This is a genomic window from Bradyrhizobium diversitatis (genome assembly GCF_016031635.1).
Lineage (GTDB): Bacteria > Pseudomonadota > Alphaproteobacteria > Rhizobiales > Xanthobacteraceae > Bradyrhizobium > Bradyrhizobium diversitatis.
Map to the genome: position 1 here is coordinate 1 of NZ_JACEGD010000019.1, position 55,108 is coordinate 55,108.

Below are 55,108 nucleotides of genomic sequence, written 5' to 3' on the forward strand. Positions count from 1 at the left end.
GCCGTCGATCCAGTCCCAATCGACCTTGCCGGCAAGCTGAACCAGCTCGTGCTTCATATTGATGATCTGGTCCAGCCTGGCCCGGAACAGATCGCCCGATTCCGTCGTCCTGTGCTTCTTCGGTCGCATCGCCACCTCCGATGCGACGACGGAATCATGACTGGCGATTCGACGGAATCCTGAAAATGAAATTGCAAGGTTCCGATGCCCCAAGCATCAAAACCCTGCAATCGCAAAACAGCCCACAAAGACAAATGCGATTCTAGCTCAATCGCTTAGCCGCTCTTCACGGACGACGGGCTATCCCTCCCGCGTGAGCGGAATACAGAACCTCGATCAAGCTCTAGCTAGTTGGCAACGAAGTGCGCGTGGCGAAGGCCCTTGTGATGGCCGTCGGCCGGCGGCTTTCCTGCAATCAACGCAATGCCAACGGCCAAGCCGATCGTTGCCGCCAGCAGTCTGACCAGAGAAGGACGCATTCCATCCTCGACATTGCGGCCAACATCGTGGCGCCGACATCGTCGGCGCGAACATGGGTTCTGCTTTGCCAAACTAAGCAGCGAAACTATGACGGAAAAGGAAACTCTCGTTCTGATTGCATATCTATGAAATACAATTCTATTAAACATTTCAGATTTGCGACCGAAGCGCACAATTTTCGAGCAACGTGACGCGACATTCACCGCGCGTGCTTGATTGCCGGTGTTCCACCATTTGTCACCCGGTCGGGTGACGCTGCGTTGCTTCGCAGTCGTTAGCATCAGAAGCACCGAGCCCGATATTCGGCTCGACGTCGTGAATTGGTTCACACGCATTGTTCTGCCGCGCGGGTAGGGTCATCGGAGATCGATACCCGCGATTGCCACCAAAGACTTGTTGTCGGAGGTTTTCATGCCGCCTGTCGATCCAAAGGCAGCTTCCACTTTCTCCGTCGTCAAATCATTTCCAGCAATTCCCACGGTCTGTCTCGGAATCTTCGCCGTCGCGCTTGCCATCTCGTCGAGTGCGACGAAAGCAGCTTGCTGGGTCGTGCTGCTGTCCGCGCTGGTTTCGAGTATCGCAGGCTTCGCATTCTCGCCGATCGCCGGCGCCTTCCTCTTCCATAGCTTGAGCGAGCCGATCACGATCGTCCGGATTCTCCTGGTGGCTTCGATCGCCCAACAAGTCTACTGCGTCTGGCGCTTGCGTGAATCGATCGAGATGCGCCGGTGCGCTCCCTACCTCTTCGGCAGCATCTTGACGTTGCCCATCGGCCTTCATCTCCTCTGCAACACTTCGGCGTCCACCTTGCTGCCGATGTTGGGAGCTCTGTTGATCACCTATGGCGCCTTCACGGCGCTGAAGCCGACTCTGCGGTCCGGGAAGAATCCCTTGTGGGGACGCATCACGGTTGGCGCGCTGGGAGGCATTACCGGAGGCCTTGCAGCATTTCCTGCCGCTTTCGTTTCGATGTGGTGCCATGTCCAAGGTTTCGACAAGCACCGGGCCCGCGCAATCATCCAGCCCTTCATCCTGGTCAACCAGCTGCTGTCGCTGTCCTTGCTGATGGTCTTGCGGCCGTCAGAGGTGATGCCGCTCGGCCTCCTCTTTTATGCAGCCCCCGCCGTGCTCGGCGCCTATGTCGGGCTGATTATCTTCAACCGCGTCGATACCGCCACGTTCAACCGCATCGTGGGCCTGCTGCTGATGGCTGCCGGGATCGGTTTTGTCAGGCCCCTCTGAAGGTTCGGAGCATCCCATGCAGAAATCCCCGCAGGATCTCCCCCGATCAGACCACCCCGTGGTGCGCAAATGGCGGCTTGCGGTCGTCAGCTTCTATGGATCGCTGCTGGCCGTCATGCTGATGCTGGCGCTGACGACCGATCATGATGTTCAAACTGCAGGCACGAGCGTGCCTCTCGCGTCTCTGAAGAAGTAGAAGCGCTCGTCTGGCGCATCCCGGATCGCAATAATGGAACGCATCCTCGATTTGATATACGAGGCCGCCGGCCAACAAGACCTCTGGCCTGCCGTTCTCACCGCTATCGCCGATCTCACAGGAAGCGAAGGCGGGGTATTGTTCGGACAATCGGTCACGGCCGAGCAAGTCTACTTCGATTTCAACGGCCGCTTGAACCAGCAATGCAGTCAAGTCTACCAGGAACGCCATATGCAGAATGCCTGGTCGGAGGCGATGGAGGACAAGCCGATCGGGCAAGTGGTCCTGTCGGACGAAGTGGTGCCGCTGCGCGAGCTCGAAAAATCGGTCTTCTACGACGAGGTCCTCAGGCCGCAAGGCATCGGACACAACGCGATGATTGCGCTGGCGGCGAAGGACGACTTCCGTGTGGCCTTCAACATCTGCCGCAGCAGGCGCCGCGGCGAATTCGACGCAGCCGGCCGCAAGCACATCGAAATGCTGGCTCCCCATCTGCGGAGATCCGTCACATTGGGATTTCGCCTGACCGGGTATCACGCATTGAGGAGAGCCGCGTTCGACGTGATCGATCAACTGGCGGACGGCGTCGTCGTCATGGGTCCCAGGGCACATGTCGTCTTTGCGAACCAGACGGCCTGTTCGCTGGAAGCAGAAGGGACGCTCAAGCTCAAGCCTGCGATGGCGACCTGGTCAGCCCCGCATTCGAAACGTCTCGCAAACCTTGTACGGTCGACATTGGCCGGCGGAGCCGGCGGAACGATGAGTGTTCCCGCGGTGGACGGAACGCGGCTTCTGACTATTGTCGTCGTGGGACTGCGCAGCGAAGAAGTCGCGATGCTCGGTGGGGCCTTCATCCGCAACGCGGCCTGCGCCGCCTTCGTGATCGATCCCTCGCAAAGAGGAACGGCGAGCTCGCAACAATTGACGGACGCATATGGCTTGACCAGGGCGGAAGCACGCGTGGCAGTTGCAGCGTCCTCCGGCGGGACGACATCCGAAGCAGCCGTCATGCTGGGGCTGTCCGCCAATACGGTCAAAACGCATCTCAGACGAGTCTTTGCCAAAACCGACACGAGAGGTCAGGCTGAGCTTGCCGCACTTCTCGCGTCGATAGGTGTCGTCAGATCCCCTGGCGAAGCCTCGTAGCCAGGATCGAGCGGAGCGAGAGCCGGGACTTGTCCGCTTGGCCTTGGATTGCGCTTTCCGCCTTCGCCCTTCGAGCTACGGCGGACGCTCCATCCGGGCGTGGAGCTGCGGCTACCCCCGCGCCTTGCTCCAGTCGGGGCCGACCGGGCCCGACACGCCCTCGAAGGCGCCGTCGGCGAGCTCGAACACCAGGATGCGAGCGGCATCGACAGGGCCCGGCATGGTGACGCGGCCCTTGGGGACCGGCTTGAAACCGACGCGGCTGTAATAGGGTTCGTCACCGACCAGCAGCACGAGGCGGTGGCCTTTCGCCTTCGCATCCTTCAGCGCGCGCTCCATCAACGCGCGGCCGACGCCGCGGCCGCGAAACGGCGGCTCGACGGTGAGCGGACCGAGCAGCAGCGCGGGCGTGTCGCCGATCAGGATCGGCAATTGCCTGACCGAGCCGACCAGCAGCGTGCCGATGCGGGCGGTGAAGGACAGTTCGAGCAGATGGTCGACGTGCTCGCGAATCCGGTAGGCGCTCAGCACGAAGCGGCCGGGACCGAAGGTACGTTCGTGCAGCCGCTCGATCGCCTGAGCGTCGCCGGCGGCCTCGGGAAGGATGGTCAGTGAGAGGTCGGTCATGTCATCCGGCGGAGTAGCATCTGCGAATGCGGAGGTCCATGGGCGTGGCACCCACCTCAGTCCCGTTTTACAATCGGGATCGCGAAGATGATCGAGACCAGCGCCAGCAGGATTCCGATGTTGCCCGCGAGGACCGGAAGGCAGGTCAGGCCGAAAGCGGGTTTGGTAATCTTCATCCGGCTTTCCGTGGCGGCGGTCGAGCCGGTTACTGGCACAGGCCGCCCTCAGCGCCACGTCGCAATCAAGGGCCGGTCGTCGAGCACTTCCGCGATCCGCAGCCGCGTGCCGGGCGTGGTGCCCTCGGGCAGCGCGGTGATCGCGAAGAACCCGCATTCGACGATCTCGCGGTTGGGCTCAGGGACGCGGTCCTGCCTGAACTGCCTGACGACGTAGACCGCGACGTGGTCGCGGCGGGAGACGTGGCTGTTGAGGAAGATGCCGTGCAGCATGGCCTCTCCGGTGAGATCGATGTCGCCCTCCTCCTTGAGCTCGCGCCGCATCGCCTGCTCCATGGTCTCGCCGTGGTCGACGCCGCCGCCAGGCAGATACCAGCCGCTGACATAGCTGTGCCTGACCAGGAAGACCCGATCCTCGGCATCCAGCACCACGGCGCGGACGCCGAGCGTCATGCCGCGGACGACCAGGAAGTAGGCGTGGAAGAGCCGCCGCAGCAGCGGCTCGGCTTTCCGTCGCACACGGTTCAGACTTTCTCCCATCAGACTTCCCTGCCGCCCCGTTTCAGGCCCTGCTTGCGCGCTGGGCGCGACCTTGCCATTACGGTAGAGCAATAGCGAGGCAATCGCGCGTCATGACTCCCAACACGCTGGCTCCCTTCACGCTCGCCCATCTGTCCGACCCGCATCTGCCGCCTTTGCCGAAGCCCCGGCTGATCGAGCTCGCGGGCAAGCGCGCGCTCGGCTATGTCAACTGGACGCGCAACCGCCACAAATACCAGCGCCGCGAGGTTCTCGATGCACTCGTCGCCGACATGAAGGCGCAGTCGCCCGACCACGTCGCGGTGACGGGCGATCTCGTCAACCTCGCGCTGGAGGCGGAATTCGCGCCGGCCCTCGCCTGGCTCGAGAGCGTCGGCCCGCCTGAGCGCGTGACCGCGATTCCCGGCAACCACGACGCCTACGTCCGTGCCACCTCTCATCGCTTCGGCGAGACGTTTGCGCCCTATCTTGCCGGCGACGACGGCCGCATCGGTTTTCCGTCCGTGCGCCGGCGCGGACCGCTTGCGCTGATCAGCCTGTCCACGGCGGTACCGACCCTGCCGCTGATGGCCACGGGCACGCTCGGGCCCGATCAGCTCGCCTCGCTCGAACAGGTGCTCGAACGGCTCGCGGCGGAGGACGTCTTCCGCGTGCTGCTGGTGCATCATCCGCTGAAATCCGATGCCCGCCAGAAGCGGATGACGGACGCGCCCGCTTTGCTGGCGCTGCTCAAGCGCCACGGCGTCGAGCTGATCCTGCACGGGCACGACCACGTTCATTCGACGATCTGGATCGAAGGTCCCAACGGAAACATTCCCGCGCTCGGCGTTCCCTCGGCCTCCGCGCTCGCGCACGGACGCTACCCGGCGGCGGCGTATAATCTGCTGACGATCGAGAAGGACAATGCCGGCTGGCGCTGCGAGCAGACGGTGCGGAGCCTGGGGGCCGGATTCCAGATCGGGCAGATCAAGCATGCGAGGTTGATTTAGACCCGCTGTCATTCCGGGGCGGCTCGAAGAGCCGAACTCCGGTGCGCCCTTGCGCACCTGAGAATCTCGAGATTCCGGGTTCATGCTTCGCATGCCCCGGAATGACGAAAGAGAAAAATTCACCAGCTCCGCAAAGCAGCCAGCACCGCGACCCCGAACAACGCGGCGGCGCCGAGCACAAATCCGAACACGAACGGCCAGACGCGCGAGCGGCGCGGCGGCACGGCGGCCGGTGCTTGCGGTTCGGGCGGGACCACCATCGCGCGCTCGCGCTCGACCATGCGGCGCGCGACATAGTCGGTGACCGCCTCGACGATCACGGCGGTGTCGTGCGATTCGGCGAGGACGATACGGCCGAAGCGGGTGTCCTGGACGAAGCGGTACATCCGCTTGTCGCGCCCCATCACGATGTGGGCGACGACGTCGATCCAGAGCCTCGGCGTATCGCCCTGGCTGATGCCGCGGTCGAACAGGTCGATCTGATCAGGCACCTGCGCGAACAGGGGATCGAGCCCATCGTTGAGGATCTCGAGCCGCGCCACCTCGGCGTCCCTGAGATCGACCACGACGCCGGTCCGGTCGGCGGCCTCGATCCGTGCGCGCAGCAGTGCATCGCGCAGCCGCACCGGGCGCGGCTGGCCGGGATGGGTCCCGCTGATCTCGGGCTCTGACATAGTCGACCTCGTCCTCGACTTTCCTACGTTAACCTATCAGCAACCATCCCCTCCGCAAAGGCCCACAATTCCAGATACTTACAGCGCCCCACAGCCTTTACACCTGTGCCAAAAACAGACGGTCCCACCCAGGCGAAGCCTGGATGGGACCATCCGTCCTTGGACGTCTTCTTAGGTGAGTTCGGCAGCCGCCTGATCAGGCTGCCGGAGCGCGCTGCGGCTCTTCCACGATCGAGAAGCGGACGCCGGCCTTGTGGCGGCTCTCTTCCGACACCTCGCGCCAGCAGTCCTCAGCCTCCTTGCGGGACTTGAACGGACCTTTGACCTGGGCCGAGCCTTCCACGAGCTTGTGGAAGTTCATCGAACCGAACTCGCCGCCGATCACCCAGAAATTGCTGCCTTTGGTCATTGTCAGTCTCCTATCGAGAGGTGCGTGGTTCGTTAGCCGAACTGGTTCATGGTGTTGTGGGCGCCGCCCGCCTTCAGGGCCGCTTCGCCGGCGAAGTACTCCTTGTGGTCGTCGCCGATGTCGGAGCCGGCCATGTTCTGATGCTTCACGCAGGCGATGCCCTGACGGATCTCGGCGCGCTGGACGTTCTTGACGTAGCCGAGCATGCCCTGCTCGCCGAAATACTCCCTGGCCAGATTGTCGGTCGAGAGCGCTGCCGTGTGATAGGTCGGCAACGTGATCAGGTGGTGGAAGATGCCGGCGCGCTTGGCCGAATCCGCCTGGAAGGTGCGGATGCGCTCGTCGGCTTCCTTGGCCAGCGGCGTATCGTCATACTCCGCCTTCATCAGCTCGGCACGGTTGTACTTGCCGACGTCCTTGCCGGCCTCCTTCCAGGCGTCGAAGACCTGCCAACGGAAATTGAGGGTCCAGTTGAACGAGGGCGAGTTGTTGTAGGCCAGCTTCGCGTTCGGAACCACCTTGCGGATGCGGTCGACCATCTTCGCGATCTGCTCGATATGCGGCTTCTCCGTCTCGATCCAGAGCAGGTCGGCGCCGTTCTGCAGCGAGGTGATGCAGTCCAGCACGCAGCGGTCTTCGCCGGTGCCCGGACGGAACTGGTAGAGGTTGGAGGGCAGCCGCTTCGGACGCATCATCTTGCCGTTGCGGTTGATGATGACGTCGCCGTTCCTGGCGTTCTCCGCCGTGACTTCCTCGCAATCCAGGAAGCTGTTGTACTGGTCGCCGATGTCGCCGGGCTTGTGGCTGACGGCGATCTGCTGCGTCAGGCCGGCGCCGAGCGAGTCGGTGCGGGTGACGATGACGCCGTCTTCGACGCCGAGCTCGAGGAAGGCGTGGCGGCAGGCACGGATCTTCGCCAGGAAGACCTCATGCGGCACGGTGACCTTGCCGTCCTGGTGGCCGCACTGCTTCTCGTCCGAGACCTGGTTCTCGATCTGCAGCGCGCAGGCGCCCGCCTCGATCATCTTCCTGGCGAGCAGATAGGTCGCCTCGGTATTGCCGAAGCCGGCGTCGATGTCGGCGATGACGGGCACGACATGGGTCTGGAAGTTGTCGATCTTCTCGATCAGCTCCTTCTCACGGGTCTTGTCGCCTTCCTTGCGCGCCTTGTCGAGGCTGCGGAAGATGTCGTTCAGCTCGCGCGAATCCGCCTGGCGCAGGAAGGTGTAGAGCTCTTCGATCAGCGCCGGCACCGAGGTCTTCTCGTGCATCGACTGGTCGGGCAGCGGACCGAACTCGGAGCGCAGCGCGGCGATCATCCAGCCCGAGAGATAGAGATAGGTGCGATCGGTCTTGCCAAAGTGCTTCTTGACCGAGATCAGCTTCTGCTGGGCGATGAAGCCGTGCCAGCAGCCGAGCGACTGGGTGTACTTGGTGGGGTCGCCGTCATAGGCGGCCATGTCGGCACGCATCAAGGCCGCGGTGTAGCGGGCGACGTCGAGGCCGGTCTTGAAGCGGTTCTGCAGGCGCATGCGCGCGACGGCCTCGGCCGACACGCCGTTCCAGGTTGGCTGGGTCTCGAGGAGCGCCTGGGCTGCCTCGACCTCGCTTTGATAGGAGGCCGGACGCAGGAGGGGGCTGATGCCGCGGGGCTGGTAGTTCATGTGCCTGATCCTTTCGCTGACGATGGCGATGGCTGGCCATCGACATTCTTGACAGTGCATTGCGAGATGCGTGTCAGGAGCTAAACGCGAAAACGGAAAATTCGGATAGAGGGCTTGTTTCTGATTGGTGATGTCATGTAACATCAGAACATGTAATAGATGTTATTTTGTAAATCTTGTAAATAAATGGTCAGCATGTCTGTCCTGATGGGGATCAAACGACATGGCCGCCGAGTCCGACTTTTTCTCCCTCTCCCCGTTCTTACGGGGAGAGGGTCGGGGTGAGGGGCTCTCTCCTCGACTTCGGCTCTCACCTCCCCTGCGGAAGCTCCCCCTCACCCGCCACGCTTCGCGTGTCGGACTCTCCCCGCAAGCGGGGAGAGGCGAAGAGAGGAGCCGCTGATGGCCGCCGTTTCCGGCAAGAAACTCTTCGTCGGCCCGCGCTTCCGGAGGATCCGGCAGCAATTGGGGCTGTCGCAGACCCAGATCGCCGAGGGGCTCGGGATCTCGCCGAGCTATGTCAACCTGATCGAACGCAACCAGCGCCCGGTGACCGCGCAAATCCTGCTGCGCCTTGCCGAGACCTATGACCTCGACCTGCGCGACCTCGCCACCGCCGACGAGGACCGCTTCTTCGCCGAGCTCAACGAGATCTTCTCCGATCCCTTGTTCCGCCAGATCGACCTGCCCAAGCAGGAGCTGCGCGACCTCGCCGAGCTCTGCCCCGGCGTCACCCACGCGCTGCAGCGGCTCTACGCCGCCTATACCGAGGCGCGCCAAGGCGAGACGCTGGCCGCCGCGCAAATGGCCGACCGCGACGTCGGCACGCGCTATGAGGCCAATCCGGTCGAGCGCGTACGTGAACTGATCGAGGCCAACCGCAACTATTTCCCGGAGCTCGAGCAGGCCGCAGAGACTCTGCGCGACGAACTGAACGTGCCGGCCGAAGGGCTGTATGCCGCGCTTGCGGCGCGCCTGCGTGAAAAGCATTCGATCCAGACCCGCATCATGCCGGTGGACGTGATGCGCGAGACGCTGCGGCGCTTCGACCGGCATCGCCGTCAGCTCTTGATCTCGGAGCTGGTCGACCCGCCCGGCCGCGCGTTCCAGCTTGCCTTCCAGCTCGGCCTCGGCGAATGCGCGCAAGCCCTGGAGACCATCGTCGGCCGCGCCGGCCCGTTGGACGACGCGCCGCGCCGCCTGTTTCGCATCACCCTCGGCAATTACTTCGCAGCGGCGGTGATGATGCCCTATCCGGCCTTCCTTGCCGCAGCCGAAGCGCTGAATTACGACATCCACGTGCTGGCGCAGCGCTTCAATTCCGGCTTCGAGCAGGTCTGCCACCGCCTCACCACCCTGCAGCGGCCGAACGCGCGCGGCATTCCGTTCTTCCTCTTGCGCGTCGACAATGCCGGCAACGTCTCGAAGCGCTTCTCCTCCGGCACCTTCCCGTTCTCGAAATTCGGCGGCACCTGCCCGCTGTGGAACGTGCACTCGACCTTCGACACGCCGGACCGCCTGCTCAAGCAGGTGATCGAGCTGCCGGACGGCACGCGCTATTTCTCGATCGCGCAGATGGTGCGCCGCCCCGTCGCGCCGCACCCGCTGCCGCAGCCGCGCTTCGCCATCGGCCTCGGCTGCGAGATCCGTCACGCCGCACGCCTGACCTATGCCGCAGGCATCGACCTGGAGAAAACCGAGGGAACACCAATCGGCGTCAACTGCCGTCTGTGCGAGCGCGAAAACTGCGCCCAGCGCGCCGAGCCCCCGATCACGCGCACGTTGATCCTGGACGAGACGACGCGACGGGTGAGCTCGTTCGCGTTCTCGAATGCACGGGAGCTGTGAGGGCATGTTCTCCCTCTCCCCGCTTGCGGGGAGAGGGTCGGGGTGAGGGGGACTCTCCGCGAGGACGGTACAAGTTGGACTCGCGGAGAGTCCCCCTCACCCGGAATTCAAGCTGCGCTCGAATTCCGGCCTCTCCCCGCAAGCGGTGAGAGGCGAAGGCACCCGCCCAACTACGCCAGCGTATGCACGATCACCGGCCCCGCCACGGCGCGCGCGTCGCCGGCCAGCAGCGGGCCCAAATTCTGCTCGATCCAGGCGATTGCGCGCCGGTTCGCCTCCTCGGCCTGCTCGAACTTGTCGAAGATCGAGATCGCGGTGACCGTGTCGTCGCCGGCATAGACGACGTAGTAGGCGCGAAAGCCATCGACGTCGCTGATGATCGGAACGGCGCCGTCCTTGATGCGGCGGGCCAGCTCTTCCGCACTCCCGCTTTTCGCCTTGGCCTGACGGATGGCGGCATACATGGCATCCTCCTCCGGCTATCTGGACTTTGGGCCTGTGACCCGGAGCCGATGATACGCCGATGCAGGCGGCTGATCCACGCTTGGTTAACCCCGCGCTAATCCGCCTGTGCGATCTGCAACCAGAGATTAAGCACGCCTCAACATCGGCGCCTTAGTCTCGCCCCACTCACGTTTCGCAAACAACGGCGGCCTATTCTGCCGGGCGAAGTGACATCAGGGGGCTTCATCATGCGCATTGCGTTGCTGCTGACCGCAACCATCGTCGGCGCGCTCTTCGCCAATCCATCTCATGCCGGTTCGCTCGATGCCGACGCAGCGCCGTCGTTACCACCGGGCTTCCAGGGCTACCGCGGCTACATGTTCGACCTGTCGGAGAACTCCGACCGCAAGGACGTCGACAAGCTCGCCGACAATCTGAAGCAGCAGATCGATGCCGTCGAAGCGGCCGGCCTGTCGCCGCGCGTGCTGCGCTTCTTCCGCACCGTGCCGATCATCGCGAGCGAGCTCGCCTGCCTCGACGAAGGCGCCGCGACCGCCTGTTACGGCCGCGTCGCTCCCAACGTCGAGCGCCGCGTGCCGCGGACGCTGACGGTGTGGGACCACGACAAGCAGCGCTGGACCAATCCGAACGCCGTCGACCTCGCGGTCGACTCGGGGCTCGGCGTGATCATGCTGCGGCCCGACATGATGCGCTACGAGAAGGAGGCCGTGCTGCTGCACGAGCTTCTCCATGCCTATCACGCACGGCTGCTGCCGGACGGCTACGCCAACAAGGGCGTGATCGCCTATTACGCGCTGGCCAAGTCCAAGGACATGTTGCCCAAGGAGGCCTATGCGATGAAGAACCCGATGGAGTTCTTCGCCGTGACCGCCAGCATCTTCCTGGCCGGAAAAAGCGAATTCCACGACCCGAAGTCGCGCGAGGCGCTCAAGGAGAAGATGCCGGACTATTACAAGTACCTGGTCGGCGTGTTCGGCTTCGACCCCGAGCCGGCGGCGGCGAACGGCCCGGTGGCCTCGCTGAAGTAAAGCAGACATCGCGTTTCCCCAAGCAAGCCAGCCAAAAAGCCGCGCAATATGCGCGGCTTTTTTTGCTTCGCAAGCTGGAAGCTGCGGATGACGCGCTGGCGGGAATTGCCAAGGCAGGGCCCGATCTGCATAGTCCCGCCGCATCGATACCGTTTTTCGAAGAGGATGAGAGAACATGGCGGACGCAGACCTGGATGTCGTGATCCGGCAACTGGCCAGACAGCTGCATACGGGCCTGATGACCCGCGCCAAGGAGCGGCGGGATCGCTTCAACGGCCTTGCGGCCAAGGCCAAGGGCAAGGAGACCGGCGAGCGCTTCAAGATGATGGCCAAGGCCACCATGGAGCAGGCCACTGTCGCGGCCAAGCGCCTCCAGATGTCCGCCGACAACGTCGCCGACAGCTACGCGCGATCGATGCGCCTGGCCGCCAGGGCGCCGATTGCGGTGAAGGTGGAAAAGAAGGCGAAGGACAAGCCCGAGAAGAAGGCCAAGGCGAAGAAGGCGAAGGCCGGGAAGGCGAAGTAAGCGCTTTCTTCCTCCTCCCCTTATGGGAAGGTGGCGTAGGCGGCCTTCGGCCGTCGTTCTTAAAGAACGCCGAAGCGAAGCTTCGGCTACGGCGCCGGATGAGGGGTTGCTTCAGCAAACTGGACTGCGAGATTTTCACTCGCGGAGAGATACCCCTCACCCGTCTCGCCGCTTCGCGACGAGCCATCCTCTCCCACAAGGGGAAGAGCCCGCAGCTCCGGATGTTTCTACCGTCTCGGCGCCGACACTTGTGTCGGCTCGGCGCTGGCGAGTTCGGCGAGCTTGGCGCGCGCTGCCTCTCGCGCGGCGCCGTTCTTGCCGGCGGGCAGCGCCAGCGCGGCCTCGAAATCGGCGCGGGCATCGTCGGCCTGACCGCGGGCGAGGAACGCGAGGCCGCGATCGAGACGGGCCTGCGCATCGGAGGGGTCGAGGCGGACCGCCGTGTTGAAGCTCAGGATGGCCCGATCGAGATCGCCCATGGCGGCGAGCGCAAGACCACGCTGGTGATAGGGTGCGGCGAGCTTGGGATCATGCGCGATCGCCTCGTCATAATCCGCAATGGCACCCTCGAGCTCGCCGTTCAGCCGACGGGCCGTCGCCCGGTCGCGATAGAGCGAGCCGCGGTTGGGATTGAGATGGATGGCCTCGTCGAAATCGGCGATCGCCCGCCTGAAGTCGCCGTGACGCAGCGCGATCCGCCCGCGCCCCGCATAGGCGAAAGCGATCAGCGAGCCGCGAAGCGGCGAGAAGCCGATCACGGCCGAGCAGATGTCAGGATCGTCCTCGTCGCCGCAATTGACGACCATGTGCGTGGACAGGCCGACGAGCACGCAAAGAACGATCAGCAAGAGTACGGCTGCTCTGGTCATCTTCGACGGTGGCCGGAAGCGGGCCGGCCGCGCATCCCCTTTCGAAGGAATGGTCACGTCGAGGTATTAACACCGGCCGGGATGACCCTATGTGCGCCAGGTCACAAAGCCGCAAATCCTCACCGGTTCCGTTGGCTAGCCCCAGGGACTAGCCCCAAGGACCGCGGGAGGGACCGCGGGAAGATCCACGTGACGAGGAGCGGCCCCAGGGGCCGCGCGGCGGGTAGTTCTCGTTGGCCCCAACCGACGGCGCCGCCCGCCCGCCGAGCTCGGACGCAAGCTGTTGGAGGGCGGCGACACGGTTCTGGGTCGAGGGGTGGGTCGCGAACAGATTGTCCACACCATGTCCCGACAGCGGATTGATGATGAACATGTGCGCGGTCGCCGGATTCCGCTCGGCCTCGTAGTTCGGCACCTGATGCGCGGCGCCCTCGATCTTGACCAGCGCCGAGGCCAGCCACATCGGCTGGCCGACGATGCGCGCGCCGAGATTGTCGGCGGCGTATTCGCGTGTACGGCTGATCGCCATCTGCACCAGCATGGCGCCGAGCGGAGCGAGGATCATCATCAGGATCGAGCCGACGATGCCCAGACCATTGTTGTTCTCGCGATTGCCGCCGAAGAACATGCCGAACTGGGCCAGCATGGAGATCGCGCCCGCGATGGTCGCAGTGATGGTCATCAGAAGCGTGTCGTGATGCTTGATGTGGGCGAGCTCGTGCGCGATCACGCCGGCTAGCTCCTCGCGGCTGAGCTGGTTCATCAGGCCGGTGGTGACGGCGACTGCGGCGTTCTCCGGGTTGCGGCCGGTCGCGAACGCATTGGGCTGCACCTCGTCCATCACGAACACGCGCGGCATCGGCAGGCCGGCGCGCCCGGCAAGCTCGGCGACGAGGCCGACCAGCTCCGGTGCGGTCGAACGGTCGACCTCATGGGCGCCGTACATCGACAGCACCATGCGGTCGGAGTTCCAGTAGGTGAAGAGATTGGTCGCGGCGGCAATGACGAGCGCTATCATGGCGCCCGAGGCGCCGCCGATCAGATAGCCGACGCCCATGAACAGGGCGGTCAGGCCTGCGAGCAGCATTGCGGTACGAAAATAGTTCATGGCCGTCTCTCCAGGCCGGTCGCGGCCGCTGGAAGCGCCTGCAGGCCGGCAAACATCAGGTAGGGATGACCCCGGCCGGGATGCAAGGTTTCCGGGTGCGTCGCGGAGCCGCGGCACTGGTCTGAGCGCCATCATTCCATTAAACTTCGTCTAGAATCCCGGCGTCCCCTCCCCCAGCGGAAACCTCATGCTCCTGACCCGATTTTCGATCGCGGCCACCGCTCTTCTCGCGCTCTCCGCTCCCGCCTCCGCCCAGTTCGCGCCGCCACCGGCCAACCCGGCCGCGCCGAAAGCCACCGCCGCCTCGCCACGCACAGCATCGTGCCACAATGGTGCGAGCTTCGATCGCTTCCTGGCGGATGTGAAGCAACAGGCGGTGGCTGCCGGCGTGTCGCAGCGCACGATCGCGGAGGCTTCGCCGTATCTCGTCTACGACCAGGGCATCGTCAACCGCGACCGCGGCCAGCGCGTGTTCGGCCAACTCTTCACCGAATTCGCCGGCCGCATGGCGGCGTCCTATCGCATGCAGAATGGACAGCAGCACATCAAGCGACACGCCGCGGCGTTTGCGCGCGCCGAAAAGGAATATGGCGTGCCACCGGCCGTGATCGCCGCATTCTGGGGCCTCGAGAGCGACTTCGGCGCCAATATGGGTAATCTGCCGACGCTGAAATCGCTGGTGTCGCTCGCCTATGACTGCCGCCGCTCCGAGATGTTCGTGGGCGAGACCATCGCCGCGCTGAAGATCATCGATCGCGGCGATCTGCACCCCGACGAGATGATCGGCTCCTGGGCCGGCGAGCTCGGGCAGACGCAATTCCTGCCCGTGCACTATGTCAACTACGCGGTCGATTATGACGGCGACGGACGGCGCGACCTGTTGCGCTCGCCAGCCGACGTGATCGGCTCGACTGCGAACTACATCGCCAACGGATTGAAGTGGCGGCGCGGCGAGCCGTGGCTGGAAGAGATCAAGGTGCCGCCGGACCTGCCGTGGGACAAGACCGATCTCACGGTGCGCGAGCCGCGCTCGACATGGGCGCAGCTGGGCGTCACCTATCCCGACGGACGTCCGCTGCCGAATGACAATCTTGCGGCATCCGTGCTGCTGCCGATGGGCCGCTTTGGTCCGGCCTTCCTCGCCTATCCGAATTTCGCGGCCTACACCGAGTGGAACAACTCACTGATCTACTCGACCACCGCGGGCTATCTCGCCTCGCGCATCGCCGGCGCCGCGCCGATGCGCAAGCCCTACGCGCCGGTCGCGCAGCTGCCGTTCAACGAGCTGAAGGAATTGCAGCAGCTGCTGGTGCGTGCCGGCTACAATGTCGGCAAGGTCGACGGCGTGCTCGGCCAGCAGAGCCGCACTGCCGTGAAGGCGATGCAGATCAAATACGGCCTGCCGGCCGATTCCTGGCCAACGGCGGAGCTGCTGGCGCGAATGCGCGGCGGCACGGCGCAGGCGCAGCCCCAGGCGACGGTTCGGTAGAATTTTCGCACCGCACAGGCCACTTGCGACGATTGTATTTTTCCATGAGGCTCCCATGTGAGTGGCTCAGGTTTTCTCCTGAGATTTCCCACCATTGAAGCGAGCATCATATGTCCTTCTACGACGCCGTCGTCCCCGCCTATCTGCAGATGCTGAACAGCGTGACCGGGCTGCTCACCAAAGCCGAGGCGCATTGCGCGGCGAAAAAGATCGATCCCGGCGTCCTGCTCGGCTCGCGCCTGTTCCCGGACATGCTGCCGCTGTCGCGGCAGGTCCAGCTGGTCAGCGACTATCCAACCAGAGGCTGTGCGCGGCTGACGCAAAGCGAGGTGCCCTCGACGCCCGACACCGAAACGAGCTTTGCGGAGTTGAAGCAGCGGCTGGCGAAGACGATCGACTATGTCAAATCCTTCAAGCCCGAGCAGTTTGAGGGCGCCGACGCCAAGGACGTCACCTTTCCGGTCGGCCCCGGCAAGACCATCACCATGACGGGACAGCAATTCCTGAGCTCGTTCTCGCTGCCGAACCTCTATTTCCACGCGGCGACAGCCCACGGCATCTTGCGACACAACGGCGTCGAGATCGGCAAGCGCGATTTCCTCGGCGCGAACTGAGTTGTGAAATCGCACGGCTGCGACAGCGGGATTTCGCTGTCGCAGCCGGAATTGCACATGATTTATGCTACGCGGGCGCTGCCGCGTAGCTCGCCTGCACTTTCCGAATGGCTCATCCCTTGCGCCTGATGTCGCGATGCACAAGTGTTCGAAATCTCTCACCGCCTGGAAGCATTCCCAATGAGCCGTTCGACGAAATTGTTTGAGACCTACAAGCTCGGGCCGATCACGCTGGCCAATCGTCTGGTGATGGCGCCGCTGACGCGCAACCGCGCAGCGCCCGGCACGTTCGTTCCGAGTCCGCTGGCGGCCGATTATTACGGCCAGCGCGCCTCCGCAGGACTCCTGATCACCGAAGCGAGCCAGATCTCGCAGCAGGGTCAGGGCTACCAGGACACGCCCGGCATCTACAGCAAGGACCAGGTCGCCGGCTGGCGCAAGGTCACCGACAAGGTGCATGAACGTGGCGGCAAGATCTTCATCCAGCTCTGGCATGTCGGCCGCATCTCGCATGTCGACCTTCAGGCCAATGGCGCCGCCCCGGTCGCGCCGAGCGCGATCCGCGCCAAGGGCAAGACCTTTGTCAACGGCACCTTCGCCGACGTCTCCGAGCCGCGTGCGCTCGAACTCTCCGAAATTCCCGGGATTATCGACGACTTCAAGCGTGCGACGAAGAACGCGCTGGAAGCCGGCTTCGACGGCGTCGAGATCCACGGCGCCAACGGCTATCTGCTCGACCAGTTCGCCAGGGACGGCGCCAACAAGCGCACCGACGCCTATGGCGGCTCGATCGAGAACCGCGCGCGGCTGATGCTGGAAGTCGCCAAGGCCGTCGCCACCGAGGCCGGCAGCGATCGCACCGGCATCCGCATCTCGCCGGTCACGCCGGCCAACGATCTCTCCGACAGCAACCCGCAGCCGCTGTTCGATCACATCGTCGACGGGCTCAACGCGCTCAAGCTGGTCTATCTCCACGTCGTCGAAGGCGCCACCGGCGGCCCGCGCGACATCGCCCCGTTCGACTATGCATCCTTGCGCAAGCGCTTCGCCGGCGCCTACGTCGCCAACAACGGCTACGATTTCGACCTCGCGACCAAGGTGCTGGACACAAACGCAGCCGATCTCATCGCCTTCGGCAAGCCCTTCATCTCCAACCCCGACCTGGTCGAACGGCTGAAGCGGGGCGCGGCACTGAACGAATGGGACAAGAACACCTTCTACGGCGGCGGCGCCAAGGGGTACACGGATTACCCGACGCTCGCGGCCGAGCCGGCGGAGTGAGGCTCCGCGCTCTCCGCCGTCATTGCGAGGAGCTCTTGCGACGAAGCAATCCAGACTGCATCCGCGGAAAGACTCTGGATTGCTTCGCTTCGCTCGCAATGACGTGGAGAGGCGGCGGCGCCACAAACGGAAAGAAAAAGGCCGGGATCGCTCCCGGCCTTTCGCATTTGACGACGTTACGCGCCGCTTACTTCGCTTCCGCGCGCTTGGGCGGGCTCGCCGGCCACGACTTGATCAGCGTGTCGTAGTCGACCGTCTCACCCTTCGGCTTCTCGTTGGCGAGCTTGCGCTGGGGCGCGACAGTGCCATCCTTCTCGGCCTTCGCGAACCAGTACTCCGGCTTCTCCTTCTTGTGGAGCTTCGGACCGCAGGCACCCTGCACGCCGGACTTCTCCAGGCGCTCCATGACCGAGTCCTGGGCCGCGGCGAGCGCGTCCATCGCCTGCTGCGGGGTCTTCGCACCGGACGACGCATCGCCGATGTTCTGCCACCAGAGCTGCGCGAGCTTCGGATAGTCGGGCACGTTGTTGCCGGTCGGGGTCCACTGCACGCGCGCGGGCGAGCGGTAGAACTCGATCAGGCCGCCGAGCTTCGGCGCACGCTCGGTGAACGACTTGTCCCAGATGTCGGATTCACGGATGAAGGTGAGACCGACATGGCTCTTCTTCAAGCTCACCGACTTGGAGACGATGAACTGGAGATAGAGCCAGGCTGCCTTGCGGCGATCCGCCGGGGTCGATTTCAGCAGCGTCAGCGATCCGGCGTCCTGGTAGCCGAGCTTCATGCCTTCCTTCCAGTACGAGCCGTGCGGCGACGGAGCCATACGCCATTTCGGCGTACCGTCCGCGTTCATCACGGCGATGCCCGGCTTCACCATGTCGGCGGTGAAGGCGGTGTACCAGAACATCTGCTGGGCGATGTTGCCCTGCGCCGGCACGGGACCGGACTCGGAGAAGGTCATGCCCTGGGCCTGCGGAGGCGCGTACTTCTTCATCCACTCGAGATATTTGGTGATCGAGTAGACCGCCGCCGGACCGTTGGTGTCGCCACCACGCTCGACGGAAGAGCCGACCGGACGGCAGCCCTCCATGCGGATGCCCCATTCGTCGACCGGCAGACCGTTCGGAATGCCCTTGTCGCCGTTACCGGCCATCGACAGCCAGGCGTCGGTGAAGCGCCAGCCGAGCGAGGGGTCTTTCTTGCCATAGTCCATATGGCCATAGACCTTGACGCCGTTGATCTCCTTCACGTCGTTGGTGAAGAACTCGGCGATGTCCTCATAGGCGGACCAGTTCACGGGCACGCCGAGCTCGTAGCCGTACTTGGCCTTGAACCTGGCCTTGAAGTCGGGATTGGTGAACCAGTCGTAGCGGAACCAGTAGAGGTTAGCGAACTGCTGGTCGGGCAGCTGATAGAGCTTGCCATCCGGCCCGGTGCCGAACGACTTGCCGATGAAGTCGTTGACGTCGAGCATGGGGTCGGTGACGTCCTTGCCCTCACCGGTCATGTAGTCCGACAGCGCGATGGTCTGGCCGTAGCGGAAATGGGTACCGATCAGGTCGGAGTCGTTGATCCAGCCGTCGTAGACGTTCTTGCCGGACTGCATCTGGGTCTGCAGCTTCTCCACGACGTCACCTTCCTGGATGAGGTCGTGCTTGAGCTTGATGCCGGTGAGTTCGGAGAACGCTTTCGCCAGCGTCTGCGCTTCGTATTCGTGGGTGGTGATGGTTTCGGAGACGACGTTGATCTCCATGCCCTTGAAGGGCTCGGCGGCCTTGGCGAACCACTCCAGCTCCTTCTTCTGGTCTTCCTTCGACAGCGTCGAGGGCTGGAATTCCGCGATCCATTTCTGGATCACGGCCTCGTCGGCGGCGCGGACCGGCGCCGAGACCGCAAGCGACACCGCAACGATCGCGGCGGCGCTGGACATGGTCAAAAAGCTATTCTTGGTCAATGGACCTTTCCTTCTCCTAAACTGTCGCATGTTGTTCCTCCGTTGCAGCGACAAACTTTTATACAGGCCCGGGTTGGTCCCGGATCTGGCCGTCCCTTCGCGAGTTTCAGACCGTGCGGAAGATGAGCACGGCCGTGACCAGCGAAATTCCGCTTGCGAGCCACAGGCTCGAAATCTCGAAGCCCTCCTCTCCAATCGGCACCGTGGCGATGGGGTCGGTGCCGACGAGGCCGATCCACGCGAGGTGGATGACGGCGGCGGCGATCAGCGAGATGAACAGGCGATCGCCGCGCGTAGTGGGGATGCGCAGCACGCCGACGCGCTCGGCCTCCGGATAGACCGCAGCGAGCCAGGTCATCACGGCCAGGGTGCAGGCGAGCGCGACGAAGAAGATCGCGGTCGGCAGCGTCCAGGCCATCCATGCGATAGATTCCATGGTTGCCTCCCTACACGCGACCGAGCGCGAAGCCGCGCGCGATATAGTTGCGGACGAACCAGATCACCAGCGCACCCGGAATGATGGTGAGCACGCCGGCGGCGGCGAGCAGGCCCCAGTCCATGCCGGCGGCCGAGACCGTGCGCGTCATGATCGCGGCGATCGGCTTCGCCGACACCGAGGTCAGCGTGCGCGCGAGCAGCAGCTCGACCCAGGAGAACATGAAGCAGAAGAAGGCGGCGACGCCGATCCCGCTCGCGATCAGCGGCACCAGGATCTTGACGAAGAATCGCGGGAAGGAATAGCCGTCGAGGAAGGCGGTCTCGTCGATCTCGCGCGGCACGCCGGAGACGAAGCCTTCGAGGATCCACACCGCCAGCGGCACGTTGAAGATGCAGTGCGCCAGCGCGACCGCCCACGGCGTATCGAACAGGCCGATCGCCGAATAGAGGTTGAAGAACGGCAGCGCATAGACCGCAGCCGGCGCCATGCGGTTCGACAGAAGCCAGAAGAACAGGTGCTTGTCGCCGAGGAAGCGGTAGCGCGAGAACGCGTAGGCCGCAGGCAGCGCGACCGAGATCGAGATGATGGTGTTGAGGATGACGTATTGGAGCGAGTTGATGTAGCCTGAGTACCAGCTCTCGTCGGTGAAGATGCGCTTGTAGTGCTGGAGCGTCGGAGTGTGCGGCCATAGCGTCATCGTCGAGACGATCTCGCTGTTGGTCTTGAAGCTCATGTTGACGAGCCAGTAGATCGGCAGCAGCAGGAAGACCAGGAATAGCCCCATGATGAGGCGGCGGCCGGGAATCGAATGCATCAGGCCACTCCTTCCTTTGGCTTGAGTGCGGGCATGGGCTTGAGCGCGGCCGAAGGCTTGGGCTCCACCGCCGGCTCGCTCGAAGCCTGGATCTTGCGTTCGACGCCGGCATTGGTCATGACGGTGTAGAAGATCCAGCACACGATCAGGATGATGAGGTTGTAGACCAGCGACAGCGCCGCGGCCTTGCCGAGGTCGAACTGGCCGAGCGCGATCTTGACCAGCTCGATGGACACGAAGGTCGTGGAGTTGCCCGGCCCGCCGCCGGTGACGACGAACGGCTCGGTGTAGATCATGAAGCTGTCCATGAAGCGGAGCAGCACCGCAATCAGCAGCACGCGGTTCATCTTCGGCAGCTGGATCGCCTTGAACACGGCCCAGCGCGAGGCGCCGTCGATCTGCGCGGCCTGGTAATAGGCCTCGGGAATCGACTTCAGGCCGGCGTAGCAGAGCAGCGCGACGAGGCTGGTCCAGTGCCAGACGTCCATCACGATGACGGTGACCCAGGCATCGAACTCGTTGGCGACGTAGTTGTAGTCAATGCCGATGGCGTTGAGGGTATAGCCGAGCAGGCCGATGTCGGGCCGGCCGAAAATCTGCCAGATCGTGCCGACCACGTTCCAAGGAATCAGCAGCGGCAGCGCGAGAATGATCAGGCAGGCAGCAACCGTCCAGCCCTCGCGCGGCATCGACAGCGCGACGACGATGCCGAGCGGCACCTCGATGGCGAGGATCACCAGCGAGAAGAACAGGTTGCGTCCGAGGGAAGCAAGAAAGCGGCCGCCGAGATCGGTCGAGGGATCGAGCAGCTCCTTGAACCAGCCGACGCCGTTCCAGAAGAACTGGTTGTTGCCGAAGGTGTCCTGCATGGAATAGTTCACCACCGTCATCAGCGGCAGCACCGCCGAGAAGGCGACGACCAGGAACACCGGCAGTACCAGGAACCAGGCTTTTTGGTTGACGGTCTTGTCCATCAGGCGGCTCCCTCCACCAGAAGGCTGTCGGCATAGACGTGCACGTGTGACGGATCGAATTTCAGCCCGGCGCTGCCGTCGGCGCTGGTGAAGCCGCCAGGGGCGCGCGCCGCGAGCTTGGCGTCGCCGACGCGCACGCGCGCGAAGCGGATGCGGCCGAGATCATCGATGCGCTCGATCCTGGCGGTGAGCAGGCCCGGCGCGGGCGCGACCACCTCGACGAATTCGGGACGGACGCCGATCTCGATCTTGGCGCCCGAAGGCAGATTGTCGTAGCTGCGATTGAGCGCGATGACGTGGCCGCCGATCCAGGCCTCGCGCCCCCGCACCTCCGCCGGCAGGATGTTCATGCCGGGCGAGCCGATGAAATAGCCGACGAACGTGTGCGCCGGCTTGTCGAACAGTTCGGCGGGCGTGCCGCTCTGCACGACGCGGCCGTCGTGCATGACGACAACGGTGTCGGCGAAGGTCAGCGCTTCGGTCTGGTCGTGGGTGACGTAGATCATCGTGAGGTCGAGCTCGCGATGCAGCGCCTTCAGCTTGGAGCGGAGCTGCCATTTCAGTTCGGGATCGATCACCGTCAGCGGCTCGTCGAACAGCACAGCGGCGACGTCCGAGCGGACGAGGCCGCGGCCGAGCGAGATCTTCTGCTTGGCATCGGCGGTCAGGCGCGTGGCCTTGCGGTTCAAATAGGGCTCGAGGTCGAGCAGGCGGCCGATCTCGGCGACGCGCCTGTCGATGTCGGCCTTCGGCACGCCGCGGTTCTTCAGCGGAAACGCCAGGTTCTGTCCAACCGTCATGGTGTCGTAGATCACCGGAAACTGGAACACCTGCGCGATGTTGCGCTTCTGGGTCGACAGCGGTGTGATGTCCTTGCCGTCGAACAGGATTTTCCCGCGCGACGGCGTGATGATGCCGGAGATGACGTTGAGAAGCGTGGTCTTGCCACAGCCGGACGGGCCGAGCAGCGCATAGGCGCCGCCCTGCCGCCAGGTCATGGTCACCGGCTTCAGCGCAAAGCTCTCCTGCGGCGCGTCGTTGCCGCCATAGGAGTGCGCGAGATCGACGAGGTCAATGCGGGCCATGGCGCACCTCCCTCAGGAGCTTTGTCTGTTTGACGCGTTTTCTTCACGCGAACCGCTACGCACTTCGCTTGAAAACGCTATGCCCGGCGCGGCGACCAGCCGGTCCGCCGCGTCAAAGACGAAGACATCATTGGGATCGAGCACGGCATCGAGCATCTGGCCGGGCTCGAACTCGTGCACGCCGTGCAGCACCGCCACCCAGTTCGATCCGTCGCGGGTCAAATGCACGAAGCTCTCCGAACCGGTGATCTCGGTCACCGTGACAGTGGCGTGGAAGGCGTGGCGATCGGTCTCGCCATTGGCAAGCCCGAGCTGATGGGCGCGGAAGCCGACGCGATAGGTTCCGTCGGCGAGCGAGGCATAGAGGCCCGAGGCCGGCGAAGACGTGCCGCCGGCATATTGCACGGAGCCGTTCTTCTTCTCGATGCCGACGAGGTTGAGCGGCGGATCCGAGAACACCTGGGCGACGCGCAAGGTCTGCGGCCGGCGGTAGACGCTGGCGGTCTCGCCCATCTGCAGCGCCTGGCCCTCCCACATGCACACCGTGTTGCCGCCGAGCAGCAGCGCCTCGGTCGGCTCGGTCGTGGCATAGACGAAGATCGCGCCCGAGGCCTCGAAGATGCGCGGCAATTCGGCGCGCAGCTCCTCGCGCAGCTTGTAGTCGAGATTGGCGAGCGGCTCGTCGAGCAGCACGAGATCGGCGCCCTTGACCAGCGCGCGTGCGATCGCGGTGCGCTGCTGCTGGCCGCCGGAGAGCTGGAGCGGCGTGCGCTTCAGGAACGGCTCGAGCCGCAGCAGTTTTGCCGCCTCCGCCACGCGCGCCTCGATCTCGTCGCGCGGCTTGCCCTGCACGCGCAGGGGCGAGGCGATGTTCTCGTAGACCGTGAGCGAGGGGTAGTTGATGAACTGCTGATAGACCATCGCGACCGAGCGCTGGCGCACGTCGGCGCCGGTGACGTCCTTGCCGTTGACCAGCACCTTGCCCGTGGTCGGCTTGTCGAGACCGGCGAGCAGCCGCATGATCGAGGTCTTGCCCGACAGCGTCGGCCCGAGCAGGACGTTGAGCGTACCGCTCTCGAGAGTCAGGGAGACATCGCGGATGTGCTCGACACCCTCGACGGTCCGGGTCACGTGATCGAGTGTCACGGTCATGAGCGCCCTCCCGCTTCCAGCAGGGGACTTTGCGGCACGGCGTGGGTCCTGATCCAGTCGTCGAGTGCCGCAATCTCGTCGGCAGATAGTCGCAGGCCGAGCTTGGAACGGCGCCAGACGACGTCGTCCGCTGTGACCGCCCACTCATTGGCGATGAGGTAGCGGACCTCGCGCTCGGTCAGGGTGGCGCCGAAGGCCTGGCCTAGATCGGCCAATGATTTCGCATCGCCGAGCAGCTTGATCGCCCGCGTGCCATAAGCGCGCGCGAGCCGCCTTGCATGCTCATGGCTGAGGAAGGGATAGCCGCGCTGGAGCTCGGCGATCAGGCCGTCGATATCCGACACGTCCATGTCGCCGCCGGGCAGCGGCCATTTGCCGGTCCAGCCCTCGCGCGCTTTCGCGCTGCGAAGATAGGGCGCAAGGCGTTCCAGGGCCTCTTCGGCGAGCCTGCGATAGGTCGTGATCTTGCCGCCATAGATGGACAGCAGCGGCACGCCACCGGGCGTGTCGAGCTCGAACACGTAGTCGCGCGTCGCGGCCTTGGCTTCGCTGGCGCCATCGTCATAGAGCGGCCGCACGCCGGAATAGGTCCAGACCACGTCATCCGGCGTGACCGGCTTGGCGAGATATTCGCTCGCCGCGGTGCAGAGATACTGGATCTCCTCGGCCGTCGCCTTCACCTTGGCAGGATCGCCGTCATAGTCGCGATCGGTGGTGCCGATCAGCGTGAAATCGTCCTGGTACGGGATGACGAAGATGATGCGGCCATCGGCATTCTGGAACATGTAGGCACGGTCGTGATCGTAAAGTTTCTTCACGACAATATGTGAGCCCTGCACCAGGCGGACTTTTGCCTTCGCATTGACACCCGCGCCGCGGCCGAGCACGTCCTCGACCCAGGGACCGCCGGCATTGACGAGCGCGCGCGCCCGGACCTGCGAGCGCTCGCCGGTCAGCGTATTGACCATGCTGACCATCCAGAGGCCGCCGGACTGGCGAATCTCGGTGGCGCGGGTGCGGGTCCGGATCTCGGCGCCCTTGTCGGCGGCATCGCGCGCGTTGAGCACGACGAGGCGGGCGTCGTCGACGAAACAGTCCGAATATTCGAAGGCGCGGCTGTAGCGGTTCGGGATCAGCGGCTTGCCGACCTCATCGCGCTTGAGATCGACCGAGCGGGTCGCCGGCAGCAGGTGCCGGCCGCCGATGTGATCATAGAGGAAGAGGCCGAGGCGCAGCAGCCAGGCCGGGCGCAGGCCGGCGTGATGCGGCAAAACGAAACGCAGGGGGCGGATGATGTGGGGCGCGATGCCCCAGAGGATCTCGCGCTCGATCAGCGCCTCGCGGACCAGGCGAAACTCGTAATATTCGAGATAGCGCAGGCCGCCATGCACCAGCTTGGTCGACCAGGACGACGTCCCGCTCGCCAGATCGTTCATTTCGCACAGGAAAACCGTGTTGCCACGGCCCACCGCATCGCGCGCGATGCCGCAGCCGTTAACACCGCCTCCGATGATGGCGAGATCGAAAATACGCTCCAACAGACGCATCCCCCGGCGACCGCTCGTTCCGTCGAGCGGCTACTTTCGCTTTTGATTAGATCATACAGGAAAACGAAAGCAAGATGAAAGAGAGAGGAGGAGAAGCGAAAGTTGGCCTATCTTGTGGGGATCCAAGGGGCTCTTGCGCGGCCAATTTTGGAGCAATATAGTCATTATAGTCAAAATGGTTCATGCGCATGACCGATCGTATTACTGCGCCCCGCACCCTTCCTGCTGATGACATCTGGACGCTGGCCAGCGCCAAGGCGCGGTTGTCCGAGGTGATTGATCGCGCTCAAGCCGGCCCGCAGGTCATCACACGACACGGCAAACCGAATGCGGTTGTCGTCTCCGCCGACGAATGGGCGCGCAAGACCGCACGCAACGGCACGCTGGCCGAATTCCTTCTGGGCTCGCCGCTGCGCGGCGCCAACCTCGAGCTTGAACGGGTCCAGGACGCGCCACGCGACGAGATGCCGTGAATCTGCTGCTCGACACCAACGTGCTGTCGGAGGTTCGGCGCCCAGCGCCTTCGCCGAAGGTCTTGGCGTGGCTCGATACGATCGACGAAGATCGGGCATTCATAAGCGTTGCCACGATCGCCGAACTTCGCCGCGGCATCGCATTGCTGGACGATGGCCGCCGGCGCACGGCGCTGGCCGCCTGGCTGGCGCATGATCTACCGGCGCGATTTGCCGACCGCGTTCTGCCCATCGACCATGCGGTCGCCGAGCGCTGGGGCGACCTCATGGCGCAGAGCCGCATGGGCGGCGTCGCATTGTCTGTCATGGACGGCTTCTTTGCGGCCACCACTCTCGTGCACCACCTCACGCTTGTCACGCGCAATGTGAAGGATTTTGCGGCGTTCGGCGTTCCGCTGCTCAATCCTTGGGATGATGCCTGAGACCTATCTCAGCCGAACGACCGGTGCGGCTTCAGGCGCAGCATCCTGCACCTCGGCCGGGGAATCGTCGATATCCGCGCCCTTCGGCATCGCCTCGACCACCTCGATGCCCTTGCTGTGGCAGATGGTGGCGAGGCGCTCGGGAAGCTCCTGGTCGGTGACGAAGGTCTGGATCTGGGTGATGTGGGCGATCCGCACCGGCGCGCTGCGGCGCAGCTTGGTGGAATCGGCGACCAGCATGACGCTGCGGGCATTGGCGATGATGGCCTGCGCCACCTGCACCTCGCGATAGTCGAAGTCGAGCAACGCCCCCTCCTCGTCGATCGCGGACGCGCCGATGATGGCATAGTCGACCTTGAACTGGCCGATCAGCTGCGTCGCGGTCGAGCCGACCACTGCGCCGTCGGCGCGCCGCACCGTGCCGCCCGCGACCACCACCTCGATGCGGGGATGGCGGTAGAGCAGCATGGCAACGTTGAGATTGTTGGTGATGACGAGCAGGTCCTCGTGCGAGGTCAGCGCGCTCGCGACCTCCTCCGTCGTGGTGCCGATGTTGATGAACAGCGAGCAGCCGTTCGGGATCAGCGACGCGGCGGCCGCGCCGATCGCTTTCTTCTCGTCGGCGGCAACGAAGCGGCGCGCCTCGTAGGCGAGGTTCTCCACGCCCGAGGCGATGATGGCGCCGCCATGGATGCGGGTCAGCGATCTCCGCTCACAGAGGTCGTTGAGATCCTTGCGGATGGTCTGCGCCGAGACTTCGAAGCGGCGCGCGAGCTCCTCGACCATGACGCGGCCGGAAGCGCGCGCGATGTTGAGGATTTCGGCTTGGCGATGGGTCAGTCCGGTCACGGCAACGGCCTCAAATCAGAGTGATGCATGGTGCGGCGGTTCGCGCCTTCGGTCAATGCGCACGCTGATCACGGTTAACGGATGAGGGGTCCTCACCACGCCATTTCTTACCACGCCATAGCGTTCGCAAGACGCGCGAGCAGCGCCGGATCGTCGAAGGCGCTGGCGGACGCGACTGCGCCTGATGCAACCAGGTCGGCGTGGCTGAGGCTGGTGCGAATGCCGATGGTTGGAATTCCGGCCGCCGTGGCGGACTGGACGCCGGTGCGGGAGTCTTCGAATGCGATCGAGGTTTCCGGCCTCGCGCCGACGCAACGCAGCCCTTCCTGATAGGGCAGCGGATGCGGCTTGCCGTGCGGCAGCTCGGCGCCGATCACGAGCGCCTTGAAGCGATGCGTGATGCCGAGACCCGAGAGCAGCAGCTCGGCGTTGAGGCGCGGCGCATTGGTCACGGCGACCATGGGGATGCCGGCGCTGTCGGCCCGGTCGAGCAGCGCCATCAGGCCCGGCAGCGGTGCGATCTGCCCGGCCACGAGCGTGCGGAAGACCTCCTCCTTCTCATCGAGGATCAGGGCACGCCGCTCCGGCGCCTCGTCGGGCAGAAAGCGCTCGCCGATCGCGACATTGGCGAAACCTTGCAGCTCCCTGGAGAAGCGCGCGTGGTCGAAGATATGGCCGCGCGGGCCGAGTACCTGGTTGAACGCCTTCAAGTGCAACGGATCTGTGTCGGCGAGGGTGCCGTCGATGTCGAACAACAACGCCCTGCCCATCGCATCGTAGCTGGCCTCGATCATTTCCGTACTTTCCCAAATGCGCGACGCATCGATGCGCGAGACGTATCAATACGGCCCCGATCGCGCAATCACGCATTCACATGACGACAATGCGACTCTCGACAAAGTCACGCGCGGCTGCAACACTCGGTGCAAGATCAAAAAGGAGGAAACGATGACCATCAACCGACGCGATCTGGCTCTCTCCACTCTCGCCGTCTCCGCGCTTGCGTTCGCCACGCCGGCGCTCGCCGCGTCGGCGGACGAGGAAGCCGTGGCGAAGAAGGTCGAGGCCTTCCGCCTTGCCCAGATCGCGGCCGATCCGAAAGCGCTCGCTGCGCTATGCTGGGACGATCTGAGCTACAGCCATTCCAGCGGCAAGGTCGAGGACAAGGCGACCTTCATCGCCAACGCAACCGACGGCAAATCGAAATTCCTGTCGATCGAATACAAGGACCCCACCATCAAGGTGGTCGGCCCCGCAGCGATCGTGCGTTTCCACTGGCTGGGCGAGCAGGAGATGGCGGCCGACGGGAAAAAAGTATCGACCAACCTTCACATCCTGATGAACTGGCAGAGGCAGGGCGACGAGTGGAAGCTCTTGTCGCGGGCCGCAACGAAGTTGTGATCAACGACGTCATTCCGGGACGCGCCGAAAGGCGCGGGCCCGGAATCCATTGGTCGGCAATTTCTGCAGCACGATAGATGCTCAGGTGCGCGATTGCGCACCATAGTTCGCGCTACGCGCGCCCCGGAATGACGACAGTTACGCCGCCTCCTTCACCTCGCCGTTAACCAGCCTGCGCGCAGCGCGCTCGGCTTCGCGGGCGTTGCGGAAGAGCTGGCCTTCGAGACGGTTGAAGCGGTGGGACGAGGCGAAGAAGCAGTAGCCTCCTTGAGAGCGAACGACGATACCTGCGGTCTGCGAATTGACTTCAATGATGTAGCTGTCCGGCATGGTCCGTGGATCCCTCAGTGCGGGCAAATAACGACACTCATGCCCAAAGGTTCCCAGGCATTTGAGGCCGTTTCCACCCCGAATCGACACGCAATTGAGTACGCCGGGACCTCATCCGTTTTATGACTGGTTCTTGGCGAAGCCGCGACGAGGATGACTCACCCGCGCCGCGTTTTGCAGGGATTGCCACGTCTCGCAGGATGAGGCAGAGCGTCGCGCGCGATTACGTCGCGATCGGCGGATCGTTTCGCTGGATTTCCTGCGGACGGCCGTGGTCGTCGATCGAGACGTAGGTGAAATTGCCGTCGGTGACGAGGAACGGATGAAGCTCCTTGCGCCGCAATGCCCAGGCCTCGAGATGCACCGTCAGCGAGGTGCGCCCGACGCGCACGAGATTGGCGTAGACCGAGACGAGATCGCCGACATAGACCGCCTTGCGAAAATTCATCGCCTCGATCGCGACCGTCACGGTGCGCGACCTCGCTGCCTTCGAGGCGAACACGCCGCCGCCGACGTCCATCTGGCTCAGGAGCCAGCCGCCGAAGATGTCGCCGTTTGCGTTGGTGTCGGCCGGCATCGCCAGCGTGCGGATGCAGAGATCGCCGCTCGGCCCGGTGTCGGAGCTGATAGGGGCGTGGACGTGCGTGTCGGTCATATCGTTGATCTCCCGCGGCTCTCGGCTCTGGATACAAAGCCTCGGCGCCTTGCGCAACATCGACACGAGACGAGCTTGCGCTATCCATTCGGCCGCGGCGACCCGACGACGATTCCGGCACCGTTCAGCTTGTGTTGCCACTCCGCATCGTCGGCCCGAGGCGCGCATCCGGTCGTTGCCGTTACCAGCCGCTCCAGCCTGCTCCATAGCCGGAAACGGTCGCACGGATAATTGGCCCATCCATTGATGACACAATAGCGGATGGTGTGGTCACGGTGATGACGCCAATGATGCTCGGGTGAACAGACCAGATGCAGCCGTTGAGCCACGCGCAGGGGCAGCGGGCGGACCGGCCGGTGCGCGAGATTGTGGAAGCCCATGCCAAACAGCATGCAGGTGGCGATCACGAACCAGACGATCATCAGCGCATAGGTGAGCGCGGAAGCCGGAAACAACGCCGTGACGGTGGCCGCGCCCCCAACCACCACCGCGCTCGGCGCCGCACCGAGAGACGCCTGGTCGAAGAAGCCGTAGAGCAGAACGTGGCTGGGGTGGGTGTGATGCTCTCGCGTTATCGCGATGCCGCGGCCAAGCATCCCCTCGTCGAGCCAGGTGTCGACCACCCAATGCACCAGCCCCGAAAAAAGGTCAGCGAGGAAATATCCGGCCAGGAGCGCCACGATCAACCACGACCAGTGCAATCCCACCTCGGGATAGCGCGCGACGAGATAGCCTGCACAACATAGGATCACGACGACATCGGCCGCGCAGCACAACCGCGTGACGATGATCTCGCGCAGGGTCGCATGCTTGAAGAACGGGATCGTCGGCATCGGCGATACTCCCCACGGGCTCCACCACCCAGGATAGCATCTTTTTTACCGACAGCCTCTATTGCAAACTGTCCCAGCCCGCATCCGGCGCGAAACGCCCGCCAAATCGATCGGCGAGCCCGCGCAGGGTGGACACGACGTTCTCCACGCCGCGCGTGCGCGCATAGTTCAACGGACCGCCACGGAACGGCGCATAGCCGGTGCCGAAGATCATGGCGCCGTCGACCGCATCGGCATCGTCGACGATGCCTTCGCGCAAGCAGGCAACACAGACATTGGACATCGGCAGCACCAGGCGGTCGATCATCTGGTCGGTGACGCGCGGCCCGGTCTCGGGAAGCGGCGCCTTCTCCGCCTTGCCGTCCTTCCAGGTGTAGAAGCCCTTGCCGGCTTTGCGGCCGAGTTCGCCTCTTGCGACCTTCTCGCGCAGCCAGGCCGGCGTCGGCGGCAGCAGATCGCCGAACTTGGTTCGCAGCATGTCGCCGACGTCGAGGCAGATGTCGAGGCCGACCTGATCGGCCAGTTCGATCGGCCCCATCGGCATGCCGAACTGCTCGGCCGCGGCATCGATCAGGCGCTGGTCGGTCTTCTCGTCCAGCATCACCATCGCTTCCAGCATGTAAGGCGTCAGCGCGCGGTTGACGAGGAAGCCCGGCGAGCTCTTCACAGGCAAAGGCAGGCGGTCGATCGCGCCGACAAAGGCGAGCGCGTCCGTCAGCACCTGCGGATCGTTGCCGTCGTGACTGACGACTTCGACCAGTTGCAGCCGCGACACCGGATTGAAGAAATGCAGGCCGACCAGCCGCTCCGGACGCGCCAGAGTGGTGCGCAAGTCCTGAAGCGGAATGCTCGACGTGTTGGTCGCAAGGATCGCGCCGGGCTTCATCCGCGGCTCGAGGCCGGCATAGACCTTCTGCTTCAGCTCGAGCTTCTCGGGCACCGCTTCGATGATGAGATCGGCGTTGCGGACGCCCTCCCCGTCGATGTCGGGGACGAGGCGATCGAGCGCGTCACGCACCTCGGTCGGCTTGCGGATGATCTTGCCGTAGAGCTCGGCTGCGCGCTTCACCGCACCCGCGATCGGCTCGGCCTTCATGTCGGCGAGCGAGACGCGAAGGCCCTGCCCCGCACACCAGGCCGCGATGTCGCCGCCCATCGCGCCGGCGCCGATGACATGGACATGCTTCACCGTGCTGCCGGCGCCTGCCGCCTTCTTCATCTGCTCGCGCAGGAAGAAGACGCGGATCAGGTTCTGCGCGGTCGGCGTCACCATCAGCTTGGCGAACGAGGCCTGCTCGGCCTTCAGCATCGCGGATTTGCTGCCGCCATGCGCTTCCCAGAGATCGATCAGCGCATAGGGCGCTGGATAATGCTCGCGCGATGCAGCCTTCGCGGCCTCCGCGCGCATGCGCTTGGCCAGCAGGCCGCGCACCGGTCCGAGGTTGGCGGCGCGCGTGAGCAGACCGGGCTTGGCTCGCTTCAGGCGGCCGAACAGCGCATCCTTCACCGCGCCCTGGACATGCCGCTCCTGCGTCACGGTGTCGACGAGGCCGAGCGCCCTGGCGCGGCGCGCATCGATGATGCGGCCGGTCAGCATCAGCGCCATCGACTGGGTCGGATTGACCAGCGCGGTGAACCGCGCCGTGCCACCGAGGCCGGGGTGCAGGCCGAGCATCACCTCCGGGAAGCCGAAGCGCGCCCCCTCGATGGCGATGCGCGCCTGGCAGGCCAGCGCGACCTCGAGCCCGCCGCCGAGGCAGAAGCCGTGGATGACCGCGACCGTCGGCAGCCTCAAGGCTTCCAGGTGGTCGACTACCGCATGCGCGGCGCGGATGCGCGTCTCGACCATGGCGGGATCAGACGCGCCGCGGAATTCGTTGACGTCGGCGCCGGCGATGAAGCCGGAGGGTTTGGCCGAGCGGATCACGAGGCCGGCCGGACGCTCGGTCTCGATCGCGGCAAGCACGGCGTCGAACTCCTCCATCACATTGGAGGACAGGGTGTTGGCGCTTGCATCAGCGCGGTCGAACAGCAGCCAGGCGACGCCATCGGCGTCACGCGTCAGCTTGAAATGCCTGTATGGGCTGTCCGCCGCGGGCGGAGGCCCGAGCGTCAGGACGCGGTCGCCCAGCGCGGTCATAATCTTGGAATCCATGGTCACACCGCCTCGATCAGCATGGCGCCGCCGAGCCCGCCGCCGATGCATTCGGTGGCAACGCCACGCCGCGTGCCGAGCCGCTTCATGGCGTTGACGAGATGCAGCACGATGCGGTTGCCGGAGGTGCCGACGGGGTGGCCGAGCGAGATCGCTCCGCCGTCGACGTTCAGCCGCTCACGGTCGATCTCGCCGGCCGCGCCGTCGAGCCGCAATATTTCGCGGCAGAACTTGTCGTCGTTCCAGGCGGCGAGACAGCCGAGCACCTGCGTTGCGAAGGCCTCGTTCAGCTCCCAGGTCTCGACGTCCTTGATCGTGAGATTGTTGCGCGTGAGCAGCGGCGTCGCCGACATCACGGGCCCGAGCCCCATGATGCTGGGATCAAGCGCCGCCCAATGGCTGTCGACGATCGCAGCCTTCGGCGTCAGCTTGTGCTTTGCCACTGCCGCGTCTGAGGCGAGGATCACCCAGGACGCGCCGTCGGTGATCTGCGAGGAATTGCCCGCCGTGACCTGTCCCCAGGGGCGCTCGAACACCGGTCTCAGTTTTGCCAGCGACTCGACCGTCGAATCCGGACGCACGCCGTCATCGTGGTCGAAGAACTTGCCGTCGCGGGAGAAGGCGGTCTCGACCTCGGCCTTCAAATAACCCGCGCTTTGCGCATGCGCGAGCCGGCGATGGCTTTCGGCGGCATAGGCATCGGACTGTGCGCGGGTGATGCCGAAGAGATGGCCGACGACCTCGGCGGTCTGGCCCATGTTCAGATCGGTAACGGGATCGGTCAGGCCGCGCTCGAGGCCGATGATCGGCTTGAGATAGCGCGGCCGCAGCTTGAAGGCTGCAGCCAGCTTCGCGGCAACGCCCTTGGCGGTGGCGAGGCCGGCGAACCAGCGCACGCCCGCGTTCGACCAGACCAGCGGCGCGTGGCTCAGCGCCTCGGTGCCGCCGGCAAGGATCATGTCGGCATGGCCCTCGCGGATGTAGCGGTAGGCGGTGTCGATCGACTGCATGCCGGAGCCGCAATTGATCTGCACGGTGAAGGCGACCATGTCCTCGCCCATGCCGAGCCGGAGCGCGGCGACGCGGGCCGGGTTCATCTCGTCCGCGATCACGTTGACGCAACCGAGGATGACCTGATCGAAAGCGTTGGGCGCAAACGGCTGGCGCGCCAGCAGCGGCCGGCCGCACTGCACGGCGAGATCGACCGGCGTGAACGGACCGGGCCCCGAACGCGCCTTCAGGAACGGCGTCCTGCTGCCGTCGACGATGAAAACCGGTCGTGCCATCAGCTCGCCGCCCTCTGTTCACCGAGTTCCTGGAAGAACTGATGCACATTGACGGTTTTCTTGTAAATCGGCGACAGCGCCTCCGGCGCAAAATCGTCGACCTCTATCACTTTTGTGACGGCTTCACGGGCGGCGGCGAGCTGCTCGCCCTCAGCCTGCGTGATCACGCCCTTAGCGACCGCTTCCTTCCAGTCGCGGATCTGAGCGGCCCGGAGGCGCCTGGCGATGGCGTCCGTGCCGGCGACCAGCTCGAACGCGCGCTCCAGCCGGGCAAAACCGCCGTCGTCGTCGACCCGGGCCAGATCCGGCGTGAGGCGCTCGCGTGCCGCCGACGGCTCCAGGACCAGACTCGCGCATTGGTGCACGACGCGGTCGGAGGGGCCGAGCACGCGCGCGCCGAACGGCTGGACCACGAGCCTGAGGAAACCAGCGACGAAGCGGTTGGGCAGATTGGCGAGGATCTCGGCGAGCCGGTTCTCGATGGTCCGGAAGCCGGTCGCCATGCACCATTCCAGCGCGGCAAAATCCTCCTTCTGCCGGCCCTCGTCCTGCCAGCGCTTCAGCGCGGCCGAGAGCAGATAGAGCTCGGACAGGATATCGCCGAAGCGGGCCGACAGCGTCTCCTTGCGCTTGAGCGCGCCGCCGAGCGTCAGCAGCGCCATGTCGGCGCAGAGCGCAAAGGCCGCGGAGTAGCGCGAGAGCTGGCGATAGAATGGCGTCGCATTACCCGCATCGGGCGCCGGCGCCAATGCGCCAAAGGTCCAGCTACGGCCAAAGGCACGGAAGAGTGTCCAGAAGCTGTGGCCGACATGCTTCCAGAACGCCTTGTCGAACGCGCTGAGCCCGCGCGCACGGTCGCTATCGGCGAGCGCATTCATCTCGTCGAGCAGGTAAGGATGGGCGCGGATGGCGCCTTGCCCGAACACGATGAGATTGCGGGTCAGGATATTGGCGCCTTCCACAGTGATGCCGACCGGCACGGCGCGGTGCAGATTGCCGAGATAGTTTTGCGGACCGTCGATCACGGCCTTGCCGCCATGGATGTCCATGGCGTCATCGATCGCGGTGCGCATCCGCTCAGTCGCGTGCAACTTCATGATGCCGGAAATGACGGCGGGATGAATGCCGGCATTCAGCGCCGCGCAGGTGAGCCGGCGCGCGGCGTCGAGCTGGTAGGCGGTCGCAACGATTCGCGCGAGCGGCTCCTCGACGCCTTCGAACTTGGAGATGGAGATGCCGAACTGCTCGCGGATGCGGGCATAGGCGCCGGTGGTGCGCGCCGCATAGGCGGCACCCGCAGCAGAGAGCGACGGCAGCGAGATGCCGCGGCCGGCGGCAAGCGCCGTCATCAGCATCTTCCAGCCCTGCCCGAGGCGCTCCTTGCCGCCGATGACGTAGTCGAGCGGAATGAAGACGTCACGTCCCCAGTTCGGGCCGTTCTGGAACACCTGCATCGACGGCAGATGGCGCTGGCCGATCTCGACACCGGGCAAGTTCGTCGGAATCAGCGCCACGGTGATGCCGAGCTCTTCCTGGCTGCCCACGAGATGATCGGGATCACGGGCCTTGAAGGCAAGACCGAGCAGCGTCGCGACGGGACCGAGCGTGATGTAGCGCTTGTGCCAGTTGAGGCGGAGGCCGACGACCTCGCGCCCGTCGAATTCGCCCCTGCAGACGATGCCGGTGTCGACCATCGAAGCGGCATCGGAGCCGGCTTCCGGGCTGGTGAGGCCGAAGCAGGGAATGTCGCGGCCATCGGCGAGGCGCGGCAGCCAGCGCTGCTGTTGCTCAATGGTGCCGAAGCGCATCAGGAGCTCGCCCGGGCCGAGCGAGTTCGGCACCATCACGGTGACGGCCGCCGCGATCGAGCGGGTCGAGATCTTGCGCACCACTTCCGAATGCGCGTAGGGCGAGAAGCCGAGGCCGCCGAACTCCTTCGGGATGATCATGCCGAAGAATTTCTCGCGCTTGACGAAGTGCCAGACGTCCGGCGGCAGGTCACGCAATTCCCAGAAGATCTTCCACTCGTCGAGCATGGCGCAGAGCTCGTCGACGGGACCGTTCAGGAAGGCCCGCTCCTCATCCGTCAGCCTCGCCTGCGGCACCTTCAGCAGCTTCGACCAGTCGGGGTTGCCGGTGAAGAGATCGGCATCCCACCAGACGTCGCCGGCCTCCAGCGCCTCGCGCTCGGTGTCGGACATCGACGGCAGCACGCCGCGCGCCCAGGAGAAGATCGGCTTTGTCAGGGTGTCGCGGCGGAAGCTCATGGCAGACCTCATGCATCGGCGCGGTTATTGGGCATTTTAGCGGAAAGTGGCCGGCTGCGTGAAAGGTTCGGCTGCAAAATTGACGCGGCCGAGCGGCCCCCGGCCATAACGGCCGGGGTGCGGGGACGGTTCCGGGAGGGGGTGGGGAGCTGAATGTCTCTCCGCTGTCATTCCGGGGCGACGCGTAGCGTCGAGCCCGGAATCCATCGTGCAGCAGCGTCGGTGGAGGAATGGATTCCGGGCTCGCGCCTGACGGCGCGCCCCGGAATGACGGCGTTGAGGGAGACGGGCCTAATCCGGCCGGATCATCTCGAACATGTTTTCCGGCTTGATCTCGAAATAATCGCCGCGGCGGCCGGCGCGGACGATGGGGCGGGCGGCGGCGGTCTGGTAGACGCCGTCCTTGATCAAGGCCTTGTCGATATGGACGGCAACGACCTCCCCTAACGTCAGCCAGGCGTCGGCCTCCTTGCCGTCGGCACCCTTCAGGCGGACGATATCGGACACCTTGCACTCGAAGGCGACCGGGCTCTCAGCCACGCGCGGCACGTTGACGAGCTTGCCGGGGACGGCGGTAAGGCCGGCGAGCTTGAATTCGTCGACCTCGGGCGCGACATGCGCCGCGGTCGCGTTCATGTGCTTGGCGAGATCCATGGTGGTGAGATTCCAGACGAACTCCCTGGTCTGCTCCATGTTCGACACCGTGTCCTTCCAGTTCGTGGAAGAAAATCCGATGATTGGCGGCACATAGCAGAACGCGTTGAAGAAGCTGTAGGGCGCGAGGTTGACGTGGCCGTTGGTATCGCGGGAGGAGATCCAGCCGATCGGCCGCGGCGCGATGATGGCGTTGAAGGGATCGTGCTTGAGGCCGTGGCCCTTGGAGGGCTCATAGAAGTACAGATCTTTGTCGGTCACGCTGGCTCTCCGCTCTCCGTCATTCCGGGGCGGTCCGCAGGACCGAACCCGGAATCTCGAGATTCCGGGTTCGCGCTTCGCGCGCCCCGGAATGACGGCAGGTGAGCTTATAGGAGAAAACGCTGCGCCCGTCAGTGGCGCGGCGACAGACCCGCGATGACGAAATCGATCATCTGGTCGATGTTCGGGCCCGGCTTGGTGGCGCACTGGGCGATCATCTGGGGGTGGAAGAAGCGGATCATCGCGGTGCACGAGCAGAGCGCGGCCAGTTGCAGGTCCGGCGCCTCGAACTCGCCGGAGGCGACGCCTTGGGCGATCATCTGGCCGACGACACCGGCGATGCACTCCATATGGGCGACGCAGACGTCCCAGTCTTCCTCCATCGCGATCGCGACCATCTCGTGCAGCTTGTTGTCGCCGACATAGCGCTCGGTGTTCATGCGATGGATGGTGGTGAGCAGCTCGCGGAAGCGCTCCTTGACCGGGCCGGGCCGGGCCACGATCCGCTGCGCCTCGAGCTCGACCTCGCCCATCAGCGAACGGGCGACCGCCTGGTGGATCGCCTTCTTCGATTCGAAGAAGCGATAGACGTTGGCGGGGCTCATTCTGAGCTCCTTGGCGATGTCGCCGACCGTGGTCTTCTGGTAGCCGATCTGACGGAACAGCCGCTCGGCCACCTCGAGGATACGATCCCGGGTGTCGCCTTCGATATGTTCCGAAATAAGGGCCATCAGTCAGGACTCATCGCTCAGCACTTCATCTCACTTATTCAGCCGCTTCAGCAAGCGGAATTGCTGGATGTTCATCGCTGCCATGCTGCGGCGCGGCGGGCTGCTCGGGCGTACCGGCCTCGTCCAGGCTCTTGCGGAACCAGAGGGCATAGAGGCCCGGCAGGTACAGCAGGGTCAGGAAGGTCGCGACGAACAGGCCGCCCATGATGGTGATCGCCATCGGGCCCCAGAACGCCGACCGCGACAGCGGGATCATGGCGAGGATGGCGGCGAGCGCCGTCAGCACCACCGGACGGGCGCGGCGGACGGTGGCTTCCACGATCGCCTCGCGCCGGGTCAGGCCGTGCGAGACATCGGTCTCGATCTGGTCGACCAGGATGACGGTGTTGCGCATGATCATGCCGGCGAGCGCGATCAGGCCAAGCAGCGCCACGAAGCCGAACGGGGCATTGGCGACGTTGAGGCCGAGCGAGGCACCGACGATGCCGAGCGGCGCGGTCAGGAACACCAGGATCAGGCGCGAGAAGCTCTGCAGCTGGATCATCAGCAGCGTCAGCATCACCATGACCATCACCGGGAAGAGGATGAAGATCGAGGCGTTGCCCTTGGCGGATTCCTCGAACGCCCCGCCCGGCTCGATCCGGTAGGCCGGCTCGAGGTGGTCCTTGATCGCCTTCAGCTTCGGCGTGATCTGGTTGGTGACATCGGGCGCCTGCACGCCGTCGACGACGTCGGAGCGCACGGTGATCGCCATGTCGCGGTTGCGCCGCCACATGATCGGCTCCTCGTGGGCATACTCGATCTTGGCGATCTGCTGCAGCGGCACGGCAACGCCATTGCGCGAGGTGATGGTGAGATCACCGACACCGCCGAGGTCGAGGCGTTCGGACGGGATCGCGCGGGCGACTACGCCGACCTTCTCGATGCCGTCGCGCACGGTGGTGACCTGCGAGCCCGAGATCAGCATCGCCAGTGCCTGCGAGACGTCCTGCGGGGTGAGACCCATGGCGCGGGCGCGGTCCTGGTCGACGACGAGCTTGAGGTAGGGCGACTGCTCGTTCCAGTCGAGCTGGACATCCTTGACGCTCTTGTTCTCCCGCATGACGTCGCGGACCTGGTAGGCGATCTCGCGGACCTTGTTGGCATCGGGGCCGATCACGCGGAACTGCACGGGGAAGCCGACCGGCGGACCGAAGTTGAAGCGGTCGACGCGCACGCGCGCCTCGGTCAGGAAGCCCTCGGCAGCCGCGGTCTCGATCTTGGCCTTGATGCGCTCGCGCGCCTCGACGCCCTTGGCGACGATGACGATCTCGGCAAAGGCCTCGTTCGGAAGCTGCGGGTTGAGGCCGAGCCAGAAGCGCGGCGAGCCCTGGCCGACATAGGCGGTATAGGTCTCGATGTCCTTATCGTCCTTCAGCAGCGTTTCGGCCTTCTTCACCGCCTTCTCGGTGACGTTGAAGGCGGTGCCCTCGGGCAGGCGCAACTGGAGGAACAGCTCGGGCCGCTCCGAGAGCGGGAAGAACTGCTGCTGGACCTGGCCGAAGCCGACGATCGACGCGATGAAGACGCCGACGGTCGCGGCCACCACGGTGATGCGGTGGTTGACGCACCATTTCACGATGGCGCGCAAGCCGCGGTACATGCGGGTCTCGTAGACCGCATGCGGATCATGGTTGTGGTGCGCCTTCATCTCGGGCAGCAGCTTGACGCCGATATAGGGCGTGAAGATCACCGCCACGAACCAGGAGGCGACCAGGGCGATCGCCACGATCCAGAAGATGCTGCCGGCATATTCGCCGACCGCGGAATTGGCAAAGCCGATGGGGAGGAAGCCAGCGGCCGTGACCAGCGTTCCCGTGAGCATCGGAAACGCAGTAGATTCCCAGGCAAAGGACGCCGCGCGCATGCGGTCCCAGCCCTGCTCCATCTTCACCACCATCATCTCGACCGCGATGATGGCGTCGTCGACGAGCAGGCCGAGCGCGATGATCAGCGCGCCGAGCGTGATGCGGTGCAGGTCGAGCGACATCGTGTTCATGACGATGAAGACGATGCCGAGCACCAGGGGCACCGACAGCGCGACCACGATGCCGGTGCGCCAGCCGAGGGCCAGGAACGAGACGAACAGCACGATGACGAGCGCTTCCATGAAGGAGTGCACGAACTCGCCGACGGCGTGCTCGACCACCTTGGGCTGATCGGCGATCAGCTTGACGTCGACGCCCTGCGGCACGGCCTTCATGAACTCGTTGGTCGCCTTCTCCACCTCCTTGCCGAGCTCGAGGATGTTGGCGCCCTTGGCGGTGACGACGCCGATGCCGATGGCGGGCTTGCCCTCCTGGCGCACGACGAAGCTCGGCGGATCGACATAGCCATGGGTGACGGTGGCGATGTCCCCTAAGCGGAACACACGGCCGTTGCTCTCGACCGGCGTTTCGGCGACGGCCTTGGCGCCGTCGAGCGCGCCGGTGACGCGCAGCGGCACGCGCTGCGAGGAGGTCTCGACCGTGCCGGCCGGCGTCACGTTGTTCTGCTTGGCGAGCGAATCGAACAGCGCCTGCGGCGTGATGCCGAGCGTGGCGAGCTTGGCGTGGCTGAACTCGACGAAGATGCGCTCGTCCTGATTGCCGTAGACGTCGACCTTGGTGACGCCGGGCACCTTCAGCAGGCGCTGGCGGAAACCTTCGGAGACCTTCTTGAGCTGGGCATAATCGGCGCCGTCGCCGGTCATCATGTAGAGGATGGAATCGACGTCGGAGAACTCGTCGTTGACGACGGGCCCGAGGATGCCGGACGGCAGCTGGCCCTGCACGTCGACCAGCTTCTTGCGCAGGAGGTAGAAGAGATAGGGCACGTCCTTCGGCGGCGTGTTGTCGCGGAACGTGACCTGGAGCGCGGTGAAGGCGGGCTTGGAATAGGTCTGCACCTTCTCGAAATAGGGCAGCTCCTGGATCTTCTTCTCGATGGGATCGGCGACCTGGGTCTGCATCTCCTGCGCGGTCGCGCCGGGCCAAATCACGGAGACGTTGACCACCTTCACCGTGAAGAACGGATCTTCGGCGCGGCCGAGCTTCTCATAGGAGAAGAAGCCGGCGACGCCGAGCACGATCATCAGGAAGAGAACCAGCGTCGGATGGCTGACGGCCCAGGCCGAAAGGTTGAAGCGCTTCATCGCTCTCTCCGAAAAGAAGATCCAGTTGCAAATACGACAGCCGCTCTATTCACCCCGTCGTCGCGAGGCAGCGAAGCAATCCAGGGGGCTGGGCAGGTTCTGGATCGCTTCGCCGCTTCAGCCTTTGCTTAGGGACAAAGGCCGAAACTCACCTCACACGACGTAACTCGATTTCTCTTTGTCATTCCGGGGCGCCCATAGGGCGAACCCGGAATCTCGAGATTCCGGGCTCGGTGCTCCGCACCGCCCCGGAATGACAAACTAAAAACTCAGCGACGACACGACCCGCACCCGCTGGCCCGGATCGAGCTTCTGCACGCCGAGGGCGACGATCTTGTCGCCCTCCTCGACACCGCCCGTGATGACGACGTCCTTGCTCTCGTAGGACTTCACCGCCACCGGCTTGAGCGTGACGCCGCCGTTGTCGTCGACGACATAGAAGGACGGCTTGCCGCCTTCGTTGAACAGCGCCGACAGCGGCAGCCGGGCGACGCGCTCGGTCGCGGCGTCAGACAGCGTCAGCGTCGCAGTCATGCCGAGCGCGACCTTGTCGTCGGCCTCGGGCAGCGAGAACTTTGCCAGATAGGTGCGCGTGGCCGGGTCGGCCGCCGGCGCGATCTCGCGCAGCTTGGCCGCATACTTCTTGTTCGGCTCGGACCAAAGAGTGACGCTGGCGACGCCCGACTTGGCGCGTCCGACCAGCGTCTCAGGGATCGCGACGACCGCTTCCTTTTCGGCAAAGCGGGCGACACGGATCGAGGCCTGGCCCGCGGCAACCACCTGGCCGGGCTCGATCAGCGTTGCGGTGACGACGCCTCGGGCGTCGGCGTTGAGCGTCGCGTAGGAAAGGGAGTTCTTGGTCAGTTCGACCGAGCGCTCGGCCCGGTTCAGGCGCGCACGGGCCTCGTCGGCGGCGGCGCGACTCGAATCCAGTTGCGCATCGGTGGTCCAGCCCTTGGCCTTCAGGTCCTTGGCGCGCTGCTCGGCGGCGGCGGCCTGGGCCAGCACACCGGTCGCGGCAGTCTGCTCGGCGACGGCCTGCTCGGCCTGAAGCTTCAGGTCGACCTCGTCGAGGGTGGCCAATGGCTGGCCGACTTCGACGGTCTGGCCGACCTCGACCAGGCGCTTGGCAACCTTGCCGGCGACGCGGAAGCCGAGATCGCTCTCGATCCGCGGCCTGATGGTGCCGACGAAGCTGCGCTCCGGCGTCTCCGCACTATAATGCGCGGTCGCAACCAAAACCGGCCGCGGCGGCTCCGCCTTCTCGGCAACAGTATCATTGCACCCGGCCAGGGCTGCGGCCATCAGAGCCAGCGACACACCCGCCAAGAGCCTGGAATAGCTGGATAAAACCGACCGGACGAACATCGAAGGACACTCCTGCATCTCGATTTGAGGAATGTCGACTAATCACTGACGAAAGTCAATAATCGTCAGTCATCAGGAAAGCGTGATCGTTAAGCGGTGGTAAGGATTGGGACGGCCATGTTGCGAAGGTGCGCTTGTAGGGCGGGCAACGCGGAGCGTGCCCCCCCAACCCGGCCAGCGTAGGGAGATGGTGGGCACGGCGCGCAAGGGCACGCGCCTTTGCCCTCCCTATAAGGCTTACAAGGCTAGTGCCCCTACCGCCCCTGCTCGGCGAACTCGTGCTTGCTGTCGTGGCCGCCGACGAAGACCAAAATGCCGGCGATCAGGGGCAGCACGGCGAGGACGAGCAGACCGGTCGAGGTCTGGCCTGTGGCTTCCTTGACCCAGCCGATCAGATAGGGCCCGCCGAAACCGGCGAGATTGCCGATCGAGTTGATCAGGGCGATCGCGCCCGCCGCCGCCGTGCCGGACAGCCAGGCGGTCGGCAACGTCCAGAACACCCCGAAGCAGCAGAACACGCCGATCGCGGCGACCGTCAGCGCCACCATCGTCAGGGTGGGATCTGAGAGAGAGGAGGAGATGCCGAGAGCGACGGCTGTGAGCAGCAGCGGTGCGCCGACATGCATGACGCGCTCGCGACTCGCATCCGAATGCCTCGCCCACAGGACCATGGCAATGGTGCCGAACAGATAGGGGATTGCGGTGACGAAACCGGTCTGCGCGTTGGTGAGGCCGAACGCCTTGACGATCTGCGGCAACCAGAACTGCATGCCATACAGCGCGCCGACGAAGCCGAAATAGATCAGGCTAAGCGCGATCACCTTCGGCGAGGACAGCGCCTCGCCCAGCGACAAGTGCTTCACCGCCTGCTTTGCCGCGATCTCCGAATCGAGTTTCGCCTTCAGCCAGGCCTTTTGCTCGGCCGAGAGCCAGTCCGCCTTCTCCGGTCTGTCGGTGAGATAGAACCAGGTGACGATGCCGAGCAGCACGGAAGGAACGCCCTCGATGATGAACAGCCACTGCCAGCCCTTCAGCCCCATCATGCCGTCGAGCCCGAGCAGCAGGCCCGAGATCGGCGCGCCGATCACGGTCGAGACCGGAACGGCGATGGCGAAGGCCGCGAGGAAGCGGGCGCGATATTGGGCCGGATACCAATAGGTGAGATAGAGGATGATTCCGGGGAAAAAGCCGGCCTCGGCGACGCCGAGCAGGAAGCGCAGCACGTAGAAGCTCGTCACGCCGCTGACCATCGCCATCAGGGCCGAGATGATGCCCCAGGTCACCATGATGCGAGCGATCCAGCGGCTCGCGCCGAATTTTTCCAGCGCAAGGTTGCTCGGCACCTCGAAGATGAAATAGCCGATGAAGAAGATGCCGGCGCCCCAGGAGAAGATCAGCGGCGTGAACTTCAGCTCCGCATTCATGGTCAGCGCGGCGAAGCCGAGATTGACGCGGTCGAGATAGGAGAAGAAGTAGGCCAGCACCAGGAACGGAATCAGGCGCCAGGAGATGGCGCGGATGGTCGAGGTCTCGATGTCGCTCTTGCTGGCGCTGTTGGCACCGCCGGCAGCACCGGCATAGGTGGTCTGGCTCATGGCTTCCCCCCCGGGTTGTTGCTTTTCTAGGGCTGGGTGGCGGTTTTGAGCATCGCGGGCAAAGAGTCAATGGAGCGAGCAATGCGCGGGGCGCAGCCGGATCAACCTGTTGCGCCGCTCCTGACATCGCTGATCCGCGCCGCCCTCGCCGCGATGGTGATCGTCTGCGGGCTGTGCTTGCGCTGGTACGGCTTTCCGCTCGGGCTTCCGGCCTTCGTGGTGAAATATGGCGGCTCGCTCTTGTGGGCCACGATGGTGTTCTTGCTGGTCGGGGTTGTGCTGCCGAGGCTGTCGCGGATGCAGATTGCGGCCATCGCGGTGGTAATTGCGGTCATCGTGGAATTCTCCCGGCTGGTGCACACGCCATGGCTCGATGCGTTCCGGCTGACAGCGGCCGGCGCGTTGCTGCTCGGTCGCATATTCTCGCTGTGGAATCTGGTCGCCTACCTCATCGGTATCGTCGTCGGCATCTGGCTCGACAGCCGCGTCGCGAGAAACCGGATTCAGCACCAGCCAAACACGCTCAATTCGCAACAGGCCGCGTCGACCCGCGAATGATCAGTTCCGTCGGCACGGTGAGACCACGGCCGCGCTCGATCTCGTCGCCGCGCATACGCTCGAGCAGCATGGTCGCGGCATGGCGGCCCATCGCCGCGAGATCCCACGCAATCGCCGTAATCGGCGGCGTATGCAGTTCGGCGAGATCCGAATCGCTGCCGGCCACCACCGAAATCCCGTCCCCGACCGCGATGCCCATCGTTCGCAGCGCTCTCAGGCAACCGCCGAGCATGTCCATCGCCGCGACGAAGAGCGCCGTCGGGGGATCGGCAAGGCTCATCAGCGACGCCGTCGCCCGATAGGCTTCTTCACTCGAGAGCACATTGTCGCGCAGCAGCCTCGGATCCGGCATGACGCCCGCCGCCGCATAGGCCTCACGAAGTCCCTCGAGGCGACTGCGCGACGGGAAGGCCTTGGTGTCGCCGACAAGCACGGCAATTCGCCGGTGCCCAAGGCCGAGCAGATGGCTCGTAGCGAGGCGCGCGCCCTGGCGATGATCGGCTGTGACGCGATCCAGCGCCTCGATACGATTCCGGTCGATGAGCAGGACCGGCATCGGCGCCTCCGACAGCGCTTCGCGCACGTCGCGATGCTGCTCATCGCTCAGCGTCATCATCACGCCATCCACCCGGCGCCTGCGGAAAGCGCTCAACAGGGCGATCTCGACTTCGGGACGATTGGTCGTGCTCGCCAGCAGCAAGGTGTATCTGGCCTCACGCAGGACCGCTTCGGCCTCCTTGATGAACAGCGCGAAGCGCGGGATGTCGAAATCACGAATGGCGCAGGCGACGAGCCGCGACCGGCCCGCGCGCATGCTCTGGGCCGTGACGTCGACCTCATAGCCGAGATGCGCCATCGCCCTTTCGACGCGCTCGCGCAGCTCCCTGGTCACCGTAGGATGATCGTTGAGCACACGAGATACCGTGCCGACCGCGACGCCGGCCTCCCGGGCGACGTCCCTGACCTTCACGGTTTGCGATCGGCGAGCCTGCGCGGGCATAGCACTATATGAACCGGTTCACGCTCCCTGGCAAGGCAGCCTCACCGACATTTGCCGTTCGATTGAGCAATCTGCTCAACAATTGCTTCCGGTGATCGCCCCGCAAATGAACCGGTTCATTGACTCCCGCGTCGAACTCAGCACAATGGCGGCGGTGGGAAGTCGCGCGAGGAGACCTCGCCCTCCATCGGAATCGGACGGGTCGGAGACAGGAGACAGCTCAGCCATGCAGCAGCCCAAGATCGCCTTCGTTGGATTTGGCGAGGCCGCGCAATGCTTCGCAAAGCATCTCGCGACCCAGACCCGAGCGCGGATCGTCGCATTCTGTCAGGGCAAGACGAACGCGCCGCCCTACTCTCGGGCTTTTCGTGCGGTGGCGGCGGATTGTGGCGTCACGCTCGCCGACCGGCTCGAGGACCTCACGGACGCGGACGTGATCTTTTCCGCCGTCGTCGTTGCCGTCGCGGCTGAGACGGGTGAGGCCATTTCGAAGATCGTCCGTCCCGGCTGTCTCGTGGTGGACATCAACGCTGCGACCCCGCGAACGAAGAAGCGTGTCGCCGAAGCCGTCGAGGCGCGCGGCGGCCTGTTCGCAGATGCGAATCTGATGGGATCGGTCGACCTCTACGGCGCTGCGGTCCCGCTCTACACATCCGGCAGCGGCGCCGCACGCTTCGCGGACACCTTCAAACCACTCGGCTTCCGCATCGAGGTGGCCGGTCCCGAAGCCGGGACCGCAGCGGCCGTGAAAATGCTGCGGAGCGTGGTGACGAAAGGCATGGAAGCGCTGCTGGTCGAGGCGCTGACCGCCGCGACGCTCGCCGGCGTGCGCGACGAAACCATGCGCGGGCTATGCGCCTCGATGGATGCCACCACGTTCAGCAAGTTCCTGGACATGTGCGTCCGCTCCGACGTGCTGCATGCCGAACGCCGTGCCGTGGAAATGGACGGCGTGGCAGCGGGCCTGCGCGAATTGGGCTTTGATCCCGTCATGACGACTGCCACGGCGGCGCGCTTGAAGGTCTCCGCGCGCCTGGGCCTGCGGGAGGAATTCGCGGAACGCTCTAGCTACTCGGCCGACGAGGTGCTGGACCGATACGCTCATATCGTGTCCGGAGCCTCGGCCGAGCTCGAAGACAGGCCGTAGACCGGACGACGACGACGCTCACTCCGAGAGCTGAAACCGCTCGAAGCGATCGAGCTCGTCCTCGATCACACGCTTGAGCTCCTTGCGCCCCGCGGTCTTCCTCCCCTGCCCGACCCAGGTCCATTTCTGCATCACGAGCTTCTTCGCCTGCCGGTCGGTCTTGAGATCGAGGGCGGCAACGATCTCGTCTCCGACCAGCACGGGCAGCGCGAAGTAGCCGAGCTTGCGCTTGGCCTTCGGCACGTAGGCTTCGAACAGATGGTTGTAGCCGAAGATGAGATTGGTGCGCTTGCGCTGGATGATCAGGGGATCGAACGGCGAAAGAATGTGGACGAGATCGGGCGGCGGCCCTTCGCCGCCAGCCTCCAGCGCTGCGGGCGAGGTCCAATGCTCCTGTTTGCCGGCGCCCTCGAGCGTAACAGGCACGAGCTCGCCGCGGCGGACGCGCGAGGCGATCAGGCGCGCGACCGGCTTCTTGCTCGGCGCGTCGAGATGGCAGATCGAATCGAGACTGACCACGCCCTGCGAGCGCAGCGCGCGGTCGAGCAGATAGGCCGTGATCTCCCTTGCCGATGCCGGCCTCGGCAGCTTGTCCCAGCCGAAATGACGGTTCATCAGCTCATAGGTCTTGAGCATGCCCTGGCGCTCGCTGATGGTGACGGCGCCGGTATAGAAGGCGAGTTGCAACGCGCGCTTCGACGGCTTGCGGCTCTGCCAGAGGTGCTCCTTTTCGACGAGCACGTCATCCTCGATGTCGCGGATCGTCAGCGGGCCGGCACGCAGCAGTCGCATCACCTTGCGCGTGTCGGCCGGCTTCACCGAGCCAAACCATCTGTGTCCCTCGCGCCGGTGCTCGCGCATCGCCGGCAGGAAGAAGCGGAAGTCGGCGGCCGGCACGTAGGAGAGCGCGTGCGTCCAATATTCGAACACGCTCTTGTCGACGCTGTGGGCCTGGCGAAGATCGGCGCGACGGTAGGACGGGATCCTGCTGAACAGGATGTGGTGATGGCAGCGCTCGATGACGTTGATGGTGTCGATCTGCACATAGCCGAGATGAGCCGTCGCGTCGGCGACGGCCTGCGCGCCCTCCCCGAACGGCTCGCGCACGTCGAGCCGCTGGGCATGCAGCCAGATCTGCCGGGCCTGTTTGGTCGAGAGCGGAAGTGGTTTCGGGGCGCGGAGCATTGCGGAATGCAATGTAGCCGGATTCGCCGCGAGGCAAAGAAGCAGCACCACGAAAAAGCCGCGCTGCCATCTGCTGCCAGCGCGGCCATCACGTCCGGGATCGCGGGAGCCTACTTCATCGCCATCGCCTTCTCGGCGCTCATATAATGCTTGCAGGCGCCGCGCATGTTGCCTTTGCTCATGTCGGAATTGGCCGCGGCCATCGACTTCCTCGCTGCGATCTTGCCCGGCGTGTCTTCGCCGCCCATCCCGGCAACGAGCTTGGCCATATTTGCACTGGTGCACGCCATCTTGGCGGCGGATGCGGGGGACAGCGCAAGCGCCACGAATGCCGTCGCGAGCAACAGGGTCTTCATCAATCTTCTCCTCCAGAAAGGGCAGCCGGCCTGATGCCGGCCACCACAACTGCCATTCTTCAACGGCAAGTTTTTCAGGGAGAAGACATTTCGTTGCTGCCCTGCCGAATCAGCCCGCTCTCGACGTGCGGCTTTTGGGCGCTCCCCCGACGCTCTTTCGACGATCAGGAACGGGGGTTTCCGGGGGTTCCAGTTCCGCCTCAAGCCGCAGACGATCGAACCAGATCGGGGTCTCCGCGGGCAATTTCGAATGTGAGGAAGATCACATCGAGGCTTTTGAACCTCCCCTAGGCTCGCAGCATCAAATCGCCATCAGGCGTAGCAGCGAGGATTCGACAATGATCCGTCTTGATAAGTCTTTTGCATTGAAGGCGATTACCCTTTCCGCAGCCCTGTCGATGACGGCGGGACTGGCCCTGGCTGGCGACAACAATGTCTCCACCGACAAGATCCTGGACGCACTGAAGCCCAAGCCGGCAACCCGTGGCCTGTCCGTCGGTCCGCAGGCCGACACGACCGCGCAAGCCAAGGAAGCGACCTTCCTGAACACCGTGCGCAACCGCTCGACCCGGTCGCTCTCGACGAGCGAGCGCGAGCAGATCGCCGAGTTAGCTGCGACCAAGCCGAAGATCGATCTGGAGATCCAGTTCGATTACAACTCGGCCGACATCGCCAAGACGTCGGTGGCATCGGTGCAGGCGCTCGGCAAGGCGCTGTCCGATCCGGCGCTGAAGGGCTCGACCTTCGTGGTCGCCGGCCACACCGACGCGACCGGCGGCGAAGAGTACAATCAAGGGCTCTCCGAACGGCGCGCCGACACCATTAAGAAATACCTGGTGCAGAACTACGGCCTCAACGGCACCGATCTCGTCACCGTCGGCTACGGCGAGACCAAGCTGAAGGATGCCGCCAACGGCACCGACGCGATCAACCGCCGCGTCCAGGTCGTGAACATGGACACCAAGACCGCAGCGAAGTAACGCGCGATCGTGGCGCAAGAGACACACCGCCTGCCGCAACCCGGCAGGCGGCGATGTCATATCCAGCTTTGAAACAGCATCAGGCGGCCGAAGGTTCGCATGGACGTGCCGATGAAGGCGGCGGAGATCGGCAGCATCACCGCAAAGCCGGCCGCAGCGACGCCGACATAGGCCCACAGCAGCCAGCGCGGCAGCCCCTCCCGGCGCAGCACATAGACCAGCGCCAGCGACGCCGCGGTCGCGGCCGGCAGGTAGTAGTAGATGAAGCCCAGGGTACGCGGCAGCAACGCCCAGGCGAGCCAGGGACCGAAATAGAATGCCGCGATCAGGAATGCATCCCACCGCCGCGCCAGGATGAAATCCCGCAACACGATGACCAGCGCGATCAGAGCCGGCCAGAGCACCAGCGGATTGCCAAGAAAGACGATCGCAGCGACGTTGTCATCTCCCGTCTTGTCGAACAGGAACCACACCGGGCGCGCGAGCAACGGCCAGGACGGCCATGCGCTCATATAGGTGTGGCCGGCGATGGCCGTCGTGGCGTTGTCGGCGAAGATCCGCCGCTGCGCCTCGATCAGATCCGGCAGCGACACGCCATGGAACGGGACGAAAGCGGCAAGGTAGGTCACCATCGGCAAGACGACGAAGCAGAGCGCGACATGATGCAGCCTCAAGCCGGGCCACAGCTCCGGCCGATACCAGTCGTCCGGCCTCGCGTCGGCGAACAGCGTACGCCAGCCCTGCATCAGGCGGATCACCGCAACGATGACGATGCAGACGCCAAGCGGAAACAGGCCGCTCCATTTGCAGGCTGCAGCAAGTCCGAACAGAGCTCCTGCCGCGGCAAACAAGGCATGCGGCCGCTCTCTTCGAAAACCATGCATGAAGGCGGCGGTCGCAAGCAGGCCGAAGCCGAGCGCAAAGATGTCGAGCATCGCGATGCGCGCCTGCACGTACAGCATCTGGTTGAACGCCGCAATCAGCGCCGCGGCGATCGCGGGCCCTTGCGCGGAGAACAGCGCGAGCCCGCACAGATAGATTGCAACGATCGCCAATGCGCCGAACAACGTCGCGGGGTAACGCCAGCCAAGCGCGTTGTCGCCGAGGGCTGCGATCGATGCCGCGATCAGCTCCTTGGCGAGCGGCGGATGCATCGGATTGAGCATCGGTTGCGACATCACGGGCGCCAGCATCTGCCGCGCCGCCGGGACGTAATGCACCTCGTCGAAGACGAATTTTTCCGGCGTGGTGAGACCGATCAGCAGCGCCAGATGCGCAACCAGGAAAATCGCGACAGCAAGCACTGCGCTCCGCGACAGTTTTGGAACTGCGAACGCCTCGAACGGCTGCTGTTGAGATATCTTGCGTGGCAAATTTGCGTCACCGCGGACAAAAACAAGGATCGTCGTTTTCATTGAACGCATTCTGCCGCAACTGTCACTAAGCATAGCGCACGTCCCGCGCCGCTTGTGATAATTACGCCACATCGCAAGCGAGCGCGATCCGGTACGATCAGGGACACATCGATCGGTTGCGAAATGAATTTGCGTTTTTGGCTTTTCTCCATCCTCTTGTCGGCCGCATTGTGCGCCGGCTCTAGCGCTCAGGGGCAGACTCGCGTCGGCGAAGCCGTCGTGATCCAGAACGAGGTCGTGCGCGTGGCCGCGACCACGACGCCGATCAATGTCGGCGACAGCATGCTGCGCGACGAGACCGTGCGGACCGGCGCCGACAGCGCGGCGCGTTTCGTGATGGCGGACAGCACCAATCTGTCGCTCGGCCCGAGCGCCACGCTGAAGCTCGACCGCACCGTCTTCAACGACGAGCGCAGCTATCGCGACGTCGCGATCCACATGACCACCGGCGCCTTCCGCTTCGTCACCGGGCGTTCCGACAAAGCCGCTTACAAGATCACGACGCCGCTTGCGACCATCGGTGTGCGCGGCACCACGCTCGACATCCTCTCGCAACGCGGGCGCTCCGTGGTCGTGCTTCAGGACGGCGCGGCCAGCGTCTGCACCAAGAGCTCCCAGTGCGTGCAGCTCACCCAGCCAGGCGACACCGCGATCATCACCTCGACCGGCGGCAAGGTGAGCATCACCAAGTCCAATACGCCGCCCTGGACGTTTGCCGCCAATTGCGCCGCGAGTGCCGGACTGTGTGCGGTCAACCAGTACGCCGGCGCCTCGCCGACCATCATGCCTGCCGTCCAGGACGACGGCATGCTGTGCGGGCGTTGACGATGACGAAATACCGCTTCCAGCGCCTCATCCTCATCGGCGTGCTCACCGCATTGGCCGCGTTTGCGCTTGTCGCCTCGGGGGCCCGTCCGGCGGCTGCGCAGACGTCGGAGTGCGGGTCCGAGTGCGGCGAGCCGACGCCTTATCCATCGCCGACCTACTCGCCCTCGCCAGCGCCCTCCCCGAGTCCTGCGCCTTCCCCGAGTCCTGCGCCCTCACCAAGCCCTGCACCCTCACCGTCGCCGAGCCCGTATCCTTCTCCCAGCCCATATCCGTCGCCGAGCCCGACACCGACCGGCGCGGCTTCCAGCGGCAATTCGATCGGCGGCCTCGCCAACCAGCGCTTCAATCAGATGATCACCAACCGGGTGCTCGGCACGGTGCTGCTCGGCGTCAACGAGCAGATCAATTGCGGCGACTGCATCAGCGCATTCGGCTCGGCCGGCTCGTTCTCGGCCGGCATCCACGGCCGCAAGGCGCTGACCAACAATCTGTCGCTGCTCGCCGGCATCGCCTACACGCATTACGACGAGGGCGGCTACAAGATCACGAGCGCACCGATCGGCGCTTTCGCGTTGCGCTATGACTTTACCGATTGGGGCTCGTCGCGGCCGTTCTTCGACGTCGGCACGATCCTGACGCCATGGGAGAAGGCGCGCTACACGCGCAGCTACGATACCAGTCTCGGCCCGGTGAGCGTGACCAGCTCGACCAACGCCTCGAACTACGCCGTCTACGGTCGCGCCGGCTGGATAGGTCGCCTCTCGCCACGCGACGAGGTCGCGGCCTCGATCGAGGTCTGGCAGCTCTGGCAGCGCGTCTCCGGCTATAGCGAGAGTACGGTGGCTTTCAATCCATTCGACGCCAGCATCGCTGATGGCACCGACCGCACCAGCCTCGTCAAGATCGGCGGCCAGTGGACGCATCTCTTCGGCAGCAGCATCGAGACAAACATCAATGGCGGCTGGGTGCAGTCGTTTGCGAGCCATAGCGGCATCGTCGCCACCGTGACCGGCAACGGCACGGTGGTGCCGACCATGGGCAACCAGGGCTGGTTCGAATATGGCGGTCGCCTCGGCTTCCGCGTGCAAAAGGGCTGGATCGTGGATCTCTTCGCCAACGGCACGTTGGGCCCGCAGCCGGTCGGGAACACGATCCACGGCGGCGTCGGGCTGCGGATCAATTATTAGGACGGAGATCTCGCCGCAAATCCGCCGTCATGTCCCGCGAAGGCGGGACATCCAGTACGCCGCAGCCCATCCGCTCAATCACTGCCGTCTCGGAGTACTGGATCGCCCGGTCGAACCGGGCGATGACAATGAGCATGTGGCAGGAGCTTGTGACCTCACGCCGCCGACTTGCCCTCGAACGCACGACGCAACACGTCGACGTCCAGCTTCACCATCTTCATCATGGCCTGCATCGCGCGCGCGGCCGCTGCCTTGTCCGGGCTCGACAGGAACTCGAACATCACTTTCGGCACCACCTGCCAGGCCACGCCCCAGCGATCCCGGAGCCAGCCGCACTGCTCTTCCTTGCCGCCGCGGGCGAGGAACGCGTTCCAGACGCTGTCGACCTGGGCCTGGTCGTCGCAATGGATCATCAGCGAGATCGCGTGAGTGTACTCCATCTTCATGCCGCCATTGAGCGCAACCAGCGGCTGTCCGGCCACCGTGAACTCGACGACGAGCACGGAGCCTTCCTTGCCGGAGGGGCCATCCGAAACGTTGCGCTGGACGTGCGTGATCTCCGAGTTCGGAACCAGCGAGACGTAGAATTTTGCAGCGTCCTCGGCATCGCCGTTGAACCACATGCAGGGCACGAGCTTGGACATCGTGAATGCTCCTCTTCAGATCTTCTGAGCTCGGATCAGGCGTTCGCCATCTCGGGCTGCAGAGGGGCAGCCGCGAGATCCATCCAGTTCACACCCCACATATGGCCGTCGGGATCCTCGAAGCTGCGGCCGTACATGAAGCTGTATTCGTCCTTCGGACCGGGATCGGCCACGCCGCCCGCCGCCGCGGCCTTGCCGACGATATCGTCGACGTCGCTGCGACTGTCCGCGGACAGGCAGAACAGCGCCTGGTTCGAGGTCCTGGCGTCCGCGATTGGCTTCGGCGTGAACTGTCGGAATTTGTCGTGGGTCAGCAGCATGACGAAAATGGTCTCGGAAAAGACCATGCAGCTCGCGGTCTCGTCGCTGAATTGCGGATTGTTGACCGCACCGACCGCCTCATAAAAGGCGGTCGCGCGCTTGAGGTCGGTCACCGGCAGGTTGACGAAGATCATCTTGGGCATCGGAAGCTCCTCGGGTGGGTCTGCCCAAGGACGGACGGCCAGGCCGCCATCCGACACCGCTTCCAACTAATTTTTTTCGGACCCCGATCTGCGGGGTTCTGTCGCACCGAACCCCGCAGCGCCGAGTTACTTCTTCTCGTTGGGATCGCGGTGCACCGGGTCGATCCACAGCACGGTCTCGGGCTTCTCCACCGGCTCGATGTCGAGGTTGATCGCCACCGCCTCGCCGTCGCTGCGCACCAGCACACATTCCAGCACCTCGTCCGGGCTGGCGTTGATCTCCTGGTGCGGCACGTAGGGCGGAACGAAAATGAAGTCGCCCGGGCCGGCTTCCGCGGTGAATTGCAGGCTCTCGCCCCAACGCATCCGCGCCTTCCCCTTCACCACATAGATGACGCTTTCGAGATGGCCGTGATGATGCGCGCCAGTCTTGGCATCCGGCTTGATGCTGACCGTGCCCGCCCACAATTTCTGCGCGCCGACGCGTGCGAAATTGATGGCGGCCGCGCGGTCCATGCCAGCCGTCGAGGGCACGTTCGTGTCGAGCTGGTTACCCGGAATGACGCGCACGCCGTCATGCTTCCAGCGATCATGATCGTGATCGTGGTCATGGTGGGAATGCGAGTGGTCATGGCCGGTCATGGGACTTGCTTTCTGTTGGTTCCGTACGCGGCAAACTAACCCAAAGCCGCAGCCGCAAGCCATACCAAAAATGGAACCCTCGTAGCCGCTCGGTGTTGTCATCGCGAGCAAACCGAGAGGAGAATTTCATGGGCAGCACCACTGACAAGATCAAGGGCACCGCGAACGAGGCGATCGGCAAGGCCAAGCAGGGCATCGGCGAAGCCACCGGGTCCGATCGCATGAAGGGCGAAGGCGTGGTCCAGGAAGTCAAGGGCAAGGGCCAGCAGGCCATGGGCGACGCCAAGGACGCCGCGAAGGAAGCGATGGATCGCGCTGCTGCTGCCGCAAAGCGCGCAGCGGAGTGACGCGCTTAGAGCTGAAAGCGAAAAGACCGGCCGAAAGGCCGGTCTTCTTATTTGTCCAGACATTCGGGGGCGGCGCGCAGTGCCGACCCCGGAGTGACGGCTACGCCGTCACTTCACCGCGAGCAATTCCACGTCGAACATCAGGGTCGCGTTCGGCGGGATCACGCCGCCGGCGCCGCGCGCGCCATAGCCGAGCTGCGGCGGGATGATCAGCGTGCGCTTGCCGCCGACCTTCATCGAGGCAACGCCCTCGTCCCAGCCGGCGATGACGCGGCCCTTGCCGATCGGGAATTCGAACGGCTCCTTGCGATCGACAGAGGAGTCGAATTTCTTGCCCTTCTGGCCGTTCTCATAGAGCCAGCCGGTATAGTGCATCACGCAGATCTGACCGGGCTGCGGCGAGGCACCGGTGCCGACGGTGGAGTCGATGATCTGCAGGCCTGAAGCTGTGGTCATGGTCTTTCCTGCGGTCTGGGCCGAGGCCGTGGTGGAAACGAAATCGGACACGCCACCGATCACGGTGATCGCGAGTGCCGACATGATAGCGAGGAGCATGCGCTGAAAACG

57 protein-coding genes (1 of these 57 cut by a window edge) are annotated in these 55,108 nt (G+C 64.6%); 19 read left to right on the forward strand and 38 right to left on the reverse strand.

All coding sequences use genetic code 11. From position 1 onward, the window contains the following. Window positions 1-347: 347 nt before the first annotated feature. Both H1B27_RS20905 and H1B27_RS41030 read right to left on the reverse strand, forming a co-directional pair. Window positions 348-761, reverse strand: coding sequence for a hypothetical protein (locus H1B27_RS20905; RefSeq protein WP_210343431.1), 414 nt, complete (start codon window positions 759-761; stop codon window positions 348-350). 75 nt (window positions 762-836) lie between these two features. After that, window positions 837-1,124, reverse strand: a complete 288-nt coding sequence (locus H1B27_RS41030; RefSeq protein ID WP_197967533.1) for a hypothetical protein — start codon at window positions 1,122-1,124, stop codon at window positions 837-839. Between H1B27_RS41030 and H1B27_RS20915 the strand changes: the two genes are divergently transcribed. The 3 genes from H1B27_RS20915 to H1B27_RS20925 are packed head-to-tail and all read left to right on the forward strand — an operon-like array spanning window position 1,030 to window position 3,064. Beyond that, window positions 1,030-1,722, forward strand: a complete 693-nt coding sequence (locus H1B27_RS20915) for a sulfite exporter TauE/SafE family protein (protein WP_197488669.1) — start codon at window positions 1,030-1,032, stop codon at window positions 1,720-1,722. The genes H1B27_RS41030 and H1B27_RS20915 overlap by 95 nt on opposite strands. A 16-nt stretch (window positions 1,723-1,738) precedes the next feature. Beyond that, a complete protein-coding gene (locus H1B27_RS20920) occupies window positions 1,739-1,918 on the forward strand; it encodes a hypothetical protein (RefSeq protein ID WP_156504893.1) in 180 nt (59 codons plus the stop codon). A gap of 33 nt (window positions 1,919-1,951) precedes the next feature. Beyond that, a complete protein-coding gene (locus tag H1B27_RS20925) occupies window positions 1,952-3,064 on the forward strand; it encodes a helix-turn-helix transcriptional regulator (RefSeq protein ID WP_197967361.1) in 1,113 nt (370 codons plus the stop codon). A 111-nt stretch (window positions 3,065-3,175) separates the two neighbouring features. Here the strand turns inward: H1B27_RS20925 and H1B27_RS20930 are convergent, their stop codons facing one another. Together H1B27_RS20930 and H1B27_RS20935 are read right to left on the reverse strand one after the other, a co-directional pair. Beyond that, complete coding sequence (locus H1B27_RS20930) at window positions 3,176-3,691, reverse strand: GNAT family N-acetyltransferase (RefSeq protein WP_061878552.1); 516 nt, start codon at window positions 3,689-3,691, stop codon at window positions 3,176-3,178. Between the two features lie 224 nt (window positions 3,692-3,915). Beyond that, window positions 3,916-4,407, reverse strand: coding sequence for an NUDIX domain-containing protein (locus H1B27_RS20935; protein WP_061878553.1), 492 nt, complete (start codon window positions 4,405-4,407; stop codon window positions 3,916-3,918). Window positions 4,408-4,514: 107 nt separating this feature from the next. On the opposite strand from H1B27_RS20935, the gene H1B27_RS20940 reads away from it, so the two are divergent. Next, window positions 4,515-5,396, forward strand: a complete 882-nt coding sequence (locus tag H1B27_RS20940) for a metallophosphoesterase family protein (RefSeq protein ID WP_197967521.1) — start codon at window positions 4,515-4,517, stop codon at window positions 5,394-5,396. A 119-nt stretch (window positions 5,397-5,515) separates the two neighbouring features. Here the strand turns inward: H1B27_RS20940 and H1B27_RS20945 are convergent, their stop codons facing one another. The 3 genes from H1B27_RS20945 to H1B27_RS20955 form a co-directional block, all read right to left on the reverse strand. Further along, window positions 5,516-6,070, reverse strand: coding sequence for a hypothetical protein (locus H1B27_RS20945; protein ID WP_197967362.1), 555 nt, complete (start codon window positions 6,068-6,070; stop codon window positions 5,516-5,518). 196 nt (window positions 6,071-6,266) lie between these two features. After that, on the reverse strand, window positions 6,267-6,479 hold the full coding sequence (locus H1B27_RS20950) for a DUF4170 domain-containing protein (protein ID WP_027575539.1): 213 nt from the start codon (window positions 6,477-6,479) through the stop codon (window positions 6,267-6,269). A 32-nt stretch (window positions 6,480-6,511) separates the two neighbouring features. Then, entirely contained in the window at window positions 6,512-8,143 is a 1,632-nt protein-coding gene (locus H1B27_RS20955; RefSeq protein ID WP_197967363.1) for an isocitrate lyase, read from the reverse strand. Window positions 8,144-8,545: 402 nt separating this feature from the next. Here H1B27_RS20955 and H1B27_RS20960 point away from each other — a divergent pair, with 402 nt between their 5' ends. Further along, window positions 8,546-9,991: a helix-turn-helix domain-containing protein gene (locus tag H1B27_RS20960; protein ID WP_197967364.1), complete on the forward strand. Its 1,446-nt coding sequence runs from the start codon at window positions 8,546-8,548 to the stop codon at window positions 9,989-9,991. Window positions 9,992-10,161: 170 nt separating this feature from the next. On the opposite strand, the gene H1B27_RS20965 is transcribed toward H1B27_RS20960, so the two are convergent. After that, complete coding sequence (locus tag H1B27_RS20965; protein ID WP_061878557.1) at window positions 10,162-10,455, reverse strand: antibiotic biosynthesis monooxygenase; 294 nt, start codon at window positions 10,453-10,455, stop codon at window positions 10,162-10,164. Window positions 10,456-10,683: 228 nt separating this feature from the next. On the opposite strand from H1B27_RS20965, the gene H1B27_RS20970 reads away from it, so the two are divergent. Continuing rightward, window positions 10,684-11,484 carry a hypothetical protein gene (locus H1B27_RS20970; protein ID WP_061878558.1) on the forward strand — a complete coding sequence of 267 codons (801 nt, stop codon included), beginning with the start codon at window positions 10,684-10,686 and terminating at the stop codon, window positions 11,482-11,484. Between the two features lie 175 nt (window positions 11,485-11,659). Beyond that, a complete protein-coding gene (locus H1B27_RS20975) occupies window positions 11,660-12,010 on the forward strand; it encodes a hypothetical protein (protein ID WP_197967365.1) in 351 nt (116 codons plus the stop codon). Window positions 12,011-12,237: 227 nt separating this feature from the next. Here the strand turns inward: H1B27_RS20975 and H1B27_RS20980 are convergent, their stop codons facing one another. Together H1B27_RS20980 and htpX are read right to left on the reverse strand one after the other, a co-directional pair. Continuing rightward, window positions 12,238-12,879, reverse strand: coding sequence for a tetratricopeptide repeat protein (locus tag H1B27_RS20980; protein ID WP_197967366.1), 642 nt, complete (start codon window positions 12,877-12,879; stop codon window positions 12,238-12,240). A 148-nt stretch (window positions 12,880-13,027) separates the two neighbouring features. Next, window positions 13,028-13,987, reverse strand: a complete 960-nt coding sequence (gene htpX, locus H1B27_RS20985) for a zinc metalloprotease HtpX (RefSeq protein WP_197967367.1) — start codon at window positions 13,985-13,987, stop codon at window positions 13,028-13,030. A 187-nt stretch (window positions 13,988-14,174) separates the two neighbouring features. Between htpX and H1B27_RS20990 the strand changes: the two genes are divergently transcribed. The 3 genes from H1B27_RS20990 (at window position 14,175) to H1B27_RS21000 (ending at window position 17,371) form a co-directional block, all read left to right on the forward strand. Beyond that, window positions 14,175-15,476 (forward strand): lytic murein transglycosylase, encoded by a 1,302-nt coding sequence (locus H1B27_RS20990; RefSeq protein WP_197967368.1) that lies wholly within the window; start codon window positions 14,175-14,177, stop codon window positions 15,474-15,476. A 110-nt stretch (window positions 15,477-15,586) separates the two neighbouring features. Beyond that, window positions 15,587-16,090 carry a DUF1993 domain-containing protein gene (locus H1B27_RS20995; protein WP_061878563.1) on the forward strand — a complete coding sequence of 168 codons (504 nt, stop codon included), beginning with the start codon at window positions 15,587-15,589 and terminating at the stop codon, window positions 16,088-16,090. A gap of 180 nt (window positions 16,091-16,270) precedes the next feature. Next, entirely contained in the window at window positions 16,271-17,371 is a 1,101-nt protein-coding gene (locus tag H1B27_RS21000; protein WP_197967369.1) for an alkene reductase, read from the forward strand. A 187-nt stretch (window positions 17,372-17,558) separates the two neighbouring features. On the opposite strand, the gene H1B27_RS21005 is transcribed toward H1B27_RS21000, so the two are convergent. The 7 genes from H1B27_RS21005 to glpD all read right to left on the reverse strand — a co-directional run bounded on the left by H1B27_RS21005 (window position 17,559) and on the right by glpD (window position 25,336). Then, window positions 17,559-19,301 (reverse strand): ABC transporter substrate-binding protein, encoded by a 1,743-nt coding sequence (locus H1B27_RS21005; RefSeq protein WP_061878565.1) that lies wholly within the window; start codon window positions 19,299-19,301, stop codon window positions 17,559-17,561. A 130-nt stretch (window positions 19,302-19,431) separates the two neighbouring features. Beyond that, window positions 19,432-19,761, reverse strand: coding sequence for a DUF2160 domain-containing protein (locus tag H1B27_RS21010; RefSeq protein ID WP_061878566.1), 330 nt, complete (start codon window positions 19,759-19,761; stop codon window positions 19,432-19,434). A gap of 10 nt (window positions 19,762-19,771) precedes the next feature. After that, entirely contained in the window at window positions 19,772-20,578 is an 807-nt protein-coding gene (locus H1B27_RS21015; RefSeq protein ID WP_197967370.1) for a carbohydrate ABC transporter permease, read from the reverse strand. Next, entirely contained in the window at window positions 20,578-21,552 is a 975-nt protein-coding gene (locus H1B27_RS21020) for a carbohydrate ABC transporter permease (RefSeq protein ID WP_197967371.1), read from the reverse strand. Before H1B27_RS21020 ends, H1B27_RS21015 begins: the two co-directional genes overlap by 1 nt. Beyond that, window positions 21,552-22,637, reverse strand: a complete 1,086-nt coding sequence (locus H1B27_RS21025) for an ABC transporter ATP-binding protein (protein ID WP_197967372.1) — start codon at window positions 22,635-22,637, stop codon at window positions 21,552-21,554. The genes H1B27_RS21020 and H1B27_RS21025 overlap by 1 nt, the downstream gene beginning before the upstream one ends. A gap of 12 nt (window positions 22,638-22,649) precedes the next feature. Next, window positions 22,650-23,789 (reverse strand): ABC transporter ATP-binding protein, encoded by a 1,140-nt coding sequence (locus H1B27_RS21030; RefSeq protein WP_197967373.1) that lies wholly within the window; start codon window positions 23,787-23,789, stop codon window positions 22,650-22,652. After that, the gene (gene glpD / locus H1B27_RS21035; RefSeq protein ID WP_197967374.1) at window positions 23,786-25,336 is read right to left on the reverse strand and encodes a glycerol-3-phosphate dehydrogenase; all 1,551 of its coding nucleotides are present in this window, start codon (window positions 25,334-25,336) and stop codon (window positions 23,786-23,788) included. Before glpD ends, H1B27_RS21030 begins: the two co-directional genes overlap by 4 nt. Window positions 25,337-25,524: 188 nt before the next feature. Here glpD and H1B27_RS21040 point away from each other — a divergent pair, with 188 nt between their 5' ends. Then, window positions 25,525-25,809, forward strand: a complete 285-nt coding sequence (locus H1B27_RS21040; protein ID WP_197967522.1) for a type II toxin-antitoxin system Phd/YefM family antitoxin — start codon at window positions 25,525-25,527, stop codon at window positions 25,807-25,809. Beyond that, on the forward strand, window positions 25,806-26,231 hold the full coding sequence (locus H1B27_RS21045) for a type II toxin-antitoxin system VapC family toxin (protein ID WP_197967375.1): 426 nt from the start codon (window positions 25,806-25,808) through the stop codon (window positions 26,229-26,231). The genes H1B27_RS21040 and H1B27_RS21045 overlap by 4 nt, the downstream gene beginning before the upstream one ends. A gap of 3 nt (window positions 26,232-26,234) precedes the next feature. On the opposite strand, the gene H1B27_RS21050 is transcribed toward H1B27_RS21045, so the two are convergent. Together H1B27_RS21050 and H1B27_RS21055 are read right to left on the reverse strand one after the other, a co-directional pair. Then, entirely contained in the window at window positions 26,235-27,080 is an 846-nt protein-coding gene (locus H1B27_RS21050) for a DeoR/GlpR family DNA-binding transcription regulator (protein ID WP_131866116.1), read from the reverse strand. A 107-nt stretch (window positions 27,081-27,187) separates the two neighbouring features. Next, window positions 27,188-27,874, reverse strand: a complete 687-nt coding sequence (locus tag H1B27_RS21055; protein WP_197967376.1) for an HAD family hydrolase — start codon at window positions 27,872-27,874, stop codon at window positions 27,188-27,190. 154 nt (window positions 27,875-28,028) lie between these two features. Here H1B27_RS21055 and H1B27_RS21060 point away from each other — a divergent pair, with 154 nt between their 5' ends. Then, window positions 28,029-28,481 carry a nuclear transport factor 2 family protein gene (locus tag H1B27_RS21060; protein ID WP_061878722.1) on the forward strand — a complete coding sequence of 151 codons (453 nt, stop codon included), beginning with the start codon at window positions 28,029-28,031 and terminating at the stop codon, window positions 28,479-28,481. A gap of 138 nt (window positions 28,482-28,619) precedes the next feature. Here the strand turns inward: H1B27_RS21060 and H1B27_RS21065 are convergent, their stop codons facing one another. From H1B27_RS21065 to H1B27_RS21115, 11 genes are all read right to left on the reverse strand, one after another. Next, window positions 28,620-28,811, reverse strand: coding sequence for a hypothetical protein (locus H1B27_RS21065; RefSeq protein WP_061878574.1), 192 nt, complete (start codon window positions 28,809-28,811; stop codon window positions 28,620-28,622). Window positions 28,812-29,034: 223 nt separating this feature from the next. After that, the gene (locus H1B27_RS21070; RefSeq protein ID WP_061878723.1) at window positions 29,035-29,466 is read right to left on the reverse strand and encodes an acyl-CoA thioesterase; all 432 of its coding nucleotides are present in this window, start codon (window positions 29,464-29,466) and stop codon (window positions 29,035-29,037) included. 80 nt (window positions 29,467-29,546) lie between these two features. Next, complete coding sequence (locus H1B27_RS21075; RefSeq protein WP_197967377.1) at window positions 29,547-30,299, reverse strand: fatty acid desaturase CarF family protein; 753 nt, start codon at window positions 30,297-30,299, stop codon at window positions 29,547-29,549. A gap of 58 nt (window positions 30,300-30,357) precedes the next feature. After that, window positions 30,358-32,454, reverse strand: coding sequence for a 3-hydroxyacyl-CoA dehydrogenase NAD-binding domain-containing protein (locus H1B27_RS21080; RefSeq protein WP_197967378.1), 2,097 nt, complete (start codon window positions 32,452-32,454; stop codon window positions 30,358-30,360). Window positions 32,455-32,456: 2 nt separating this feature from the next. Continuing rightward, window positions 32,457-33,740, reverse strand: coding sequence for an acetyl-CoA C-acetyltransferase (locus H1B27_RS21085; RefSeq protein WP_197967379.1), 1,284 nt, complete (start codon window positions 33,738-33,740; stop codon window positions 32,457-32,459). Continuing rightward, on the reverse strand, window positions 33,740-36,007 hold the full coding sequence (locus H1B27_RS21090) for an acyl-CoA dehydrogenase (protein ID WP_197967380.1): 2,268 nt from the start codon (window positions 36,005-36,007) through the stop codon (window positions 33,740-33,742). Before H1B27_RS21090 ends, H1B27_RS21085 begins: the two co-directional genes overlap by 1 nt. Window positions 36,008-36,298: 291 nt before the next feature. Beyond that, window positions 36,299-36,922: a flavin reductase family protein gene (locus H1B27_RS21095; RefSeq protein ID WP_197967381.1), complete on the reverse strand. Its 624-nt coding sequence runs from the start codon at window positions 36,920-36,922 to the stop codon at window positions 36,299-36,301. Between the two features lie 131 nt (window positions 36,923-37,053). Further along, window positions 37,054-37,653, reverse strand: coding sequence for a TetR/AcrR family transcriptional regulator (locus H1B27_RS21100; RefSeq protein WP_061878580.1), 600 nt, complete (start codon window positions 37,651-37,653; stop codon window positions 37,054-37,056). A 34-nt stretch (window positions 37,654-37,687) separates the two neighbouring features. Continuing rightward, window positions 37,688-40,825, reverse strand: coding sequence for an efflux RND transporter permease subunit (locus tag H1B27_RS21105; RefSeq protein WP_061878581.1), 3,138 nt, complete (start codon window positions 40,823-40,825; stop codon window positions 37,688-37,690). A gap of 261 nt (window positions 40,826-41,086) precedes the next feature. Next, the gene (locus tag H1B27_RS21110) at window positions 41,087-42,193 is read right to left on the reverse strand and encodes an efflux RND transporter periplasmic adaptor subunit (protein ID WP_197967382.1); all 1,107 of its coding nucleotides are present in this window, start codon (window positions 42,191-42,193) and stop codon (window positions 41,087-41,089) included. A 254-nt stretch (window positions 42,194-42,447) separates the two neighbouring features. Then, window positions 42,448-43,788 carry an MFS transporter gene (locus H1B27_RS21115; protein WP_197967383.1) on the reverse strand — a complete coding sequence of 447 codons (1,341 nt, stop codon included), beginning with the start codon at window positions 43,786-43,788 and terminating at the stop codon, window positions 42,448-42,450. A gap of 81 nt (window positions 43,789-43,869) precedes the next feature. On the opposite strand from H1B27_RS21115, the gene H1B27_RS21120 reads away from it, so the two are divergent. Continuing rightward, on the forward strand, window positions 43,870-44,346 hold the full coding sequence (locus tag H1B27_RS21120; protein WP_197967384.1) for a ribosomal maturation YjgA family protein: 477 nt from the start codon (window positions 43,870-43,872) through the stop codon (window positions 44,344-44,346). Here the strand turns inward: H1B27_RS21120 and H1B27_RS21125 are convergent. Further along, complete coding sequence (locus tag H1B27_RS21125; protein WP_311976966.1) at window positions 44,312-45,316, reverse strand: LacI family DNA-binding transcriptional regulator; 1,005 nt, start codon at window positions 45,314-45,316, stop codon at window positions 44,312-44,314. The genes H1B27_RS21120 and H1B27_RS21125 overlap by 35 nt on opposite strands. Before the next feature lie 256 nt (window positions 45,317-45,572). On the opposite strand from H1B27_RS21125, the gene H1B27_RS21130 reads away from it, so the two are divergent. Continuing rightward, window positions 45,573-46,493 carry an NAD(P)-dependent oxidoreductase gene (locus H1B27_RS21130; RefSeq protein ID WP_197967386.1) on the forward strand — a complete coding sequence of 307 codons (921 nt, stop codon included), beginning with the start codon at window positions 45,573-45,575 and terminating at the stop codon, window positions 46,491-46,493. An 18-nt stretch (window positions 46,494-46,511) separates the two neighbouring features. Here H1B27_RS21130 and H1B27_RS21135 read toward each other — a convergent pair whose 3' ends face one another. After that, the gene (locus H1B27_RS21135) at window positions 46,512-47,678 is read right to left on the reverse strand and encodes a winged helix-turn-helix domain-containing protein (RefSeq protein WP_197967387.1); all 1,167 of its coding nucleotides are present in this window, start codon (window positions 47,676-47,678) and stop codon (window positions 46,512-46,514) included. Window positions 47,679-47,788: 110 nt separating this feature from the next. Next, window positions 47,789-48,034, reverse strand: coding sequence for a hypothetical protein (locus H1B27_RS21140; RefSeq protein ID WP_131866094.1), 246 nt, complete (start codon window positions 48,032-48,034; stop codon window positions 47,789-47,791). A gap of 338 nt (window positions 48,035-48,372) precedes the next feature. On the opposite strand from H1B27_RS21140, the gene H1B27_RS21145 reads away from it, so the two are divergent. Next, window positions 48,373-49,014 (forward strand): OmpA family protein, encoded by a 642-nt coding sequence (locus H1B27_RS21145; RefSeq protein ID WP_197967388.1) that lies wholly within the window; start codon window positions 48,373-48,375, stop codon window positions 49,012-49,014. A 56-nt stretch (window positions 49,015-49,070) separates the two neighbouring features. On the opposite strand, the gene H1B27_RS21150 is transcribed toward H1B27_RS21145, so the two are convergent. Next, complete coding sequence (locus H1B27_RS21150; protein ID WP_197967389.1) at window positions 49,071-50,501, reverse strand: phospholipid carrier-dependent glycosyltransferase; 1,431 nt, start codon at window positions 50,499-50,501, stop codon at window positions 49,071-49,073. A gap of 51 nt (window positions 50,502-50,552) precedes the next feature. Between H1B27_RS21150 and H1B27_RS21155 the strand changes: the two genes are divergently transcribed. Both H1B27_RS21155 and H1B27_RS21160 read left to right on the forward strand, forming a co-directional pair. Next, the gene (locus H1B27_RS21155; RefSeq protein WP_197967390.1) at window positions 50,553-51,254 is read left to right on the forward strand and encodes a FecR family protein; all 702 of its coding nucleotides are present in this window, start codon (window positions 50,553-50,555) and stop codon (window positions 51,252-51,254) included. Window positions 51,255-51,256: 2 nt separating this feature from the next. Next, window positions 51,257-52,444, forward strand: a complete 1,188-nt coding sequence (locus tag H1B27_RS21160; protein ID WP_197967391.1) for a hypothetical protein — start codon at window positions 51,257-51,259, stop codon at window positions 52,442-52,444. Window positions 52,445-52,599: 155 nt separating this feature from the next. Here the strand turns inward: H1B27_RS21160 and H1B27_RS21165 are convergent, their stop codons facing one another. From H1B27_RS21165 to H1B27_RS21175, 3 genes are all read right to left on the reverse strand, one after another. Beyond that, window positions 52,600-53,088, reverse strand: coding sequence for a VOC family protein (locus tag H1B27_RS21165; RefSeq protein WP_197967392.1), 489 nt, complete (start codon window positions 53,086-53,088; stop codon window positions 52,600-52,602). A 35-nt stretch (window positions 53,089-53,123) separates the two neighbouring features. After that, on the reverse strand, window positions 53,124-53,552 hold the full coding sequence (locus tag H1B27_RS21170) for a VOC family protein (protein ID WP_197967393.1): 429 nt from the start codon (window positions 53,550-53,552) through the stop codon (window positions 53,124-53,126). A 126-nt stretch (window positions 53,553-53,678) separates the two neighbouring features. After that, window positions 53,679-54,194: a cupin domain-containing protein gene (locus tag H1B27_RS21175; RefSeq protein WP_197967394.1), complete on the reverse strand. Its 516-nt coding sequence runs from the start codon at window positions 54,192-54,194 to the stop codon at window positions 53,679-53,681. Window positions 54,195-54,322: 128 nt separating this feature from the next. On the opposite strand from H1B27_RS21175, the gene H1B27_RS21180 reads away from it, so the two are divergent. Further along, entirely contained in the window at window positions 54,323-54,541 is a 219-nt protein-coding gene (locus H1B27_RS21180; RefSeq protein WP_028179717.1) for a CsbD family protein, read from the forward strand. Window positions 54,542-54,649: 108 nt separating this feature from the next. On the opposite strand, the gene H1B27_RS21185 is transcribed toward H1B27_RS21180, so the two are convergent. Further along, window positions 54,650-55,108: the 3' portion of an FKBP-type peptidyl-prolyl cis-trans isomerase gene (locus H1B27_RS21185; RefSeq protein WP_061878596.1), read on the reverse strand. The gene runs 6 nt beyond the window's last position; the window shows 459 of its 465 coding nt (coding positions 7-465); the start codon falls outside the window, past its right edge; its stop codon occupies window positions 54,650-54,652.

Bases quoted from the DNA above. Each gene is read 5' to 3' on its own strand.
- H1B27_RS20905 (WP_210343431.1), bottom strand. From the start codon at position 761: ATGCTAACGACTGCGAAGCAACGCAGCGTCACCCGACCGGGTGACAAA.
- H1B27_RS20920 (WP_156504893.1), top strand. From the start codon at position 1,739: ATGCAGAAATCCCCGCAGGATCTCCCCCGATCAGACCACCCCGTGGTG.
- H1B27_RS20925 (WP_197967361.1), top strand. From the start codon at position 1,952: ATGGAACGCATCCTCGATTTGATATACGAGGCCGCCGGCCAACAAGAC.
- H1B27_RS20930 (WP_061878552.1), bottom strand. From the start codon at position 3,691: ATGACCGACCTCTCACTGACCATCCTTCCCGAGGCCGCCGGCGACGCT.
- H1B27_RS20935 (WP_061878553.1), bottom strand. From the start codon at position 4,407: ATGGGAGAAAGTCTGAACCGTGTGCGACGGAAAGCCGAGCCGCTGCTG.
- H1B27_RS20945 (WP_197967362.1), bottom strand. From the start codon at position 6,070: ATGTCAGAGCCCGAGATCAGCGGGACCCATCCCGGCCAGCCGCGCCCG.
- H1B27_RS20950 (WP_027575539.1), bottom strand. From the start codon at position 6,479: ATGACCAAAGGCAGCAATTTCTGGGTGATCGGCGGCGAGTTCGGTTCG.
- H1B27_RS20955 (WP_197967363.1), bottom strand. From the start codon at position 8,143: ATGAACTACCAGCCCCGCGGCATCAGCCCCCTCCTGCGTCCGGCCTCC.
- H1B27_RS20960 (WP_197967364.1), top strand. From the start codon at position 8,546: ATGGCCGCCGTTTCCGGCAAGAAACTCTTCGTCGGCCCGCGCTTCCGG.
- H1B27_RS20965 (WP_061878557.1), bottom strand. From the start codon at position 10,455: ATGTATGCCGCCATCCGTCAGGCCAAGGCGAAAAGCGGGAGTGCGGAA.
- H1B27_RS20970 (WP_061878558.1), top strand. From the start codon at position 10,684: ATGCGCATTGCGTTGCTGCTGACCGCAACCATCGTCGGCGCGCTCTTC.
- H1B27_RS20975 (WP_197967365.1), top strand. From the start codon at position 11,660: ATGGCGGACGCAGACCTGGATGTCGTGATCCGGCAACTGGCCAGACAG.
- H1B27_RS20980 (WP_197967366.1), bottom strand. From the start codon at position 12,879: ATGACCAGAGCAGCCGTACTCTTGCTGATCGTTCTTTGCGTGCTCGTC.
- htpX (WP_197967367.1), bottom strand. From the start codon at position 13,987: ATGAACTATTTTCGTACCGCAATGCTGCTCGCAGGCCTGACCGCCCTG.
- H1B27_RS20990 (WP_197967368.1), top strand. From the start codon at position 14,175: ATGCTCCTGACCCGATTTTCGATCGCGGCCACCGCTCTTCTCGCGCTC.
- H1B27_RS20995 (WP_061878563.1), top strand. From the start codon at position 15,587: ATGTCCTTCTACGACGCCGTCGTCCCCGCCTATCTGCAGATGCTGAAC.
- H1B27_RS21000 (WP_197967369.1), top strand. From the start codon at position 16,271: ATGAGCCGTTCGACGAAATTGTTTGAGACCTACAAGCTCGGGCCGATC.
- H1B27_RS21005 (WP_061878565.1), bottom strand. From the start codon at position 19,301: ATGTCCAGCGCCGCCGCGATCGTTGCGGTGTCGCTTGCGGTCTCGGCG.
- H1B27_RS21010 (WP_061878566.1), bottom strand. From the start codon at position 19,761: ATGGAATCTATCGCATGGATGGCCTGGACGCTGCCGACCGCGATCTTC.
- H1B27_RS21015 (WP_197967370.1), bottom strand. From the start codon at position 20,578: ATGCATTCGATTCCCGGCCGCCGCCTCATCATGGGGCTATTCCTGGTC.
- H1B27_RS21020 (WP_197967371.1), bottom strand. From the start codon at position 21,552: ATGGACAAGACCGTCAACCAAAAAGCCTGGTTCCTGGTACTGCCGGTG.
- H1B27_RS21025 (WP_197967372.1), bottom strand. From the start codon at position 22,637: ATGGCCCGCATTGACCTCGTCGATCTCGCGCACTCCTATGGCGGCAAC.
- H1B27_RS21030 (WP_197967373.1), bottom strand. From the start codon at position 23,789: ATGACCGTGACACTCGATCACGTGACCCGGACCGTCGAGGGTGTCGAG.
- glpD (WP_197967374.1), bottom strand. From the start codon at position 25,336: ATGCGTCTGTTGGAGCGTATTTTCGATCTCGCCATCATCGGAGGCGGT.
- H1B27_RS21040 (WP_197967522.1), top strand. From the start codon at position 25,525: ATGACCGATCGTATTACTGCGCCCCGCACCCTTCCTGCTGATGACATC.
- H1B27_RS21055 (WP_197967376.1), bottom strand. From the start codon at position 27,874: ATGATCGAGGCCAGCTACGATGCGATGGGCAGGGCGTTGTTGTTCGAC.
- H1B27_RS21060 (WP_061878722.1), top strand. From the start codon at position 28,029: ATGACCATCAACCGACGCGATCTGGCTCTCTCCACTCTCGCCGTCTCC.
- H1B27_RS21065 (WP_061878574.1), bottom strand. From the start codon at position 28,811: ATGCCGGACAGCTACATCATTGAAGTCAATTCGCAGACCGCAGGTATC.
- H1B27_RS21070 (WP_061878723.1), bottom strand. From the start codon at position 29,466: ATGACCGACACGCACGTCCACGCCCCTATCAGCTCCGACACCGGGCCG.
- H1B27_RS21075 (WP_197967377.1), bottom strand. From the start codon at position 30,299: ATGCCGACGATCCCGTTCTTCAAGCATGCGACCCTGCGCGAGATCATC.
- H1B27_RS21080 (WP_197967378.1), bottom strand. From the start codon at position 32,454: ATGGATTCCAAGATTATGACCGCGCTGGGCGACCGCGTCCTGACGCTC.
- H1B27_RS21085 (WP_197967379.1), bottom strand. From the start codon at position 33,740: ATGGCACGACCGGTTTTCATCGTCGACGGCAGCAGGACGCCGTTCCTG.
- H1B27_RS21090 (WP_197967380.1), bottom strand. From the start codon at position 36,007: ATGAGCTTCCGCCGCGACACCCTGACAAAGCCGATCTTCTCCTGGGCG.
- H1B27_RS21100 (WP_061878580.1), bottom strand. From the start codon at position 37,653: ATGGCCCTTATTTCGGAACATATCGAAGGCGACACCCGGGATCGTATC.
- H1B27_RS21105 (WP_061878581.1), bottom strand. From the start codon at position 40,825: ATGAAGCGCTTCAACCTTTCGGCCTGGGCCGTCAGCCATCCGACGCTG.
- H1B27_RS21110 (WP_197967382.1), bottom strand. From the start codon at position 42,193: ATGTTCGTCCGGTCGGTTTTATCCAGCTATTCCAGGCTCTTGGCGGGT.
- H1B27_RS21115 (WP_197967383.1), bottom strand. From the start codon at position 43,788: ATGAGCCAGACCACCTATGCCGGTGCTGCCGGCGGTGCCAACAGCGCC.
- H1B27_RS21120 (WP_197967384.1), top strand. From the start codon at position 43,870: ATGCGCGGGGCGCAGCCGGATCAACCTGTTGCGCCGCTCCTGACATCG.
- H1B27_RS21130 (WP_197967386.1), top strand. From the start codon at position 45,573: ATGCAGCAGCCCAAGATCGCCTTCGTTGGATTTGGCGAGGCCGCGCAA.
- H1B27_RS21135 (WP_197967387.1), bottom strand. From the start codon at position 47,678: ATGCTCCGCGCCCCGAAACCACTTCCGCTCTCGACCAAACAGGCCCGG.
- H1B27_RS21140 (WP_131866094.1), bottom strand. From the start codon at position 48,034: ATGAAGACCCTGTTGCTCGCGACGGCATTCGTGGCGCTTGCGCTGTCC.
- H1B27_RS21145 (WP_197967388.1), top strand. From the start codon at position 48,373: ATGATCCGTCTTGATAAGTCTTTTGCATTGAAGGCGATTACCCTTTCC.
- H1B27_RS21150 (WP_197967389.1), bottom strand. From the start codon at position 50,501: ATGTGGCGTAATTATCACAAGCGGCGCGGGACGTGCGCTATGCTTAGT.
- H1B27_RS21155 (WP_197967390.1), top strand. From the start codon at position 50,553: ATGAATTTGCGTTTTTGGCTTTTCTCCATCCTCTTGTCGGCCGCATTG.
- H1B27_RS21160 (WP_197967391.1), top strand. From the start codon at position 51,257: ATGACGAAATACCGCTTCCAGCGCCTCATCCTCATCGGCGTGCTCACC.
- H1B27_RS21165 (WP_197967392.1), bottom strand. From the start codon at position 53,088: ATGTCCAAGCTCGTGCCCTGCATGTGGTTCAACGGCGATGCCGAGGAC.
- H1B27_RS21170 (WP_197967393.1), bottom strand. From the start codon at position 53,552: ATGCCCAAGATGATCTTCGTCAACCTGCCGGTGACCGACCTCAAGCGC.
- H1B27_RS21175 (WP_197967394.1), bottom strand. From the start codon at position 54,194: ATGACCGGCCATGACCACTCGCATTCCCACCATGACCACGATCACGAT.
- H1B27_RS21180 (WP_028179717.1), top strand. From the start codon at position 54,323: ATGGGCAGCACCACTGACAAGATCAAGGGCACCGCGAACGAGGCGATC.